The sequence below is a fragment of the Blautia sp. MSK.20.85 genome, from assembly GCF_013317245.1.
GTDB lineage: Bacteria > Bacillota > Clostridia > Lachnospirales > Lachnospiraceae > Blautia_A.
On record NZ_JAAIUN010000014.1, the window covers coordinates 1 to 57671 of the forward strand.

The 57671-nt window shown below is 44.4% G+C and carries 42 protein-coding genes, 6 pseudogenes and 2 riboswitches; of the genes and pseudogenes, 6 read left to right on the top strand and 42 right to left on the bottom strand.

The window, feature by feature from the left end; genetic code table 11:
- Nucleotides 1-305: 305 nt before the first annotated feature.
- From G5B12_RS09380 to G5B12_RS09390, 3 genes are read right to left on the bottom strand one after another with little or no spacing between them, the layout of a single operon-like run.
- Complete coding sequence (locus tag G5B12_RS09380) at nt 306-1163, bottom strand: MFS transporter (protein WP_174088097.1); 858 nt, start codon at nt 1161-1163, stop codon at nt 306-308.
- Nucleotides 1157-1321 (bottom strand): hypothetical protein, encoded by a 165-nt coding sequence (locus G5B12_RS09385; protein ID WP_174088098.1) that lies wholly within the window; start codon nt 1319-1321, stop codon nt 1157-1159. The genes G5B12_RS09380 and G5B12_RS09385 overlap by 7 nt, the downstream gene beginning before the upstream one ends.
- A 27-nt stretch (nt 1322-1348) precedes the next feature.
- The gene (locus G5B12_RS09390) at nt 1349-2608 is read right to left on the bottom strand and encodes a glycoside hydrolase family 27 protein (RefSeq protein ID WP_117569647.1); all 1260 of its coding nucleotides are present in this window, start codon (nt 2606-2608) and stop codon (nt 1349-1351) included.
- Between the two features lie 319 nt (nt 2609-2927).
- On the opposite strand from G5B12_RS09390, the gene G5B12_RS09395 reads away from it, so the two are divergent.
- A complete protein-coding gene (locus G5B12_RS09395) occupies nt 2928-3800 on the top strand; it encodes an AraC family transcriptional regulator (RefSeq protein ID WP_118071490.1) in 873 nt (290 codons plus the stop codon).
- Nucleotides 3801-3938: 138 nt separating this feature from the next.
- On the opposite strand, the pseudogene G5B12_RS18520 reads toward G5B12_RS09395, so the two are convergent.
- The 13 genes and pseudogenes from G5B12_RS18520 to G5B12_RS09455 form a co-directional block, all read right to left on the bottom strand.
- Nucleotides 3939-4079 (bottom strand): annotated as a pseudogene (locus G5B12_RS18520) (ORF6N domain-containing protein); the annotation flags it as partial.
- A 65-nt stretch (nt 4080-4144) separates the two neighbouring features.
- Complete coding sequence (locus G5B12_RS09400; protein WP_432366502.1) at nt 4145-4879, bottom strand: ORF6N domain-containing protein; 735 nt, start codon at nt 4877-4879, stop codon at nt 4145-4147.
- 1 nt (nt 4880) lies between these two features.
- Nucleotides 4881-5129: pseudogene (locus G5B12_RS18320) on the bottom strand (TnpV protein); the annotation flags it as partial.
- A 197-nt stretch (nt 5130-5326) separates the two neighbouring features.
- Nucleotides 5327-6106 (bottom strand): YibE/F family protein, encoded by a 780-nt coding sequence (locus tag G5B12_RS09410; RefSeq protein WP_118071491.1) that lies wholly within the window; start codon nt 6104-6106, stop codon nt 5327-5329.
- The gene (locus G5B12_RS09415) at nt 6103-7203 is read right to left on the bottom strand and encodes a YibE/F family protein (RefSeq protein WP_118071492.1); all 1101 of its coding nucleotides are present in this window, start codon (nt 7201-7203) and stop codon (nt 6103-6105) included. Before G5B12_RS09415 ends, G5B12_RS09410 begins: the two co-directional genes overlap by 4 nt.
- A gap of 194 nt (nt 7204-7397) precedes the next feature.
- Nucleotides 7398-7655: pseudogene (locus G5B12_RS09420) on the bottom strand (PTS transporter subunit EIIB); the annotation flags it as partial.
- Nucleotides 7656-7782: 127 nt separating this feature from the next.
- Entirely contained in the window at nt 7783-8304 is a 522-nt protein-coding gene (locus G5B12_RS09425; RefSeq protein WP_118168463.1) for a cysteine hydrolase family protein, read from the bottom strand.
- Between the two features lie 6 nt (nt 8305-8310).
- Entirely contained in the window at nt 8311-9189 is an 879-nt protein-coding gene (locus G5B12_RS09430; protein WP_118071494.1) for an alpha/beta hydrolase, read from the bottom strand.
- Nucleotides 9190-9330: 141 nt separating this feature from the next.
- Entirely contained in the window at nt 9331-10626 is a 1296-nt protein-coding gene (locus G5B12_RS09435; RefSeq protein ID WP_021650073.1) for an aminotransferase class V-fold PLP-dependent enzyme, read from the bottom strand.
- Nucleotides 10627-11579: 953 nt separating this feature from the next.
- The gene (locus G5B12_RS09440; RefSeq protein WP_174088099.1) at nt 11580-12221 is read right to left on the bottom strand and encodes a YczE/YyaS/YitT family protein; all 642 of its coding nucleotides are present in this window, start codon (nt 12219-12221) and stop codon (nt 11580-11582) included.
- Nucleotides 12222-12562: 341 nt separating this feature from the next.
- Nucleotides 12563-13195, bottom strand: coding sequence for a L(+)-tartrate dehydratase subunit beta (gene ttdB / locus G5B12_RS09445; protein WP_021651208.1), 633 nt, complete (start codon nt 13193-13195; stop codon nt 12563-12565).
- A gap of 20 nt (nt 13196-13215) precedes the next feature.
- On the bottom strand, nt 13216-14121 hold the full coding sequence (ttdA, locus tag G5B12_RS09450) for a L(+)-tartrate dehydratase subunit alpha (RefSeq protein ID WP_021651209.1): 906 nt from the start codon (nt 14119-14121) through the stop codon (nt 13216-13218).
- Nucleotides 14122-14337: 216 nt separating this feature from the next.
- Nucleotides 14338-15603: an SLC13 family permease gene (locus G5B12_RS09455; protein WP_174088100.1), complete on the bottom strand. Its 1266-nt coding sequence runs from the start codon at nt 15601-15603 to the stop codon at nt 14338-14340.
- Nucleotides 15604-15962: 359 nt separating this feature from the next.
- On the opposite strand from G5B12_RS09455, the gene G5B12_RS09460 reads away from it, so the two are divergent.
- Together G5B12_RS09460 and G5B12_RS09465 are read left to right on the top strand one after the other, a co-directional pair.
- Nucleotides 15963-16862 (top strand): LysR family transcriptional regulator, encoded by a 900-nt coding sequence (locus tag G5B12_RS09460; RefSeq protein ID WP_118071498.1) that lies wholly within the window; start codon nt 15963-15965, stop codon nt 16860-16862.
- Nucleotides 16863-17038: 176 nt separating this feature from the next.
- Nucleotides 17039-17146, top strand: a riboswitch (glycine riboswitch).
- Between the two features lies 1 nt (nt 17147).
- The gene (locus tag G5B12_RS09465) at nt 17148-18560 is read left to right on the top strand and encodes an alanine/glycine:cation symporter family protein (RefSeq protein WP_174088101.1); all 1413 of its coding nucleotides are present in this window, start codon (nt 17148-17150) and stop codon (nt 18558-18560) included.
- A 197-nt stretch (nt 18561-18757) separates the two neighbouring features.
- On the opposite strand, the gene G5B12_RS09470 is transcribed toward G5B12_RS09465, so the two are convergent.
- The 20 genes and pseudogenes from G5B12_RS09470 to G5B12_RS09560 all read right to left on the bottom strand — a co-directional run bounded on the left by G5B12_RS09470 (nt 18758) and on the right by G5B12_RS09560 (nt 46402).
- Entirely contained in the window at nt 18758-21271 is a 2514-nt protein-coding gene (locus G5B12_RS09470) for a beta-mannosidase (RefSeq protein ID WP_174088102.1), read from the bottom strand.
- Between the two features lie 223 nt (nt 21272-21494).
- The gene (locus G5B12_RS09475; RefSeq protein WP_021976060.1) at nt 21495-22052 is read right to left on the bottom strand and encodes a TIGR00730 family Rossman fold protein; all 558 of its coding nucleotides are present in this window, start codon (nt 22050-22052) and stop codon (nt 21495-21497) included.
- Nucleotides 22049-22813 carry a gamma-glutamyl-gamma-aminobutyrate hydrolase family protein gene (locus G5B12_RS09480; RefSeq protein ID WP_021976061.1) on the bottom strand — a complete coding sequence of 255 codons (765 nt, stop codon included), beginning with the start codon at nt 22811-22813 and terminating at the stop codon, nt 22049-22051. Before G5B12_RS09480 ends, G5B12_RS09475 begins: the two co-directional genes overlap by 4 nt.
- A gap of 33 nt (nt 22814-22846) precedes the next feature.
- Nucleotides 22847-23686 (bottom strand): leucine-rich repeat domain-containing protein, encoded by an 840-nt coding sequence (locus tag G5B12_RS09485; protein WP_118071501.1) that lies wholly within the window; start codon nt 23684-23686, stop codon nt 22847-22849.
- A 192-nt stretch (nt 23687-23878) separates the two neighbouring features.
- A riboswitch (cobalamin riboswitch) is annotated at nt 23879-24064 on the bottom strand.
- A gap of 102 nt (nt 24065-24166) precedes the next feature.
- A complete protein-coding gene (locus tag G5B12_RS09490) occupies nt 24167-28981 on the bottom strand; it encodes an Ig-like domain-containing protein (protein WP_174088103.1) in 4815 nt (1604 codons plus the stop codon).
- A gap of 248 nt (nt 28982-29229) precedes the next feature.
- Entirely contained in the window at nt 29230-30045 is an 816-nt protein-coding gene (locus G5B12_RS09495) for a sugar phosphate isomerase/epimerase family protein (protein WP_118071503.1), read from the bottom strand.
- A gap of 201 nt (nt 30046-30246) precedes the next feature.
- Complete coding sequence (locus tag G5B12_RS09500) at nt 30247-32577, bottom strand: serine/threonine protein kinase (RefSeq protein WP_174088104.1); 2331 nt, start codon at nt 32575-32577, stop codon at nt 30247-30249.
- Nucleotides 32578-32604: 27 nt separating this feature from the next.
- Entirely contained in the window at nt 32605-33765 is a 1161-nt protein-coding gene (locus tag G5B12_RS09505; RefSeq protein WP_147344030.1) for a hypothetical protein, read from the bottom strand.
- Between the two features lie 48 nt (nt 33766-33813).
- Nucleotides 33814-34170, bottom strand: a complete 357-nt coding sequence (locus G5B12_RS09510; RefSeq protein ID WP_174088105.1) for a hypothetical protein — start codon at nt 34168-34170, stop codon at nt 33814-33816.
- Between the two features lie 46 nt (nt 34171-34216).
- Nucleotides 34217-34915 carry a hypothetical protein gene (locus G5B12_RS09515; RefSeq protein ID WP_119248060.1) on the bottom strand — a complete coding sequence of 233 codons (699 nt, stop codon included), beginning with the start codon at nt 34913-34915 and terminating at the stop codon, nt 34217-34219.
- Between the two features lie 231 nt (nt 34916-35146).
- Entirely contained in the window at nt 35147-35851 is a 705-nt protein-coding gene (locus G5B12_RS17490; RefSeq protein WP_255493924.1) for an FGGY family carbohydrate kinase, read from the bottom strand.
- Nucleotides 35843-36753, bottom strand: a pseudogene (locus tag G5B12_RS17495) (transketolase C-terminal domain-containing protein); the annotation flags it as partial. The pseudogene G5B12_RS17495 and the gene G5B12_RS17490, both read right to left, overlap by 9 nt.
- Nucleotides 36754-36755: 2 nt before the next feature.
- Nucleotides 36756-36956 (bottom strand): annotated as a pseudogene (locus G5B12_RS18325) (transketolase); the annotation flags it as partial.
- Nucleotides 36957-36972: 16 nt separating this feature from the next.
- Entirely contained in the window at nt 36973-37929 is a 957-nt protein-coding gene (locus tag G5B12_RS09530) for a hypothetical protein (RefSeq protein WP_021976071.1), read from the bottom strand.
- A gap of 1217 nt (nt 37930-39146) precedes the next feature.
- Complete coding sequence (locus tag G5B12_RS09535; RefSeq protein WP_174088106.1) at nt 39147-40259, bottom strand: 4-hydroxybutyrate dehydrogenase; 1113 nt, start codon at nt 40257-40259, stop codon at nt 39147-39149.
- Nucleotides 40260-40495: 236 nt separating this feature from the next.
- A pseudogene (locus G5B12_RS09540) lies at nt 40496-41206 on the bottom strand (nitrilase-related carbon-nitrogen hydrolase); the annotation flags it as partial.
- A gap of 2 nt (nt 41207-41208) precedes the next feature.
- Nucleotides 41209-41823, bottom strand: a complete 615-nt coding sequence (locus tag G5B12_RS09545; RefSeq protein WP_174088107.1) for a cytidylate kinase-like family protein — start codon at nt 41821-41823, stop codon at nt 41209-41211.
- 44 nt (nt 41824-41867) lie between these two features.
- Nucleotides 41868-43349 carry an aldehyde dehydrogenase family protein gene (locus G5B12_RS09550; RefSeq protein WP_174088108.1) on the bottom strand — a complete coding sequence of 494 codons (1482 nt, stop codon included), beginning with the start codon at nt 43347-43349 and terminating at the stop codon, nt 41868-41870.
- 68 nt (nt 43350-43417) lie between these two features.
- A complete protein-coding gene (locus G5B12_RS09555; protein ID WP_174088109.1) occupies nt 43418-45034 on the bottom strand; it encodes an amidohydrolase in 1617 nt (538 codons plus the stop codon).
- 12 nt (nt 45035-45046) lie between these two features.
- A complete protein-coding gene (locus G5B12_RS09560; RefSeq protein WP_174088110.1) occupies nt 45047-46402 on the bottom strand; it encodes a Na+/H+ antiporter NhaC family protein in 1356 nt (451 codons plus the stop codon).
- 430 nt (nt 46403-46832) lie between these two features.
- Here G5B12_RS09560 and G5B12_RS09565 point away from each other — a divergent pair, with 430 nt between their 5' ends.
- Entirely contained in the window at nt 46833-47591 is a 759-nt protein-coding gene (locus tag G5B12_RS09565) for a LuxR C-terminal-related transcriptional regulator (RefSeq protein WP_118071514.1), read from the top strand.
- A 454-nt stretch (nt 47592-48045) separates the two neighbouring features.
- Here G5B12_RS09565 and G5B12_RS09570 read toward each other — a convergent pair whose 3' ends face one another.
- The 5 genes from G5B12_RS09570 to G5B12_RS09590 all read right to left on the bottom strand — a co-directional run bounded on the left by G5B12_RS09570 (nt 48046) and on the right by G5B12_RS09590 (nt 52501).
- A complete protein-coding gene (locus G5B12_RS09570) occupies nt 48046-49509 on the bottom strand; it encodes a S1C family serine protease (protein ID WP_174088111.1) in 1464 nt (487 codons plus the stop codon).
- Between the two features lie 98 nt (nt 49510-49607).
- Complete coding sequence (locus G5B12_RS09575) at nt 49608-50405, bottom strand: metal ABC transporter permease (RefSeq protein ID WP_021977397.1); 798 nt, start codon at nt 50403-50405, stop codon at nt 49608-49610.
- Nucleotides 50402-51064 carry a metal ABC transporter ATP-binding protein gene (locus G5B12_RS09580; RefSeq protein WP_174088112.1) on the bottom strand — a complete coding sequence of 221 codons (663 nt, stop codon included), beginning with the start codon at nt 51062-51064 and terminating at the stop codon, nt 50402-50404. Before G5B12_RS09580 ends, G5B12_RS09575 begins: the two co-directional genes overlap by 4 nt.
- A 28-nt stretch (nt 51065-51092) precedes the next feature.
- Nucleotides 51093-52091, bottom strand: coding sequence for a metal ABC transporter substrate-binding protein (locus G5B12_RS09585; RefSeq protein WP_118062250.1), 999 nt, complete (start codon nt 52089-52091; stop codon nt 51093-51095).
- Nucleotides 52088-52501, bottom strand: a complete 414-nt coding sequence (locus G5B12_RS09590; RefSeq protein WP_021977106.1) for a Fur family transcriptional regulator — start codon at nt 52499-52501, stop codon at nt 52088-52090. The genes G5B12_RS09585 and G5B12_RS09590 overlap by 4 nt, the downstream gene beginning before the upstream one ends.
- A 484-nt stretch (nt 52502-52985) precedes the next feature.
- Here G5B12_RS09590 and hcp point away from each other — a divergent pair, with 484 nt between their 5' ends.
- Entirely contained in the window at nt 52986-54626 is a 1641-nt protein-coding gene (gene hcp / locus G5B12_RS09595) for a hydroxylamine reductase (protein ID WP_118071518.1), read from the top strand.
- A 177-nt stretch (nt 54627-54803) separates the two neighbouring features.
- On the top strand, nt 54804-55568 hold the full coding sequence (locus G5B12_RS09600) for a DeoR/GlpR family DNA-binding transcription regulator (protein ID WP_021977104.1): 765 nt from the start codon (nt 54804-54806) through the stop codon (nt 55566-55568).
- A gap of 293 nt (nt 55569-55861) precedes the next feature.
- Here the strand turns inward: G5B12_RS09600 and G5B12_RS09605 are convergent, their stop codons facing one another.
- On the bottom strand, nt 55862-57379 hold the full coding sequence (locus G5B12_RS09605; RefSeq protein WP_021977103.1) for a CoA-acylating methylmalonate-semialdehyde dehydrogenase: 1518 nt from the start codon (nt 57377-57379) through the stop codon (nt 55862-55864).
- Between the last annotated feature and the right edge of the window lie 292 nt (nt 57380-57671).

A 57671-nucleotide genomic window follows, 5' to 3' on the forward strand; every position in this document is an offset into this window, starting at 1 on the left:
TAAGTCCCACCCACTGCTTATTGCTCCTCGCAATTGAAGCAGGGGACTTACTTGATTCGGTTAAAATAAAACTTGATAAGTCAAGAATCAGACATTATGAAGGGACGATAGATGGAGAACGTATGAAAGAACTGGGAGAAAAGATATGAATTCATTCGTTAAAGCGACAGCTCCATACTCCGATTACATTTGTATAAAAATATACGATAAGACCAGATGTAAGTGCATATACTACATTACATGCAACATCTCCCATACCATAAGCTATTTTTTCTGATATGCTTGTCTTCATATGCATTCCCCACTTATTTTCCATTCCGCTTATTTAAATCCTCAATAATCTGCGGATACATTTTATCAAGTTTGTAAAATCTTAACAATATAATATTCAGTACTCCAACAACAAACGGAACCGCAATAAACAGCAGTTTAATTGCAAATACTGCGGATCCTGCCTGTGTATCTGCAAATGACAGTGTTCCATCATATTTGCTGAAATTGAGTACCCATCCAATGACCGCCGTAACAATACCTGCTGCGATTGTTCCTACAAATCCCTGCATACTAAATGTCAGACCTTCAACACGAATTTTCGTTTTCCATTCCCCATATTCAACTGCATCACTTACCATCGCAGAAGACACTGCAAGCAAGAAGCAATATCCTATTCCCCTCATAGCAGCTGTAATAATCAGTACCGTTGTATTTTCTGTAAATGGTAACAATATCACATAGCTGACACAGATAATAATCCAGCCAAACATCGTAGTCTTTCCTTTTCCATACTTCTTCACAACCAGATGTACAAAGAAAAAGGTTACAATTGCAGGAACTATATAAGCCGTATTCAATACACTAATCATACTGCTATTATGAAGAACCGCTTTACTATAATATGTATTTACCGTACTAATAGCTTGGAAGAATATATTAATACAAATAGATATCACCATCAGCATATGCCAGTATTTATTTTTCAGCACTGCTTTTACTCCGTCAATAACACGAATCTTTTCTGTCTTCTCTTCTTCATTTTCATGAATTCTCTCTTTACACCCTGCAAAACATAAAAAGAACAGAATTGCTGCAATAACTCCAAATATTCCATATACGATACTCCACGCTTTCTTTTCCCCCACATACTCTGTCATAAAGTTTACCAATGGGAGTGTTCCTGCTGTAACAAGGAGACTTGCAATCTGTCTGTATAATAGAACATCAGAAATGTTCCCATAGATGCCCAGATAATATTGCTTGCCGCATCACCGCAGCCATAAGCCATCTTTTCTTTTAGGGCAAGTTTCTTTCCTATTGTATCCATCACTTCATTCCTCCTATCCGACATTCATCACATTCTTTTCATCTGATACAACACACAACCATGACTATCTACTTCTTCTGCTGCTTCAGTTGCTTTTTTGCCGGACCAGATTTCTTTTGCATCCTCTTTGATATATATTTCTGCTAATTTATCAGGAATTTCTTTCTTTTTATCCGATACATTAAATATTGCAATATATGTATTCTCTTCGTTTTCTCCTGACCAGACAATCCATTCATCGTCTCTGTACTCTTGTCTCTGTCCATCCAGTGTACGATGCATCTCGTTTACCTCTGTATTTGTTAACAATGAGAGCGTCCACTCATCCAAATCAGCTAGTTCTCCGCCATACATCAGTGGTGACTGAAAGATAGACCACAATGTGATCATTGTCTTTTGTTCTGGCTTTGTAAAGCAGGTCATACGGTCTGCCTTTCCACGTTCACCTGAGCGGATTCCAATATGCCCCAATGGAAGCATGTCACAATCAGGCCAGTTTCCTTTACGAATAAATGGTGACCAATAATTACAGCGGTCAAACATATCATACAGCAATTCCCACTCATCCCAGAAATCATCTGTCAATCTCCACATATTTGCAGTTTTTTGAAGAAAACTTCCATCCTGCAGTCTTGCCGGTCCCGGCGAAAGGGAAAGTACAATGTCCCGTCCCGTTTTGTCGATAGCCTTTCGAATCCCTTCAATTTCCTTTCTATGTGAATCTCTGTAAATCGTTGAATATGCGATATCATCAACTTTAATGAAATCAACTCCCCAAGAAGCATACAATTCCATAAGCGAATCATAATATAACTGTCCTTCTGGAATTGACATATCCACTCCATACATATCTGAATTCCATGGACAGATACTGTTTATTGCAATCTGATCTGCTGTCTTATCCGTTCCTTTGATATGCATTCTTCCATGAACAGCCTGTCTTGGTATTCCCCTTAAAATGTGAATACCGAATTTCAACCCTAATTGGTGTACATATTCAGCAAGTGGTGCAAACCCAACTCCATCTGCTGAACTTGGAAAACGATTTTCAGCCGGAAGCACACGACTATATTCATCTATCTTCAAATCCGCAAACTTGCGATATGCTGCTGACTCAGCTCCTGGCTCGTACCACTGAATATCTACAACCACATAGTTCCATCCATATTTCTTAAGCTTTTCTGCCATAATATCTGCATTTCTTTTTACTTCTTCTTCTGTAACAGACGCTCCATATACATCCCAGCTGTTCCATCCTTTTGGTGGTGTTTTTGCAAATTCTAACATATCTCTTTCCTTACCTTTCCATTTTATTTTAGGGTGCACAAAATACAGGTCACCTTTTACAAACTGACTTCTTTCTTCTAATAACTATAGCTTTTTACTTTTCTGTGAATTTGAATCGATTCGTTTCCTGTCTGAATTTTTAGATTATTTTTGTCTTTTCTTTCTCTTGTCTACATTGATATCATATACTATAATCTTATTACCATGTTAGTCACTTTTGTTGGATAACTTATAAATTTTGTCGGAAATTGTAGTTTAATAAAAGCAAGAATTTTGTATCTATCGAATATAAATATACAAACTACCGAAAGGAGATCCTATGGAATTAGAAAAATTGAATCTGTACAGAGACACCAGCTGGAATGATATAAAACTTCGTTTCTGCGGTCATTCAGAATGTCTGCCGCTTCATTCCTACGGACCTGGAACAAGACCCTATTATCTCATGCATTTTGTTCTTTCCGGGAAGGGACGTCTTGTTGTTAATAAAACAGAATATCTTATTGAAGAAAAACAGATTTTTTTGATTGAACCGGATCAGATGGTCTTCTATCAGGCCGATAAGGAGAATCCATGGACTTATTCGTGGGTTGGCTTCAATGGCAAACTCGCTCCATACTTCATGCATCGTCTTGGATTCGGTTATCCGTCCCTCACAAAAGGACTTTCTACAGAAGTCTTTGAGGAAATCAAGGATCTCCTTGAGATTCTGATTTCCATAAAAAATGATAGTACAAAAAATGATCTGTATACCAATGGCATTCTTCTCCTTCTTCTTTCAAAAGTTGGTACTTTTATCGAGAACTCCAAAGAGCTTCCCGAAAGAAAAAGTCGTCAGAATTCAGAAAGTCATGTACAGCAAGCAATTTCTATTGTAGAAGATTTCTACGGACGAGGCCTGACAGTTCAGTATATTGCAGACAAACTGAATCTGAATCGATCCTATCTCTCAGAAATCTTTTCAAAGCAGATGGGTGTTCCATTGAAAAAATATATACTGGATTTTCGCATCACCCAGAGTGAAGAATTTCTTTTTACTTCTGACTGGTCCGTGGACTATATCAGTCAGATCTGTGGATTCAGTTCGCCTTCTTATTTTTCAAAAATATTTAAAGAATACCACGGAATTTCTCCTACAGAATATAGAAAAAACCGTCACAAACGCGAACGCCAAATTGTTCTGGTAAAATAAGGGGCTGTCGCATTAAGTATTAGTGCGTAGCTCCTTTTCTTGTGCAAAAAAATAACTGCCAGACCTCGAAAGAATCCAGACAGAAAAAGACGCAAGCCATATTCTTATGACTCACGCCTTTCTGCATAACTTACTTTTCTATTCTTCTGTTTCTAATTCCAATCTCTGTAAAATATCTCTTACAATACCTGCATCTTCAATCAAATTAATTCCAAAACATTTTTTACCTGCGTCCTTCAAAGACGCACCAACATGATATGCTTTCGTTTTATCAAGAAGTCAATCGGATATTCGCAATCCGCTTTCGCTACTTGCTCATAACCGAATAACTGCTCCGCAGTTTATCAGCAGGGGCTTGTACCCCTCCTGATATAAGTAAGTCCCACCCACTGCTTATTGCTCCTCGCAATTGAAGCAGGGGACTTACTTGATTCGGTTAAAAAACGATCATGAAATGCTCTTGTGTACTTCACATCCAGTTTAGGATACTGTGCATTAAAGTTATCTATATCTGTTTGAGATAATTTTGTCCGTTGCAGTGTATAAACTGTCACCGCCACATTTTCTTTCTTCTTTGACAAAATATTTAATGTTCCTACATCCACATATCCATCTACCAGAACAATTTCCGTTTCTGCCTTCTGAATCAGTTCTATTAGTAAACTGAACGCATCATATATCTGACCATCAAAAAATATCTTTTGATTAGACTCCTCATGATCTGATATGTACTCAAAAATTTGCTCCAGCTTTTCATCTGTCTTTTTCTGATATTCAAGTTGTTTTAACTCAACGTTACTAATCCTTTCAAACAAAAGTGCATTGTTGGCTATAAACCGTCTCATTTCTACGAATGCCCGCATAATACCTATGCTTACATTGATTGCCACCTCACTATGTAATACACTGGCTAGCATTGATATTCTCTGCTCTGTAAATACATACGGTAGCGTACGTCTGCCACCTCGTCCATCCTTTTTTCCTGACTCTTGTATTTTTGAGGTGCCAGATTGGCACTTCAAAGATTCTGCTTCTTCTGTTGTAATCTGAAAACAAAAATCTTCTGGAAATCGTTTTATGTTTCAGGATCACTTCTTCCCGTTCTCTGGCTGCCTTGTCTACTTCCAGAAGGTGCTTTCCAATTGTATCCTGTAAAAGCATCACCTGATAGGTTGAATTTCGATGGTTCTTCAGATAATCTCTGCGTAAGAATCCATATTTGCCAAGTTGCTCCATCTGCTCACCGGATTTATAAGTGAGATTCGGAATTTTGACCACAAATTTACGACATTTACGACAAATCTGGCACTGCTTTACAATACCAGACAAAATGACCTATGCCCTGGAAAGCCTGTAAAGCAGGCACTTCTAGGATACACAAGACAGGACAAAAATCGACTTCCATTGTCAAGAGGTGAGCGCTAATTTCACATTTTCCGTACATGGTGGCAGTTACTTTTTCATTCAACCTCTTCACATTTTCCCTTCACATTCTTCTCCACAGGTCTGACTGTTTTTTAACGCTATTATATAACTTCAGATTTTTCTTCCGAATCAGTACGGTGAATCTGTCGAATAATACATCTGATCGATACCGGGACGGTAATAAGGCAGGCTACCGCACCAGATAGCATGACTGCAACATCCTGGAATAGGAACTGGGAATTAAGAATGATCTCCAGGGTATATTGCTGTGTCTGAATGTATGAAAACAATAAAATAGTTCCTCCAAGATAAGCAAACAGCAGCGTATTTACCGTTGTACCGATAATTTCTTTCCCAACCTGATAGCCGGAAGCTGTAAGTTCTTTCGCTGTCAGACCGTTTTTATGAGTCCAGACTTCATATACAGAAGATGTTACAGATAATGCTGTATCGATAACAGCCCCAAGAGTACTGAAAACAGTTACAAATATTCCTACATGAAGCATGTTAATATGAAGGTCCGTACTGTAATAATACATAAAATCGTCTTCCGAAATCTGCAGCTCATTTAACCCGTAACTTCCTGATCTCCATGTAATAATATAAATAGGAATAAACAAAAGTAACATTACCAGCAGTGTAGCCAGAAAAGCCGCCCGCGTCTTTGGATTATTTCCGTTCTGATAAAACAGAGAAATATAACAAACACCTGCACCTGCCACCAATATCAGGAGCAGTACAGGAAAACCGGCAGACATCAGCATAATTGAAAAAAACAAAATTACAATATTCCCCGCCAATGTCATAATTGACATGGCTCCACGCTCTCCGCCAATCAAGATCACCAGAAAAATTAAAATCAATGCAAGAAAAATGATCATTCTCTGACACCCCTTTTCCGTGATGGTATTTTCATAATCACTGAAGCAATAAAAACAGATACCGGTATTGCCAGTACAATTCCAATACTTTCTATCAGAAAACGACAGATATCATATGGAATGTGGTATCTCACGATCGTTACAAAGCTTATATCATTATTCATCTTAAGTATGAACATGGGAATCATGCCGCTTGCCAGAACAAACAGCAGTACATTTATCATGGTTCCCATAATATCATATCCGATCTCACGACCGGAATGTATCAGTCTTCTCAGAGAAACCGATGGATTTTTCCGCACGATCTCTCCTACTGCTGCGCTGATCGTCACCGTCACATCCATAATTGCACCAAGTCCTGTCAGCATAATATCTGCCCAGAATATATCTGCTGAATTGCCTGTACTTCCAAGATATTCCAGATTGGAATAATCCAGATCTCCGTACATATAAATAGAAAATTCAAACAATGCCATGATCAGAAACAGAACACACAGTGTCGAAAGAACTGAGGAAAATGTTTTTCTGTGAATTCCATTTAAGCAGATCAATGTAGTCAGTGAAAAAAGAACTGCGATGACATTACAGATATTTAAAATATTTTTCCCCTCTGTAAAAGCCTGAAATCCATACGCAAATATGACCGTATTCAGTATCAGTGATATTATCGTGTAAAATCCCTGCTTTCCTGTAATGCAGATCAGAAGAAAAAATAATCCTCCTGCCAATAAGGCCAGATACCCATCCCTTTTTACAGAGCGTATCGTTTTTCCGGGGCTTTCCTTTGAACCGCTTAAAAGAACGGTGTCTCCTTTATGATATTTCTTGGTCTGAACCTGAGAAGATGTATATTCATTAGAGGCCGTTATTTTTTCCCCTTTATGCGAACCGTTTAATATCCGTGCCGTAATATTCTGAGTATAGTAATATTCTTTTGAGCCCCTGGTTCCTTCTCTGCTCAGAGTCTGTTTTTCTGTTACGGAACATATTTTTGCCAGCGGTGTATGATAAAATCGGGAATTACAGCAGGTAAACAGAACAAAAATAATATATATACCGGCTAAAAGATATTTTTTGTGAAATACGCAGGATTTCATTAACTTCATTCCCCCTGTAGAAATATTGCAATCGTAAATGCACTGACCTATTGCTTTTTATCGAAATAACATTGTACGCTTTTTGAAAGTATCGGTCAATATAAGGTATACAAAAAAACAGCAGCAGAACCGTTTTCACAATTCTGCTGCTGCCCCATAATTATTTTAGCAAATACCTGACTCCAAAAAAGCCATTATTTACAAAGCTCAGAAAATGCATCTGCAACAAACTGAACCTTGGTTCCGATGATAACCTGTACAGAAGTTTTTCCAGGTTTGATCACGCCTGCAACACCTGCAGATTTGATCACCTTATCATTTACAGCTGTAATATCCTTAACCTCAAGTCTCAGTCTTGTGATGCAGTTATCAATGCTTGTGATGTTCTCTTTTCCGCCACAGCCTTCAAGGATTTTTGCGGCAATAGCAGTATAATCATCATTTGCAAGTAATATGTTTTTCGCAGCCTCTTAACGCAAATAAAACTATCCTGTCAGGTACAAAGCTTCTCAACTTTGCAATTTGTTCAGGATAGTTTTATTTATTGAAAAAAATATTTAATTTTCGTCAGATATATTTTTATCTGATAATCCTGATCTGGCACGCCTCCATGGCTTTCAGTGCATTCTCATGACTCTCCGGTGTTACGCCAGCGCAGCATGTGGCATCAACACAGATCGGCACTTCCGGAAGGGATGCCTTGATCAGAAGAGCATTGGAGATTACACAGATGTCTGTGCAAAGTCCCACAAGAGTAATGCTTCCGATTCCCTGGTCTTCATTAAGTGTAACCAGTTCGCCCACCAGATCTGTTGAACCGAAAGTCTCTTTGTCGATCGGCTCTGTTTTTCTCAGTGCATCCAACTCTTTTCGGATCTGCCAGCCTTCGGTATCACGGATACAATGCTTAACCGGAAGGTTTTTCCCCTCCTGTGTTTCCAGATAATATGTCTCATGAGTATCCCTTGTGAAAAATACCTCTCCGTCAAAATTGCGGATCTTCTCTTCTACCTTCGGTACGATCGCAACCGCTTCCTTTGTGCCGAGGGCACCGTCGATAAAATCATTCTGCATATCTACTACGATAAGAATTTTTTTCATTTCCTGTCACCTCCCAATAAATTTCCTGAAAAACTCACACTCATCATCATTGCATCTTTTTGCATCCTCAGATCTCATATTGAGATGGAAAACATGCATCAGCTTCTCCTTCGGACTGCTGTATTCATGAAGCTCACAGAATACATTTTTCTCTTTCAGTTTCCCATACATATATGGTGCCTGTTTGCGTAAGAAATCACCTTCTGCAGTCATAACATATGCAGGCGGGAATTGATCTGTTATGTACAGATCAGAAGATATCCTTTTTAATTCTTCCGGAGTTCCTTTTCCCGGAAGATATTCCTCCATAAGCTGCCTGGTCATATCACTTGTGTCTTCCATGTTATACTGACCGCAGTTTAATGCCACAGCCTTTATCTTCAGTCCTTCCGGTACCTGGAAATCATATTCTTTTGCATACTCTGCATTCGTACAGATATCTGCATACAGTGAAAGAATCTGTCCACCGGCAGAATCGCCCACTGCAAAAAGATTCGCCACGTCCATGCCATATTTATCTTTATTATCAAGAATCCATGCAAAAACACTGTTCGTATCTTCCATAGGTGCCGGAAACTGATACTCCGGTGCCAGCCGGTAAGTGAAATTAACCACTGCAAAACCTCTCTGCGCAATACTCATACAATAATACTGATACAGCTCTTTATCACCATATACCCAGCCACCACCATGTACGCTGACGATCACCGGCAGATTTCCCTCTGTATCCTTCGGACGATATACATCCAGCACCTGCATGGCTGAATCTTTTCCATAAGCAATATCTTTATATCGGATCACATCATCCGGAGCTGTCAGACCTGCATCGCGGATATCATCGCCTTTTTTGAATTCCCGCCTTATTATGCTGCTCATTTTTTCCATTTTCGACACCTCTTTCATTTTTTTCTTAAGTATACCACAAAAAAAAGCCCTGCTCTCAAGTCTGGCAGCTTCTGATTTTCTTTTGCGCACATTCTTGATTGCAGGACATTTTCATTTTTTATTTAATTGTAGCCGTAGGGATTATTTACCTTCAGCGATATCCTTAGTGATCTTCAGGAATTTATCGATATCATCTGTTCCATGGCAATGGAGCGGAGAAACACGAAGTGCACCCTCAAGACCAAGAGTCTCAACAATACGTTTTGAATACGGGCTGCTCTTTACACGCTCGAACAGAGTAACTCCATGCTCAAGATATCTTCTTGCACACTCTGCAAATTCAATACCCTCGATACCCATGGCAACGATCAGATCCTTATAAGTAAGATCCTCCATATCCACATAAACCTGAACCCCCGGAATATGACGAAGCCCCGGAACCTTATCGGTACCTTCCAGCATACGGTACAGAAGCGCTCTCTCCTGAAGATGAATGTGATTCATACCCTCAACAAAAAGCTCACGCTTATTATATTTCTGTGCGGAATCACCCAGGAAATGCTTACCGATACTGCAAACATAATCAATAACCGCCATCATAGCCGCAAAGTTAGCCGGAGCCGGAGTACCAAGAGCCCATACATTATCATCCTTGCAGGTCAGCTTGATATGCGGCATCACAGCAACACGGTCAGAAACATAAGCATAACCGCAGCCACGTACACCAAAGAACTTATACGGTGCAAAGTTGCAGACATCCACATCCCAGTCCTCAACATCGATCACTGCATGAGGAGCATGCTGAACTGCATCACTTACAATGTAGATATCCGGGTTGATCTCTTTTGCACGACGGGCAATCTCCTTGATATCCATGATATTACCGGAAATATTGGAAGCAGCCATAATACTGAGAAGAACCGTATCCTTATCTACATACTTCATGATCTCATCCGGATCAAGGCCACCAGTCACCTTATTAGCCGGAACCTCACGAAACTCTCTGCCGGTCTTTTTACAGTAATACTCAACCGCATCATGAGCAGACGGATGCTCCAGAGCAGAAGTAACTGCGTTCTTACCCCAGTCAACACCTTCCATGATCGTACCAACCGCATGGAACATGGTCTGAGAAGCAGTCAGCTCAGTGATAAGCGCACCACTCTTTGCACCAAAAATAACCTCAAGGATCTCCTGCGTACCATTCTTCACATAATCCGCCAGATCAAAGCCCCTGCCACGAGCACGCTCCGGACAATCCGGAAATTCCTCGATAGCAGCCTTGGCCTCAACCGCCTTTTTAAGCCGCAGAGAACCACCGGAGTTCTCAAAGAAAAGTCTCGCGCCATACTGTGGATCCTTATCTGCATAATAAAACTGAGACTTCAGCTTCTTCTGATATGTATCTGAAAACAAAACGCCATGATTAAATTCCATAATAATATCCTCTCCTTCATCACATAAGCCCCGGCAACCCGGACAGCCAGCTATTCATGAACACTCTCATTTCATACGACTGTGTTCATTATATATCTCTCATCAGAAGATAGCATAACACATTTACAAATAGTTATAAAATGAATAATGTAACTGTATTATATTAACATTGTTTATATTTTAACACAGCATAGAAACTCTGTAATACCGTCAAAAAGCAATATACACTTTTTACATAACCACGAACATTACAAGTCTGCTTCTTCATATCGTTTCCTTATATCTCATCACATCCCACCCACCTGTCATCCCAGGCATCCAGTATTTATAATTTATACTCCGAATACAACTCCCGTCTCCTTTATCAGGCAGCCTGAAATTTTCGCTTTTCAAAGCTGAAGAAATTGTGAGGGGGAAAGCACTCAAAGTTGCGAAGCCCGCTTTTCCCCCTCACATTCCCCCTTTCCGGGCACGCAAATTGTTGTAGGTTGTGGAGATGTGTTCAGGTACTGGTGGGGCGATGGATGCTGCGGTATTGATTGTGTAACGTTGAGCCGATTCCTCTTTCTCCGGCCACAAGCAAACTCAGCCTTTCCTCCCAGCTATCCAGCGTAGCACTGATAGCTCATCCAACTCCCGAGCAGCCACACTACCCTACCGTCCTGAAAAGCCAGCCCGTGAGGCGTGTGCTGCCTGTCGCCGGACTCTGCAGGAGGGGAGCTGATTCTTGGCTGGCGGAAATCTGCGTTGTTTTACAAAAGTCCGCTGTCTGAGCGACGCGAGTTCGGACTTTTGTAAAACGCTTTTAGCAGATTCCCGGCAGCCTAGAAGCCAGCCCCCGACGAAGCCCCGGCGACAGGCAGCACACGCCTCACGGGCGTCCCTTTTCACAAAAAAAAGCCGAACCAGCCACATCCCGCAGCCAGTTCAGCTCAACCCATACAACTACAAACTCACTCACCATCAATCCAGGCAAGCAGCTTCCCGGTAAAAACCCTATTAAAGAAATGTATCACCGGTCCCAGCCCAAAAGCCGTCACCAGCGTACCAATACCCACAACACCACCAGTCAGATAACAGATCAGCGCACAAAGCACATCATTAGACATCCTGTGCCAGAAATAAGGAATCTTCGGCCATCTCTCTGTCATGATCAGCGAAAGACTATCATAAGGCGCAACCCCCTCATCCGGCATCTGATACATCGACAGTCCCAGACAGCAGATCACAACACCCACACACAGTGCCACCAAACGTACCGGCAGCGCCACAAGCTCCAATCCCAAAACACCAGTATAAATATTATAAAAGAAAGTAGTAATATAAGCCAGACAAACCGCATTCACAACCGTACCGATCCCCAGGAACCTTCTGCCAAAAGCAATCTCAATGATCAGCAGCACAATATTTACAATCAGCTGGAAATTACCATACGCCATACCAATCATATCCGCAACCGCCATATTCATTCCACTGAACGGATCCGTTCCAAGCCCGGCAAGCTTGAAAATTCCAATCCCCATACCTGCAAAAACATTTCCGATACACATGATCAGAACATGCTTCCAGTTAATGTTCTTCAAAAAATCCCCCATAAACCTCATACCTCATCCTCTCTGAAAATATTGTCAGGCAGATATCCACGATCCACCTTCACTGCGCAAGATCCATACCAGATAATACCTTAATAACCAGCCTGCTGCAACGCTTATATTCTATCACACCCCCTCACCCCTGTAAAACACAAAAACCCCAAGAAACAACAAAAAGCAACAAAAAAAGACATCCTGCAGACCACATTATATGATCTGCCGGACATCTCTCTTTTTCATATCACGCTGTTAATTCAATTTCACAATCACCAGTCAATCCCGAAGCTCTCATGGCAGAGCCTCGTTATTTCAGATATCCCGAAAAATTTTTCCAATATCCAATATTATTTAATAAACTTAACCTCAGGATAAATTGCCTGCTTGGCAGCCTCTTTGCGCTCATTAAATACAACCTTGTTCTCCTCAAACAGGTTACGTCCCTGTGCATCGATAGATACGATCAGCGGTCCAAACTCCTTAACCTTGTTGCACCATAAAGTCTCAGGCATTCCAAGCTCATCCCAGTGATGCTCAACAATCTTCTCAACCTCTGTAGCAGCCACAACTGCACATCCAGCCGGGAAAACACAGTGGATAGCACCGAACTCTTTACAAGCACGCTCCGTATTCGGGCCCATACCACCTTTACCAACGATCACTCTGACACCAGTCAGTTTTGTAAACTCATACTCGAACTTCTCCATACGCATGGAAGTTGTCGGTCCTACAGAAACCATTTCATAATCATCCTCTGTACCCTCGATCTTACGAACGATCGGGCCGGCATGGAAAATCGCTTTGTTGCGGATATCATACGGAAGCTCTCTTCCATACTCAACCAGACGACGGTGAGCAACATCACGGCAGGTCATCAGATCTCCGTCCAACCATACAATATCGCCGATTTTGATATCAGCCAGGTCTTCTGCGCTTACAGGTGTAATAAGAACTTTTTTATCTCCTCTGATTTCGATCATGATTTTTCCCTCCGTTTATATTATGCATTAAATTTCCATGTGGAATGAGTATCACAGGTTACTGTAAGATCCGGATTTACAACCAGATGTCCACGACGGTGGGACCAGCATCCAACATTTACTGCAACACCGATGGTAGATGGATGTCGTGCAGTATTCTCAATGTTAACACCCATTACAGAATACTTTCCGCCCATACCCTGCGGTCCAAGGCCGATGGCATTGATACCATCCTCGAGAAGCTTCTCCATTTTTGCTGCGTTTGCGTTATCGTTGTGAGAACCGATCGGACGCATCAGCGCTTTCTTGGAGTTCAGAGCAGCTGTCTCTACAGATGTTCCTACACCAACACCAACAAGAAGTGGAGGACACGCATTCAGTCCGTAGGTTGTCATCTGATCAAGAACGAAATCTGTAATACCTTCATATCCTGCCCCCGGCATCAGAACCATTGCTTTTCCCGGAAGGGTACATCCGCCGCCTGCCATATATGCGTAGATCTCACATTTATCGCTGTTCGGAACAATATCCCACCATACAGTCGGGGTTCCTTTACCAACGTTTTTCTTTGTGTTGTACTCATCAAAAGTCTCAACGGAATTATGTCTTAACGGTGCTGCAAAAGTAGCCTGAACAACAGCATCTTTCAGAAGTGCTTCCAGCTCATTGATATACGGGAAATTTGTTCCGCATTTCAGCCAGAACTGAAGAACTCCTGTATCCTGACAGCTTGGGCGGTTCAGCTCTACAGCAAGTCCCTGGTTCTTTGTCATTGTTTCATAAAGAACCTTTGGAAGTGCAGCTGTTTCCTGTGAACCAAGCTCTTCAAGTTTATTAACTACGTCATCCGGTAATTTTTTTCCAATATGGGCAACAAAATCTGCTACCATGTCTGTTAATACTTTAACTCCATTTTCCTTAGTCATGATTTACCTCCTGATATGGTTCGATGGTTTAATGTTTTTTAGTTACATAGGTTTTTGTTGGTTGTTTCATCATTAATTTTGGCTGATTAATGGTTAAGATGGCTTTTTTGGCTTATTTATCATTTCTCCTTCACTGTATGGTCAGTGCAGAAGGGAATGAACTTAATTAAAAGTGTTGCTGTCACAAAGTGAACAGTAACTCAAAAGTTTCTCTCCTTACGGATAGAACGGAAACAGGATCGGCAACAGAATCATACAGATCACAAAGGATACCAGGATCAGCGGCAGACCGGATTTCACATAGTCCTTGAATTTGTATCCTCCAAGACCGACTACCATGGTGTTTGCCGGCATACCGATCGGTGTTGCATATGCACAGGAACCTGCGATAACAGTTGCGATAACAACGGCTCTCGGATCTGCTCCGAGGTTGTTTGCAAGAGATACCGCAATTGGAATCATCAGTGCTGTGGTTGCTGTATTTGACATGAAATTTGTCAACACACAGGTTACAATAAAAATCACCAGAAGAAGAAGGATCGGACTCGGATCTGCTCCAAGAAGTCCTACAATCTTATCTGCGATCAGCTCTCCGGCTCCGGTTGTATCCAATGCTTTTGCAAGTGTCAGCGAACCGCCGAAAAGAAATACAACCTTCAGGTCAATGGACTTCAGTGCGTCTTTCTCGGAAATAACTCCTGTCAGAACCAGGAGGATCGCTCCGATACATGCGGAAACCTCAATGCTGATGCCGATCTCTTTCTCAAAGATCATTGCAAGGATCACAAGGATCAGTACTATCAGGGAAACGGTCTGTTTCCACTTCGGTACATGACTGAAATCCTGCTGATCTTCAAGAACTGCACCGGATGCATTCTTTCCATCCGGAAGGAATTTATATCCGATAAGGACAAAGTAAAGGATTCCGATCAGAAGCATCGGAACTCCAACCGGCGCATACATAAAGAAGCTTGTGGAAAGCCCCATCTCCTGAAGTGCATTCACACCCATCAGGTTTCCGGGTGCACCGATAATAGAAAGGTTTCCGCCAAGTGCTGCGGCAAATACCAGCGGCATCAGAAGACGGCTTCTGGAATAACCGGACTCATCGGCGATTCCACAAACTACCGGGATCAGCACTGCTGCAGTACCTGTATTGGATAAGAATCCAGACATTACACCTACGATCACCATAATCGCAATGATCAGTGTTTTTTCTGTTCTGGCAAATTTCGTGACCAGTCCTCCGATCTTATTTGCCATTCCTGTTTCGAACAATGCCTGGCCTACTACAAACATGCCAACGCAAAGGATTACGTTACTGTTTACATACTGTGAAAATGTTGTTGTTGCATCCACAACTCCTGTGAGTGTCAGACCGATGGCACAGATTGAAGCAGTCAGTCCAAGAGGAATTTTTTCAAGGATGAAACTGATGATGGTGAACACAAGAAACAGCAATGTGATAGTTGTCTGAGACATTTCTGTACTCTCCTTTCACTATGTTGTGATTTCATATTGTTTTCTTCTGAAAAGTATAGGCCGTACACGTTTCTTTTGATGGCTTTATTATAACTCGTGTACATATAAAAAAACAAATTAGCGAAACACATATCCGCATAAAAAAAATTTATACTCTCAATTTTTAATGATAATTTTTATGCGCTATTGCTATAAACTCCTCTCATTTTTAAATGAATATGGAATTTTTCACATGTCCATGGTATCTTTATAATGACAGTCAGCTCCAAAGAGTATGTTCTGTCCCCCATTTATTTCGATAAAAAGCAGCAAAATCTGTTAAGAATTTCATCTGATAATACACTGAGAGAAGGCATATCATGACACTGAACCAACTACGTTACTTCTGCACCGCCAGCCGCTGCCACAGCATTACAAAAGCAGCCGAAGAATTATATGTAACCCAGCCTACTATTTCCATGGCTATCCGTGATCTGGAGATTGAATTCGGGATCAGCCTTTTTTCCAGGAAGGGAAATCAGCTGATCCTGACTCAGGAGGGAGAATCCTTCTATGAAAAAGCTACCTATATCCTTCAGTACTGTAATGAACTCCAGGCTGACTACTCCAGCATGTCCAGAGTTAAACCCCCTCTTCGCATCGGCATCCCGCCAATGTTAAGTACCGTATTTTTTCCGGAGCTTCTTACTGCTTTTCACGAAAAGCACCCGGAGATTGCTGTTGTCCTGGAGGAATACGGCTCTGTCCGCGCCTGCAATCTGATCCAGGATGATACCCTGGACGTCGCTCTGGTCAACATGGAACAATATAATATTGATAAATTCCACAACACAGTCCTGGCTGACGACCAGATTGTTTTCTGTGTAAGCAATGACCACAAACTGGCAGAAAAAGAAACGGTTACCATAAAAGAAATGTCAAAAGAACAGCTGATATTTTTTAACCCGGACTCTGTCCAGAATCAGCTTTTGAAGATGCGTTTTGAGATGGACGGCTACAAACCAAATGTTGTTATGCGGAGCAGCCAGATCTACACCACCCTGCAGTTTGTAAAAACCGGGAAATACGGATGCTTTCTTTATACCAGCATGACAGATAAATTTTCCGGTTCCGGTATTACCGGTATTCCCCTTGAACCACCCATCCGGGTAAAGATCGGCATGGTATGGAAAAAAGGCAAATACATCAGTGGTGATATGTTGACATTCCTTCATTTCACCCGCATGTACTATAAAGAGCATCCACTGATAGAAAAGTAAAGTCCTGTCAAAAAAACAGATTATATGTCGATTAATTTTACTAATAAATGGAATTTTTTTAATAAACCCCATTGAAATCCGTCAATTCTTGTGATACTCTGTGTTACAGTGTATTTCTACACAAAACGAATGGCCGCCACCACCGCACACAAAAAGGTCCTGGCATCATTCAAAAATAAAAAAACTCAGGAGAGTCTCTTCAAATCAAAAGGGAAGAGCGCCGAAGGTGTACGCAGCACACAAAATGCTGTAAATCTCTCAGGCAAAAGGATGGAGGAAAGAGTAATGTTTACACAAATCAACAACTTTATCACATGGTTTGACGGAGTCGTTTGGGGACTTCCGCTGATCATTCTGATCCTGTTCACAGGAATTCTGTTAACCGCTCGGTTAGGCCTTTTACAGGTAAGGCATCTCGGAAAAGCACTGAAATTCATGGTTAAAAATGAAGAAGGCGGTGATGGTGAGGTCACAAGCTTTGGAGCTTTGTGTACTGCGCTTTCAGCAACCATCGGAACTGGAAATATCGTAGGTGTTGCAACTGCTATCGCAGCCGGCGGACCTGGCGCACTTTTCTGGATGATCGTAGCCGCATTTTTCGGAATGGCAACCAAATACGCAGAAGGCCTTCTGGCAATCAAGTACCGTACCATTGACAAAGAAGGCCACGTTCTCGGTGGACCATTCTACTACATCGAAAACGGTATGGGAAAACAGTGGAGATGGCTTGCAAAGATCTTCGCATTTTTCGGAGCAGGCGTTGGACTTTTCGGTATCGGAACATTTACACAGGTAAACGGTATCGCATCTGCAGTCACCAACTTCTTTGATCCGGATAAAGCACACACAGTAGCACTTTTCGGAAATACATATTCCTGGGCAACTGTAGTTGCATGTCTGGTACTTACCGTATGCGTAGGACTTGTCGTTCTCGGCGGAATCCGGAGAATCGCAAAGGTATCCCAGGTCGTTGTACCGTTTATGGCAGTTCTCTATGTTGCACTGGCACTGATCATCGTGATCACAAACATCACAGCAGTTCCTGCAGCGATCGTAACTATCGTAAAATCTGCTTTCACAGGAAGTGCACTTGCAGGTGGCGCAATGGGAACCATGGTCGTAGCTATGCAGAAAGGTATCGCCCGCGGTATCTTCTCCAATGAGTCCGGTCTTGGTAGTGCCCCGATCGCAGCTGCTGCAGCTCAGACAAAAGAGCCGGTACGTCAGGGTCTTGTATCCATGACAGGTACTTTCATTGATACCATCGTCATCTGTACCATGACAGGACTTTCCATTGTCATCACAGAGACATGGAACACAGGTCTTGAAGGTGTTGCCATCACAACCGCCGCTTTCCAGAAAGGACTTCCTTTCCCGCCGGTTGTAGCATCCTTCTCACTGATGCTGTGCCTGGTATTCTTCGCATTCACAACGATTCTTGGATGGGATTACTACGGTGAAAGATGTCTGGAATACCTGTTCAACAGAAACAAAGCCGCAGTTACAACATACCGCTGGCTGTACATCATCTGCGTATTCATCGGACCATATATGACTGTAGCAGCTGTATGGAACATCGCAGATATCTTCAATGCCCTGATGGCGTTCCCGAACCTGATCGCTCTTCTTGCCCTGAGCGGTGTGGTTGTAAAAGAAACAAAAGATTTCTTCAAAAGACATAAAAATTACGAGTTCTGATCCCGGACATCGTAATCAACTGAAAACACGCACAAACCCATAAAATTCCCCCTAATATCATACAAAAAAGACGCGTACCCTTTTATCATCCGATAAAGAGTCGCGTCTTTTTCATTATTCTAATTTTAATGAAACTTCTCTGATCATGCACCTGACTTTTTCACCTGTATGATGATCTTCTCAGTCTGCGGAAATTCTTATGCCAGCGTCAAAATCTCCATCTGCCGTGTAAGATCCGCCGCATCCAGGATCTCTCCGTTTCGAACGTCCTTCTTATCAAGCCGGACACAGATTTCCCCGCCATCTGTCATATGGAAAAAATTATCTGTAAGTGTCGCATCCACATCCGTAAATCCAATAGCTGTAAACGGGCTGAAACAGCTGCTCTTCAAATGGATCACAAATGCATCATCCTGCTCCTCCACCTCAGCAGTGATCTCCGGTTTATCCAGTTCCAGATACTTATATGGAACAAGAGTCTCCACATCACGGAGCACCCTTCCATCAGCCAGTGTCACTTCCGCCTCAAGAAAAATCTCATACTTCTTATCTTCCCATCCTGAAACATCCACCGTCAGGATCTGCCCGGACTCCTGCACACCCACAGTGCCCTTTCCGGTAATCTTCTCAAGAATCTCGCATTCCATATTTTTCACATAAAAGACAACCTGATATGACTGTGCTTCCATACTTTCATTTGCCAGATACACCTGCATGGTATCCCCATCCATGCACATACTCACCGCCTGTGGCCCATAGAATTTTTTTGCCATATAATGAAGTGCCTTCCAGCGACCAAAATAGTCGATACTTGCCCAGGACGCCACCGGCCAGTTATCATTGATCTGCCAGTAAAGAGTTCCCATACAGCGGCCTCTGTGACGTCTCCAGTGATCTACGCCATACTTCATGGTCATTCCCTGAAGGATCTGGCTCACATAGAGAAGCTTGCGGAAATTCTCCGGATAACGGAAATTCTCCGAAAGGTAATACAGGATCTTTCCGTTGGCTGCCGGATTCTTCTGGTGTTTCTCCATCACCCTGGAAAAAATATTCCGGTCTTTTTCTTCCGTAAAGCTCTCTACTGTTTTCAGACACGGGAAGGACTGGAAACCAAATTCCGAACAGAACCGGAAATAATGCTTCTGATAATCCGTAAAAGGCTTCTGGCCATGCCATACATCCCAGTAGTGACAGTCCCCCCGGTTCTCATCATCCGGCTCATCAAAACAACCCCCGGAACTCGGAGAAGACTGCCAGAAAAAGGTCTCGCTGTCTGCCGCTTTCACTGCTTTTGGCACCACATGCTCAAACATTTTTATGTAGTCCGCACGAAGATATTTCGACTCACTCTGCACCTCCGGCCAGTGATCCCAGGCAGATTCCATCTCGTTATTTCCGCACCACAGTCCCAGAGATGCATGATGACGGAGACGTTTTACATTTTCTGTAATTTCCTTCGTGATATTCTCTTCAAATTCTTCTGTAAGATCATAAACATTACAAGCAAACATCAGATCCTGCCATACGATCAACCCCATCTCGTCACAGAGATCATAGAAATGATCCGAAGGATAATAACCGCCACCCCACACACGGACGCAGTTAAAATTGGCACGTTTACAGGATTCCAGAAGGTACTCCTGAAGCTCCGGCGTGATCCTGGAATAAATACAGTCCTCCGGAATATAATTTCCGCCCATGGCAAAAATCTTCACGCCATTGACACAGAACGCGAACTCTTTTCCCCAGAGATCTTTTTCCTGGCTGATGGTAAGAGTACGGAGACCAATGCGCTTCGTTATAGTTTCCAGAACTTCGCCATCCTCATCCAGAAGTTCCACCTTAACTTTATATAACGGCTGATCGCCGTAGCCGTTTGGCCACCAGAGTTTCGGGTTGTGGATTCTTCCCGTCAGAGTTACAGAATTACTGTTCAACAGTACAGCTCCATCTGCATATATCTCTAAGTCTCCAGTCTCCTGAACCGCATGTCCATTTCCACGGACACTCGTCATATCCTTCCGGATACTCACTCTCACCTGACACTTATCCACAGCATCGCCGCTCACAGCTACAGTTGTACACACATCCACAGCATTATCCCCATGCCTTTGTGTGATCTTCACATCCTCAATCCTCGGATGACTGTACGCTTCCAGATAAATATCACGGAAGATTCCGGCATCAATCGTCTGGGGGCCCCAGTCCCATCCAAACATGCAGTGTGCCTTACGGATCAGCTGGTTTCCTTTCATTCCGCCGCAGGGAACATAATGGATCTCTTTATTCTCTTCATACTCATAATCTTCGATATACTTAAACACCGACCGAAATACGATCCGGATCTGGTTCTCACCGGAATGAAGAAATCCTTTCACATCCAGTTTCCAGGTACGGTGCATATTATCTGTAGATCCGGCTTTTTTTCCATTGATATAAATATCCGCAAGTGTGTCCAGTCCCTCGCATACCAGGATCACTTTCTTCTCATTAAGGACATCCTCCGTAACCGCAAACGTTCTGCAAAATTCATAATCCTTCCAGAACAGTTCCCTCGTGGCATCTTCATTGGTGCGGTAAAAAGGATCTTCAATCTTTCCGGCCCCGTAAAGTCCGGAAAGTACAGATCCCGGAACCTGCACTGCACATAATGTATCTTTCCCCGCTTCCGCCAGCTCCCACCGGCCATTTAACATAATCTTCCTCATAAAATATACCTTCTCCTGTAAAAATCCCCTTGCAGACTATGGCATTTCCATCAATTACTATATCAAACCTGACTGTTCAGAATATAACTTCCCGGAATTACTACAGACTTTCTTATATTATTCTGTAACACATTCGTTTTTACAGTCCTATATTTGGGACTGTTGTATTTTTGCAATCTGTCCTATAATCCGGACTTTATTTTTATTATCCTTACAACCCTTTTTATAACTTTCCCCCATAATTCCGGTAATTCTCAATATAATCCAGGATCTCCTCCGGATCTTTCATGAACCGGCACATATCCACAACATCTCTTGCCATGAATTTCTCCCCTGCCGTATACTCCAGAAGGGCCCTCATGCTGTCATAATATCCGTTGATATTATAAAGAACGATCGGCCTGTCGATCCGTCCCAGACTTTTCAGTGTCAGGATCTCAAAAAACTCCTCATACGTACCAATTCCACCAGGTACCACGATGGTCGCATCGGAACGGCTTTCCAAAAGGTGCTTCCTCTCACGCATATTTTCCGTAAAAATAAACTCTGTACAATGCTCATACAGGACTCCCGGCTTGTCAAAAAATCGCGGTGCGATCCCCAGGATATAACCTTTCTCTCTGTCAACGCCACGGGCCGCCGCACCCATCAGTCCTTCTTTTCCACCGCCAAAAACAAGGCCATGGCCACGTTTTCCTATCAGCCGTCCCAATTCCTCTGTTTTCTCATAATAAATCTTTTTCAGTTCTGCGCTGGATGCTCCATATATACAAATATTCATGCTTCTGTCCCCTTCTCTGCTGCCTTCACAAATGCCTGTAAAAGTTTCATCTGCTCCGAAGAATCATACATCATCTCCGGATGCCACTGCACAGCCACCGCAAATGGATGATCCTCAAGTTCCATAGCTTCCGGCACCCGGTCCTCGGACCAGGCTGTGATCCTCACATTCTCCCCGGCATCTTTTATCGCCTGATGATGAAAAGAATTCACCCGGATCTCCCGGTTCCCATAAGTCTTTTCCAATATACTGTCTTTGGCAATGCTCACTTTATGCCACGCCACATTTCTCGGGTACTTATCCCCGAAATGATGTTCAAACCCCCCTTCTTTTTCCAGATCCTGATACAGGGTTCCGCCGCAGGCCACATTCATGATCTGAATGCCACGGCAGATCCCGAGGATCGGCTTTTTCTTTTCCATCATAAAATATCTGGAAATCGCAATATCCTGCTCATCCCGCATGGGCATGATCGTTCCGCAGTACCCTTTTGGAAACGCCCCGTACCGCTCCGGCCCTACATCATGTCCGCCGGAGATCAGCACTCCGTCCAGCTGTTCCAGGAACGGTTTCGCCGCCTCCAGATCTCCATACTGCGGGATCAGCACAGGAATCGCACCGGCTTTCTCCAGGATATACACATAATCACCGCTGACAAAGTCCCAGTCCTGCCCGGTGATCCCCATGCCCGAAACCATTCCAACAGCATCCCTGTAGTCAAAATTACAGGTAACGCCGATCACAGGTTTTCTTTCCCTCATCCTTCTCCTCTTTCCACCAAAAAATGGTCGCTTTTACAGATATTCTACCGCAAATCCATACTTCCTACAATAGTCATCGACTCTGGTATTTTTTCTGCACAGGATCTTTGTCCCTTTATTTATGATCCATTCTCCCAGCACTTCTGGATCCCCGGAAAATTCCACTGTTTTCAACATACTGCACCCGTGAAACGCCCATTTTTCCACAGTTTCCACATATTCCGGAACCCGGACATATTCCAGATTTCTGCACTTCAGAAAAGCGCTCTCTCCAATAAATTTCAGCTTTTGAGGAAGTTCCAGCTTCTGCAGTCCGGTCTGATAAAACGCCTCTCTTTCAATCCGCTCCACAGACTGAGGAATTTTTATCTCTGTCAGATTCCCACATTTATAAAATGCCCTTCGCCCAATCTCAGTGATCATTTCCGGAAGCACTACTCCGGAAAGTTCCTGGCACTCCATAAAAGCTTCTGCCGGAATTCGGATGATTTTCTTATTCTCTTCAAAAACTGTCTTCTGCAGTCTTTTACACCCGTACAAAACCCCTTTTCCAATATATTCTGTTGTAGCCGGGATTTCAAAACTTCTCAGGTTTACACAACCGGAAAAAGCTCTGTTTTTTATAACTTTTATTTTCTCTGATCTTACTGTTCGAAGCCTTGTACATCCGGCGAAACTTTCTCTGCCAATCTCTCTGACGCAGTTTTCCAGGCTCACTTCTCTGATCCGGATATTATTCTTCAGTGCCTCGTCCCCGATTCGGCTATAAGGCTGTCCGATAACAAGAATTCTCTCTCCGTGTTTCTCTGCACATCCTCTTACAAATGTTTTTTCTCTTTCTTTCTGCGAACGCCACACCAGTGTTTTCTGCATTTTTTAACCTCTCAACAAAAAAACGGATGCAATACCCTGAAAGATATCGCATCCGTATATAATGATCATGTTTTCAACAATACCATCTGCTACCGCAATATCTCTGAATTCAGGAAATGTTTCTTTCTGTGTCCCGAAAAATAGGTACACAAAACCAAACAATCTCCCCCTCCATTTATCATTGCGTGTAATAACTGGTAGCAGCTTTAAGCAGGTATCCTGGCTTATGTAATCACGATCCCTCCCCTTCTCATACAGATCCGTACAATGGTTACAGAAAGATCTAAACAAATACAGTAGCACGACTGCCTGGGATTCTCACCCTGTTCCCTCTTGGCCCTGCCGATGTGGCAGAGAACTTAAAACCGGTAATTGTTTTTTCTCCATATTTAACTGTTCAGAAATTATAACACACTTCTTTTTCTGTGACAATCCCGTGAATCAGAGTTATAGGCGGGGTTATTTCATAATGATCAGTATTTATTTTACAGTTACACGGCATTTGTAAGAAACTTTTCCGGATCTTACTGTAATTACCGCAGTTCCTTTTTTCACACCTCTGACCACACCTTTGGAACTTACTGTGACAACAGCCTTATTGGAGGAACTGTATGTAAGTTTTTCAGCAGATGTTATTGGTCTGCGTATCGGCTTTAAGGTCGTTGTCTTTCCTTTACTGATGGTTATTCTGGACTGCAGTCCGGTTATGGCCGCAGTTCTTACTGTTCCTTTCTGTACAACGACTTTCAGTTTCGCCGTTTTTTTGCTTGCCAGAGTTACTGTGATATAAGCAGTACCTGTCTTTTTCTGTGCGGTGATCACACCTTTTTTATCTACTTTTACAATTGCAGTATTGCTGGATTTCCAGGACTTCACGGAATCTCCTTTTGCAAGACCACTGACTTTCACTTTGCTAGTAGATTTTCCCGGATTCAGACGAATTCCATATGCGTTCAGTTTGATCGTTGGTTTCAGTTTGCTTCCTGAATTCTTTGTTTCTTTTTTGGCACATACAGAACAGGTTCTTGTGATCTGTTTCGGTGCAAAAACAGTTGCAGATTTCGTTGTCTTCCAGGAACTCCACTTATGTGCTGCAAGAGCTGTTGATTCGGTCTTTTTCTCTCCGCACCAGGTACAGGTATAAGATTTTGTTCCTTTTGTCTTACAGGTGGATTTCTTTGTTACTGTTCCTGCATCCCAGCTGTGTTTTGCATGTTCTCCTTTGTTTTTCAGATCCCAGTATGTTGTCTCCTTATTTACAAAACGTCTGTAAGAATCCAGTGCCTGAAGTGCCTGTACTGTAGACATTTCGCTGGATTTTGAAATTGACATGGAATGTGAAAAACCATTGTCGCTCTGAATATAACCAGTCAGATTTGTGATCATATTCATATTTACAGTACCAAAATCATCGCTTAACGGATCAATTCCCATAGAAGTCAGTGCCAGAAGAACCTGGGCTGTACTTTCACAGGTACCATATCCGAAATCATCTCCCATGGCATTTGCCAGGTAAGTGAGTGCTTTGTCTGAAATATTTTTTGCGGCTGTATTATGGTTTCTGTAGACAGCAAGGGCCTGCAGCGCCATGGCTGTAATATCAGAGCTTCCTCCTTTTGCATCGGTAAGTCCGATTCCACCGGTTGTCGGATTCTGGAATTCTCCAAGTGCCCTGATGATGGAAGCACGGTTCCATTTCGCATTTCCCGGGATCTGGATATCTGCGGCATCCAGAGCGATCAATGCATAGATCAGTTCATTGGAACCATTTTTCAGTTTTTCAGAATTGTAGATCATCGCTGCAAGGTTTACACCGTCAACATTTGTGATGTCTTTTCCCATAGCTGTTAATGCAAGAGACACTCGCTCAATATCTGTAGGTTTCTGGTCTGCACTCCAGCCTTTTACAGTCGCACATACAGACTCGTAATATGCGTCCAGTTTATCCTGGTCAATGGTCTGTCCGCTGCGGAGAAGAGCATATACCACCCACTCATCTCCATACTGATATCCTTTTTCCTGATGAAGGTCTGTAAGATAAGAAACTGCTTTCTCAACGTCTTCAGACGCAAGTTTTTTGTTGTCTGTATCCTGTCCGTCACCTTTTGTTACTGTGAGCCTGATCTTTACAGGTTCCGGAGAATTGGTCTGGTCAACCGGTGTACCGGTAGCGATCACCGTTCCCTCGCCGATTCCCGTGATCCTGTAATCGGTTCCGATAAAGTAGTTGTTTGTATCTGGTGCTCCATCCTGACGTTTCCAGTAGCCACTTGTTTTCTTTGTAATGACTACAACACCTTTTTTGTCAAAAGTCCATTTCATGGATGGATCTGTCACGTTGTATCCCTGGTCAGAAATCTCTCCGGTAAAGCTCAGATCGATATCCTGACTTTCTCCTGATCTTACGGTTACCTCTGTTACAGGAGAAGTGACTGAAGTCAGTGGATTCTTATATACAAACTCAACCTCAGAAGTTCCGGTAATGGTACGTGTCTTTCCTGTTTCCGGATCTGTATCTTTAATTTCTGCTGTGTAAGTTACTTTTCCGGACTGTTTCGGAACAAATACTTTGGAACCGTTGCTGTAATATCCGATCGTATCATCACTGCTTGTAATGGTCCAGTCAGATGCATAACTTGCATTGGTCGGAGTTACTACGGCACTTCCCGGAATCGGGTTAAATGCAACTCTGCCGTCCTCTTCCTGACCGTCACTGTTTGCATTTCTTCCATGGATCACCTGCTGTCCGGACATTCCCGGTACAATGGATTCGATCGGCACATATGTAGATGTCAGATCTACTTTTGCAGAGATATCCGGCTGTGCCTTGGAGCTTACGGTGATAGAGGAAGTTCCCGGTTTCAGAAAGAAGAATGAACTGTAACTTTCATCATTACTGATCACAGATCCGTCAGCGGCTTTATACAGGAAACTTGAAAAAGCCATATCGCTGAAATCATCTTCCCCTGTATATTTTCCCTGAACCTGGATCTTCTTAGTCTCGGAACCTGCTACCGTAAAGCTTCCGTTTGTTATATCCTGTCCGTCAATAAGAAGTCTGACTGCTTCGATCTTCTTTGTTGTGGCGATCACAGAAACATACGCAACAACTTTACTGGAACCGTCACTGTTTATCTGTGTTGCTGTGATAAGTGTTTTTCCGTTTCTGTATACATACAGATCTCCGGAAGAAAGGTCCATTGCCATTGCTCCGGACGGCTTCATCTCTGTACAGTTCCACTCCAGATGACTACCCTCCGGTGCCTGATAATCCTTAAGGCTTAATCTACCTGCAACTTTAAATGCATTGACAGAATCCGGAGATACCTGCAGACGGGAATCTGTCAGGGTTTCTTTTGCACTTCCATTATAAGCAGAAAATTCTACCTGATACTGATTTTCTGCTGGAAGTTCCGGCCACACTTCAGTGTCCGGTTTATAGGACTGGTTTTCTCCAAAGTACGGGAATCCTTCACTGCTCTGTCCCCATTTTGTACCATTGTCTCCACGTCCGTTATTCAGGACATCAACCAGATCCAGCGTCTTCATTTCTGTCTCATCCCTGGATGTGGAATTTACCAGAACTCCCTCCGGTACAGACGGCATGGACAGGGTATCTGTCCAGTAACAGTTCTTTACAAGTCCTGGATCATCCGCAGTTTCATACTGTGCAAACAACGCGCCTTTCGGGCTCTCGCCAAAAGAAATACTGTTTGCGATAACTCCGCCTGATAATTTCTTCGCGAAACCGCAGGCATAACTTCCGGAAATTTCCACAGAACAGTTCAGTACCGCACCTTTGATGCTTCCGCCAAGTGCACCTGTATTTTCCCATACATTTCCGATCGTTCCTTTAAATGCGGTATTCTGTACAACACCGCTCTCTCCCACTCTGGTAAAAAGTCCCTGGGAATCTTTCAGCGTAACAGTATGACCCTGGCCGTCAAACACACCATTAAATTCACAGAAGTTCATATAATCACCTGTAAGAGTGATATCGTTATCCAGCACATAATACTGACCTTCTGTACCGCTCCAGATATTTTCGATCTGGTCTGCAGAAGTAATATGTGTAACGGTTACACCTTCCGGGATTTTTACCGGCGCTTCCGGTTTCTGTTTCTTCAGTGCGTTCACTGCATCGCTGAGTTTCTTTGCAGCTGCGTTTACTTCTGACTGGGAAGCTGTACCTGCATCCAGCATTTCCCTGGCCTCAGCAAGAGCCTCGGAAACAGCTTTCCAGCTGGTCTCTGTGTAGTCAGACTCTGTAAGTTTCTCTGTAGATTCAATGGCAGCTTTCAGGCTGTCCCAGTTTACTTCTGCCGGAGTCCCGGAACCTTCTGTCAGTACCGGAAGTCCGTTGTTGCTTCCATCAGAAGGAAGTGCCCATCTGAAACCTGTAGACGGGATCTCTGTATTCAGGATATCCACACTGGCTTTGATCTGATCTGCAGTCATTTTGGTTTTGCTGTCATCAGAAATATTATCGGTTCTTCCCATACCAACCGCAGACATACCGGATGCCCAGAGTGTATGGCTGATCTTATAGGAACCTCCATTTGTAGCAGCGATTCCTCCACCAAACATATCTGTATTTCCTGCAAAGTAACAGTTGGTTACTGTTCCCTGAAGATTTCCCACAAAACCTCCGATGGTATCCATATAATCACTTGCCGCATTGGAGGATACTGTAGAATAACAATTCTGGATCGTTCCTGTTACTGTATTTGCCACACTGCCCTGTCCGTCTGAAAGCGTCAGTGTGCTGCTTCCTGCAACTCCAAGATTCTGGATCGTTCCGGAAACTTTATCTGCAAGCGGCTTATCCGCAAGAGTGATCACATGGCCTTTTCCATCCAGCGTACCTGCAATGGAGCTGATCTGCTGACCGGAAGTCAGAGTGATATCTGCCGCAAGTTCATAAGTTTCGCCTTCCGCGATTCCTCCTGTCGGAAGATCTGCTGCTGTACTTATCACATGGGAAGCAGACTGTACTTCTGCCACAGCAGCCTTAGAGCTGTCTTCATCTCCTGCCGAAAATTCATCCGCCTGATCTTCCTGTCCTGCTGAAAAATCTTCTGCCCCATTCTCAGTTTCATCTGCCGCAAAATCTGCGGTATTACTTTCTTCTGCAGTGTTTTCTTCCGGATAAAGCTCCATGGAAGTACTTTCTTCTGCGGTCTGATCCGAAAACAGATCTGCGGCCTGTACCGGTGCAGTTCCTCCCAGCATCAGCGCCATTGACAAAGACACACTAAGCGCCTTTTTTCCATAGCCTTTTTTTGTTTTTTTCATTCTTTTTTTCCTTTCCTTTTATTTCCGCACTAAAAAAGTTCCCTCACTGAAATGAGAGAACTGATTTTCTATCGGTTAGTTGTATTTAATTTTAGCTGAATATCTCAGATACTCTTATCCCCTCTGCGAAAAAATAATGTAAATGACGTGGCAGAGATGCGATTCAGACCTCACGCTGGAATCCTCCTTTAAGAACTGTCTGTGGCAGTTCACCTCATCTGAAATATGCAGTTGTTTCTTCTGTTATTCTAACAGTTTGGAAATTTTATGTCAAATAATTCTCGGGATCGCTGTAGATTTTCTTTCCGTGTCCTGCTGATGTTATGAAGCACACGAATTGACTGCAGAACATCCTTTTTGCTGCAACACTCAATGGTCCACGTCCGCTCCCTGGTTTCCGGAAGCAGTCCCAGTACCCTTTCATAAGGGATATTTCCGGCCCCCAGGGCAGCATGGGAATCCCGGTCACCATTGTTGTCGTGAACATGGACATGGGTCACATAAGGCGCCAGCTTCTCTGTCCATTCCAGAACCGGGATCTTCGAATAACAGTGGGCGTGCCCCATGTCAAAACAAAGATGGAAATTCGGATATTTTTCCCCAAGAAGTTTATAAACATCCAGAACCGGATCGATCTGCGGGTCAAACACATTCTCCATCACAACTTCCAGCTCTTTATGCTTTTCCAGAAATTCTCCGAAAAACTCCGCAACTCTCTCAGGCCAGCCCTGAAGATAGTGGACATAAGGGTTCATGCAGGTATGATAGATGATCTTTTTTGCCCCAAGTTCCATACCTGCTGTATAAGTCTGGTGAAAACGCATCATCGTAATTTTACGCACTTCGCTGTCAAAAGCCGCGGGATCGATATTCATAAACGGTCCATGCAGGGTCAGTCCCCGACAGTCCATAAATTTCAACCGTTCCCGGTAGCTGCCAATGGAATCATTCAGATGATCCAGATTGTCTGCTATCGAAAATTCAATACTTTCGATTCCCACTCCTGTCTGCTCGATAATCTCGTTCATCTCATGATCCGGCAGAAGATGACTGATATATATCATAATTCTTTACCAGGGTAAGCACTTATGGCTTCCCGTCCTTTCTTTCAGGTATTTCTGTACCTGTATACAATTTTTGCCGGCCCTGCTGTTATGGCAAAGACCGGCTTTCCGTCATTTCCAATACCTCTGAAGCATACAGGAAATGCCTGTTATTTTATTATAATCTGACATCCTCACAGGGTCAAGCCGACATCTGACTGGCTATTTTTCAATAAAAAGCCCCAGAGATTTCCAGTCATTTACTGTTTCATTTCTGAGCTTCAGATCATAGGGTAAAAGTTCTACCGGCAGATCATTTTTGATACAGGTTCCGATCAGCGGAATGATCCATCTGTTATCATCCGAAATCTCCGCTCCATTTGCAAAATGATCAAAGCAACAGCTCCCGTCTCCCTGAACTTTTCCCGACATCATACGGATCGTATCAGCTCCGTTCAAATATGACAGATAAACTGTCTTATCTTCATCCTGAAAACTACCCGGCAGTTCTGTCTGCGCGATCGTAATTCCATTCTCATCCACAGTAGTTGTGTAATCAAAGATCCACCCAATATTTCCATCCCCATCTGTCAGACAAAACGTGTGGCTGCATGCGATCAGATTCCATACATCCCAATATTGCAGTTTCTCATCAGATGAATTTATCTTAACAGATAGAAAACGATAAGCCGGTGCGTCACAGCCTTTCGTTACTGCTGTGAGAGCATCCATTTTTCCAAGCGCATAGGAGATATCAAGGCTGTCCAGTCGATTACGCAATGCCTGATAGCAATCCATTTCTTCTCCATCCGTCATGCTTCCATAAACAGAACAGTAAATTCCATCATTTATCTTATTCTCTCTGACCTGATCTTCCCCAAAACTGCTGTCATCCGTCTGCCAGTCCACCTGTTCTTTAATAGAAATGGAGAAGCTGTGTTCCAGTGGTGGATGCGTCAGATTATACTTAAGAAGATCTGAAAAAGCACCATTATCATTATCTGTCAGATAACAGCCTCTTCCATCTTCCATAGGAATGGTCGTATAAGGAGTTACTGACGGAATATCATCAGGATCCTGATAAATGGCATAATTATTATTCCAGGATCTTATCTTTTCTCCGTTCCGGGAGAGAAAATCTTTTGAAAAGATCACTTCGTAATAACCATTGGAGTTCTGTGTGGAAGTCATCGCGCTGTCAGATTCCACCTCCGAAACGGACCCTTTGTGCCAGGTCAGGGTAAAGTCCTTCGTCTGATCCAGTTTCAGATTTTCGTTAAAAGTATCTCCTTTTTCGCGGCTTTGAATGATCAGATCTACAGCCCGGGTAAGATAAGCTTTCAGGACATATTCCGGAACTGAAGCTGAATCAGTATCTGTAGATTTGTAATTATTGCCACCGGCTGTATTTTTCGGAAAATCTTCCTTCAGCAGGAGCATGGTAAGAACTCCTTTATTTTCTGTTAAAGAATACCTTCCACTTTTGACAGCAAATCGCTTCAGACGTTCCTCCAGAATTTTTATGGATTCATTATATCCGACTACTGTAAATTTATCGTCCGGAGTCAGAGTCACCTGATACATGGTCTCCGCATTATATTCCCGCGGTGTATTTTTCCGGTAAAGAAAAACACCCAACAGCGTAAGTATCGCAAAGAGACAGAAAACACCACAGGCCAAAAACACCTTTTTTCTTTTTTGAGGTCTTTTTGCTGCTCTGCTGCCATCGCCTGCTTTCTTCACAGCCTGCTCTCTGCCCACGATCGCCAGCATTTCATCAATACTCTGCGGCCGGTCTTCTTTTTGCAGGGACAGTCCTCTCATCAGAATATCTTCCAGCTCAGGATCGATTTCTATCCCCAGATTGGAAGGCGCCTTCAGATTATCATCCAGAAGACGACTGTACGCTCCATCCGGTATCTTACCTGTAAGACAATACCATAAAGTAGCTGAAAGAGCATAAATATCTGTCGTCGTTCCCTGGTTTCCCTGAGAACTTACCTGCTCTATCGGACTGTAACCATCCTTCAGAGTACAGGTATATTCATCCCTTCCACATTCCCTTGCTGTCCCGAAATCAAAAAGTTTCAACCGCAGAGTCTGCGAAGGTCCACCGGAAAAATCCGTGCCTAGGACCATAAGATTGTCCGGAGCAATATCTCTGTGAATCAGACCACGCTTATGTATCAGGGAAAGCCCCGACAGGATTGGAAGAATCGCAGAAAAAAGCTGGTCTGCCGGAATTGGTCCATATCGCTTTACATATTCTTTTAAGGTTATTCCTTCCAGATATTCAAGTACAATATAACTGGTTTCATTTTCCTCAAAATAATCCAGAACTTTTACAATACTGTCACTCTTTAACGTGGCAAGAATTCTTCCTTCCCTGAGAAAAGTGTCTCTGGATTCTTTTATAAAAAGTTCCTTGATACAGACTTTAAGACCAATAGGCTCCTGGACTGCTTCATAGGCAAAGGCAAAACCGCCCTGTCCGATAAAACGAAGAATTCTGTATTTATTATTCAGTTTACTTCCGGGTTTCAGTTGCTGCATAATATTAGTTCCTTCTGTTTTCAGAAATTACTGCATCAGATTCATTTGTCCGATCATCCTGTTGATCGCTGATCTTTTGTCATCAGAACAGAGAACGGCAATCAAAAAACTGTCAAGACTGTCCTCTTCCGCGCTCTCATCCAGTACCTGAAATCTGCAGGCCTGAAGAATCTCATTCATTCGTCTTACTGTCAGGATCAGTCCCGGATCAGGAAGTTCTGCTTCACTTCCAAAGAATAAGATCATGAGTAAAAGAAGTGACCGGGAAATGCAGTCTCCCTGAAGAATCCTGTGCATAAAGCTGTACTCTTCCCAGTTCGGATCATTGGCATCCGAATCACTGAGGAGAATATAGGAATAAAATCGGTTCAGAAGTTCAAACAACTTATTAGGACTGATCTTCGCTGTGGCCAGACACTCTTTTATCTCTTCCTCGGACATATGAGCATGTCGATTCGGATCCATTTTGGAAATATTGCTGAGTGGAAGATCAAGATAAATGTTTCTTTTGATCCGTCGGTTTTTATCACTTGCCATATAATATTTGATCCTGGTATTCAGATAAAAAAGAAAATATTTGCAGATATAATATCTGGATTTTTCTCTGCCATCACAAAACATCCGTATGTTTTCACACATATAAGAAACAAATTCCTGATTCTCACCCAGTCTCCCGAGATCCTTTTCCACAGTAAGGGTTCGCTGAAGTGTATACATAGTCTCCGCATAAAAACAGGAATTCATCTGCACATAGTTTTCCATACGTGCAAGAGGAAACGCTGAATAGGAGCCATTGAACCCATTAATAAGAAATCCATCATAAGAACCACTGCTTTCAAATTCGCGGATCTGCACGATCAGACTGTACCAGTGATCAAAGGTCAGTTTTTTCTGAAAAGCATAGATCAGACTTGCCTCGATCAGATCCCGGGCATAGAGAACTTCCTCATTTTTTTCCTGTAATGCAGCGTTAAGCTCAGCAAGACTCCACTGATTGCAGAAGCCTTTGTAAATGATCCGGTAACGCAGGGGATAGCTGTCAATCTTCTTCTGGATCCCTTCAAGGGAATCCCGGTCCTGCAAGAAATCCTTCTGGATTTTTTCGAGGGATTCCAGGCACGCAAGAGCATCTTTTCCTTTGAGACCGATAATGATGTCATCAAATATTCTTTTTGTTTTCTTTCTCATATCCTGTTCCACCCCCTGATAGATCCACATACTTCTTCATGTTTATGCTTACCATTCCTTTTTTATTCCATCAATTTCAGCAGTTACTTTCTGCTGAATTTCCAGGGGAATGATTCCGCAGGCCAGCATTTTGAAATCTTCACGTACACTGTCAGCTGTTTCCTTCCCGGTCTGCAGAAATATACTTCTGGATTCTGTATCTTTATATTCCCTTTCCTTTAGATGGATGATCAGAAAACATTCTCCGTGAGTCAGCTCATAAGAATAACAGCTCTGAAACAGTCTCTGGTTCAGATAATTCACATACCATTTAAGGGTTCGGATAGCTGCCTGCTCCGGATTGTAAGTGGTGATGGAAATTACATACTGGTAATAATCTCCACCTATTCTTTTTTCTACATACATAGAATTTCCCTTCCTGACGGTGAAAGCTTTTTACGAGGAAGTGCGTTTACTCATTAACTGTGTAGGTAAGGCTGTCCGGCATTTCCGTTAATTTCAGTTCCTGGCGCCCACTGTCAATCATGGACTGGCATAATGTCTCTGCATTTACATAGTTATTTTCTGTGAATCCATCATCTAATACGATAATTCCGGCTCCGTCAAGAGCTTTAAGATTTTCGTTTTTCTCAAGATTATTAAATGCGAGCACATATCTGATATAGTCACCTTCATCAGTAACTTCTTTTGTCATGAAATCGAAATTTTCAACCCCTGGATAAACCTGGCTGACATCAATACCCTGGATGCTTTCGAGAGTATAACCTGCAGATTTGTAAAAAAGAGTTTCATCATTTAACTGCACAAGCTTTTTGCTTCCACTTTCATAAAAGATCACTATATATTCCGGATGTTCTGCAGTGTCGTCAGTCTTAAATACACGGTGCTCTATTAACAGAGAATCCGTAGCCGGTGTTGCAATGGCAGTTTCTGATGTGCTGCTGTCAGAAGTGACGTCAGAATTTGCTGAAGAATTCATGATCTGAGAAGCAGCTGAAGAATCTGCTTCATTGGAAGTGGAGGACGTTGAACTGGCAGTCTGACTGGAAGCCGCCATTCTTGTTCCTGTAAAATAACCGACCGACCGGCCGATCACCGTAGCAATTGCAATCACTGCAACAGCTTTTACCACATTAGATATCTTACTCATAGCTTATTTCTCCTTCTCTTCTGTAAATTTATTATGTATAAACAGTATAGTAAAATATTTCTGCATATTTTTGCGAAAAATATTTCTACCTGGATTATACCATAAGCTTAATTACCCCTGGATATAATTTTTGCCGGCCTCTGCTGCTGCAAAGACCGGCTTTTTATCATTTCCTCTGTAGCTGGAGTACATTGGAAATGCATGTTATTTTGAGAATTTTTTTTACAAGAATTATACGAGAACTTTCTCTACCGCATTTTTCCATCCGCTGTATTTCTGCTCTCTCTCGACCGCATTCATGGACGGGATAAACTGGTTGCGGTTTTTCACCTCAAAGATGCTTTCCATCTTGTAAAGTCCACAGCTTAATCCTGCCATCAGGCCAGCTCCGAACGCGGAAGATTCTTCACATCTTGGAAGGCTTACTGTTGTTCCCAGGATATCACTCTGGAACTTCATCAGATACTGGTTTCTTGTAGGGCCGCCGTCTACGCAGAGCTCTTTTACTGTCATTCCATCTTCTGCCTTCATCATCTCCACAATGTCTGTGATCTGATATGCAATGGATTCCAGCGCTGCTTTTACAACCTCTTTCTTTCCGGTTGTTCTGCTCATTCCGTAGATAATGGCTTTTGCGTCGGATTTCCAGTAAGGTGCTCCCAGACCGGAAAATGCAGGAACCAGATAAGTAGTATCATTCTTATTCGCCTGCTCTGACATTTCCTGAGTCTCACCTGGAGAAGTGATCAGTCCCATGTCATCTTTCAGCCATGTGATCACTGCACCTGTGTAGTTGATGTTTCCTTCCAGAACATAAGTAATTTTGCCGTTAAGCCCCCATGCAAGAGAAGTTACAAGACCAAGATCTGACATGATCGGTTCTGTTCCTGCGTTCATCATAACAGAGGAACCTGTTCCGTATGTAGCCTTAACCATTCCCTTTTCGATGCAGCCCTGTCCGAACAAAGCACCCTGGGAAGTTCCGCTTACAACCGGTGCGTCCGGAAGTGCAATGTTCAGAACTTTACGTGGGCACTCAGCGCCAACAACCTGGCTTACCATGGAACCAAGTCCGCCAAACGGTGCGTGTTCCTCAGCAGTTACAACAACTTTTGCATTGGATGCTGCTTTTACGATTGCTTCTTTGTCCAGAGGTTTTACGCAGTACATATCAAGAACTGTTGCGTGAATACCGTCTTTCTCAAGAAGTTTGACAGCCTCGTAAGCCAGGCGTACACCATCTCGCCGCATGCGATGATCGCTGCGTCTGTACCATCTGTAAGAACCGTTGCCTTGTCCATTTCGAACGGGCAGTTATCCTCTGTATAAATATCCTCAACCGAGTTTCTTCCTACACGGATGTATGCCAGTTTCTCATCTTTCAGAAGTGCCTCGATCAGTTTTGCTGTCTGGAAACGGTCACTTGGAAGATAAACTCTCATGTTGGGGATTGCGGACATAGCGGCGATATCCTGTGCGGAATGATGGCTCATTCCAAGAGCACCGTAGCTGATTCCACCACTGATTCCGATAAGTTTTACATTTGTGTTGGAGTATGCAACATCGATCTTGCACTGCTCATAGCTTCTTGCGGAAAGGAAGCATGCAGGAGAAGCTGCAAAAGCTTTTTTGCCACAGTGTGCAAGACCTGCGGATACGCTGACAAGGTCCTGCTCAGCGATTCCCATCTCAACGAACTGCTCCGGATATGCGTCTGCAAAAGGTGCCAGAGATGCAGATCCTCTGGAGTCACTGCAGAGAACAACGATATCTTTATCGGTTTCCGCTTCTTTTAAAAGTACGTCACAAATTGCTTTACGGTTTGGAATCTTATTCATAATTACAGCTGCTCCTTTCTCTTTCTCTCTTCAAAATCTTTCATGATCTGCTCATACTCTTCCTGGCTCGGTACGTGATGATGCCAAGCAGCCTTGTTCTCCATAACTGCAAAGCCTTTACCTTTAACAGTGTTTGCGATGAGGACTGTCGGCTGGCCTTTTGTCTGTTTTGCTTCCTCAAATGCTGCGTGGAGCTGCTCAATCTTTTATCTCTTTCCTTTACAAACCATACTCTTTATATAATTTCCTGCAAGCCTCCGCACTGTCTATAATTTTCCCAATCTCATCCATTCGGCCATCCGCAATCAGACGATTGATCAGCATTCTCATCCGCGCTTCGCCAATGGCCTCACCCTCAGCTTTTCCTTCCGCTTTACCTTCTGCCTTTCCAATAATTTTTCCACGCGCTTCTCCTAACTCAAGTAATCGTTCCGATTCCAACTGTAAAACCTTTCCGCCCATAACTTCATCCACTCCTTTCCTGATTTTTTCTTCTTTCCGGAAAATATAATCGGATATCCTTACGATTAGTCTATTCAAATCTGTATATAATTCTGACCTTCCCGCCATCGAAAGCTCTTTCTCCAGATTTACCCGGATATCCTCGTACTCACTCAACAATTCCTGTAACTTCTCTGTATTTTCTCCTATCGTATGCGCTGACTCTTCATATCTCATCACATAAAACGGCAGCAACATCAGTAAATTCTTCTCAAAAATGCTATCCTTTGTATAACGCTCCACCTTCACCGTCGGAACCCGATATACACACACCTGCCCATCCGGAAGCTTTAGCTCCACTTCCTCAACATCCGGCGTATTCTTCGTAGTTCTCAAATAAATCACACAGGACCTGGGAAACTCCACAAAAAATCTCCGTCCAACCCTCCGCCTGCTCTCCAGCGCAATAGCAAGATCATACTCAAACATCCGGATTGCCATCGTAGCATCATCTGTACTCTGACACTCAATATGATACACCTTATCCCCGATCAAAAGCCGGGCATCCGTGATCAATTCCCCGTCCTCCAGCTGATGCTCATTCCGAAGATGCACGATCTTCACATCCTCCGGATACGAAGTATGGAACACCTCGTTGATAAGCGGAACAAGCAAGTACGTCATCTTCTCCACCATCGTCCGGAAAACGTCATCGAATATAGTATTGTTGTTCATTAACACTCCTATCGGTATATATGAATTATACCACACAAACAAAACATGAAAACGCCATAAACCGGCCTTTCATAAATTCACAGAAACAAAAATGGAAAATGCTTCAGAATACGAAGCTCCAAGAATGTCCATACAGACAAAAGATCTTATAAGATATAACAACCATATCACATACTATAAAAAAAATCACTCAGATTTCATCTAAAAATCCCACTATAATTCGACAAACAGACAGCAGAACCCCTCGATTTACTTCGTCAGACAGCCGGAAATTTTTTCGCTTTTCAAAGCTGAGGAAATTGCGAGGAGGGGAAGCATTCGTAGTTGCGAAAGGCCATTTCCCCTCCTCGCGCTCCTCCCCTCCGGCCACGCAAATTACTGTAGGTTGTGGAGATGTGTTCAGATACTGGCGGGGCGATGGATGCTGCGGTATTGGATATGAAACGCTGTGCCGATCTATTCCTATTCTCCACAACTTTTTCCAGTCACTCACTTACTCCCATCAGGTCACAAGGAACCCCAACCTTTCCTCCCTGCCGTCCAGCGCAGCGACAACGATCCCAAACATCTCCCGTTAAACCACAAGCAAACTCAGCCTTTCCTCCCTGCCGTCCAGCGCAGCGACGACGACCCCAAACACCTACCGGCAAACCACAAGCAAACTCAGCCTTTCCTCCCTGCCGTCCAGCGCAGCGACGACGACCCCAAACACCTACCGGCAAACCACAAGCAAACTCAGCCTTTCCTCCCTGCCGTCCAGCGCAGCGACGACGACCCCAAACACCTACCGTTAAACCACAAGCAAACTCAGCCTCTCCTACCAACCGTCCAGCGCAGCGCTGACGGCTCATCCAACTCCCGAGCAGCCCCACACACACTACCGCCATGAAAAGCCAGCCCGTGAGGCGTGTGCTGCCTGTCGACGGACTCTGCAGGAGGGGAGCTGATTCTTGGCTGGCGGAAATCTGCGTTGCTTCAAAAATTCTCACTGTCTGAGCGGCTTCAGACGCGAGTTTGAGAATTTTTGAAGCGGTTTTAGCAGAATTCCGGCAGCCTAGAAGCCAGCCCCCGACGAAGCCCCGGCGACAGGAAGCACACGCCTCACGGGCGTCCCTTTCACGGGCGTCCCTTTCACGGTCCTCCCTTTCCCACAAAAAAAGAACAGGCCGGCACACACCGACCCGTTCACAAAAAACTGAATCCCAAAAATCAAAAAATCAGAAGCACTCCTTATAAATCTTATAAACCCTCTCCCGATCCAATTTCACAAAATTATTCGCCATCAATCTACCCTGGTTCTCCAGCACAGAATCCGTAAACTCCTCAAGCTCCTCCTCGGACACCCCATACTCATGCAGCGCCTTCTTAGGAATCATCACATTCAGAAGCTTCTCCAACTCCTCATAAACAACATCCACATCACATCCAAGGATTCCCGCCATAAATTTATTCAGGCGCGCAATCTCGCCATCACTCTTGATCTCCATATAGTTGTTGAGCACACCGGTAAACATTGCATAATTGGACTCACCATGAGCCACATGATACTTAGCCCCCAGCGGATAACTCAAAGCATGCACAGCCGCACACCCCGCATTACCAAACGCAATACCCGCATAATTAGCCGCCATCAGAAAATCCTTCATCAACGGAATCCGGGCCTCCTGACCATGATCCCTGATCTCCATATAACCCTTCAGGATCATCTCGATCGCCTTATACCCAAACATCCTTGTAGTCTCATTCCCCTTAGGAGAAAGACTGGACTCCACAGAATGCACCAGCGCATCAATAGAACTCGTAGCAAAAAACTGGAACGGCAGATCCTCCAGAAGCTCCGGGATCAGCACAGCAGAATCCCCGTAAAGCTGCTCCACAGCAAGCCCTTTCTTCGTACCCTTCGCAGTCAGGGAAAGAATCGAAATATTCGTCACCTCAGAACCCGTACCACAGGTAGTCGGAACCAGCACCAGCTCCTTATTCTTCACGATCGGAAGCAGCCCGTCATAAAGATCCGTAACCGGAGAAATATTCTCCAGTGCAAACAACTTGGAAAGATCCAGAATGCTGCCGCCACCAACAGAAACCACACGCTTCGCATCCTTCGGCACATCCTTCCAGATTGCCTCAGCCATCACATCCGTAGGCTCGCCCTTACCATAATCCTCACGGAAGATCACATCACAGCCAAGCCCCAGCGGCTCAAAAAATTTCTTAAACAATCTCTTATTGGTAAAAAGCAGATCCCCTTTACCAAGTTTAAATTCCTCCGCAAACTGCCGGCAATTATTAAAACTGTAAATCGTCGGTCTGATCATCAGTTCCTGCATAGTTTTTCCTCCTGTCAGCCCCGCATTTCGCAGAAGCTCTTTTTATAAAATTTTATTATAATATAATAACACTGGCAGACAGCCCTCTGCAATCCGCATTACCACCCGCCTCCTGCCAAACAGATCAAACGCCAAAACAGGCTTTTACATTCTACTTTGCCACCGGCATACGATCCCTTCACAAGTCAGGCAGATATTTGCAGCTCCGCAGAGGACTTTCCTGATCCAATCAGTTTTCAACATCCATGCGTCAGGAGCGTACCATACATCTCCGGTCTTCGATCCCGGAAAACACCCCACTCCCGTCTCTTCTGTGCGATGGCATCCAGATCAAACTCCGCAGTGATCACACCCTCCGTCTCTCTGTCAGCCTCAGCCACCAGTCCGCCGGTCTCATCCGCAATAAAGGAAGAACCATAAAACGTCATCTCCGAATCCTTCTGCACCTCATGACCGATCCGGTTGGAGGCAACTACAGGCATGATATTTGCAGCCGCATGCCCCTGCATACATCTCTGCCAGTGCGGTTTGGAATCCGTCTGAAGAACCGGCTCACTGCCGATCGCAGTCGGGTAAAACAAGATCTCCGCCCCCAGAAGCGCCATACATCTGGCAGCTTCCGGAAACCACTGATCCCAGCAGATGCCCACACCAATGGTTGCATACTTCGTTTTCCAGACCTTAAACCCGGTATCACCCGGAGTAAAGAAAAACTTCTCCGCATAAGGCATCCCATCCGGAATATGGGTCTTTCTGTATTTTCCAAGAACCGTACCATCCGCATCAATAATGGCAATAGAATTAAACGCCGCATTTCCTGCCCTCTCAAAAAAGCTCACAGGGATCACCACGTCCAGCTCTTTTGCCACCTCCTGAAAACGCTTCACAGCCGGATTCTCCTCCAGCGTTGTGGCAAGGTCCATATATTCAAAATCATGTCTCTGACATATTACAGTTGAAACTTTCTTTTCACTGCATCCACCAGAAAATCCGCAGTACCTTCCACGCCAAGAAAACTGCTGTCCACCAGAATACTCTTGTGGTTCTTGTCATCCGGGTGATATCCCGCATACTGCATATGATAGGAATCACGGGCCTCATCAATAGCCACGATCATTTTTCTGGCCTCTTCAACCTCAATGTTCAGATCCTTCACACAATGCTCCACACGAACCTCATATGGTGCATAAATGTAAATATGCATGACATTTTCCATCTCTTCCAGAGTAAAATCCGCACACCTTCCGACAATAACACATGTCTCTTTTTCCGCAAGAAATTTAATGATATTCTGCTGCGCCTCAAAAATCTTATCCTGTGTATTGCTGGTTCCTTTTCCAAGAGGAAACATCATTCTTGCAAAAGGACTGGCCTTGACTTTTTTCGCTGTCTCCTCCACTTCATCCACAACAGACACCGGAAGGTTCAGCTTCTTTGCAGCCTGATCCACAATATCCCTGTCATAATATTCAATCCCCAGTTTTTCCGCCATCTTTTTTGCGATCGGACGACCCATGCTGCCAAACTGTCTGGTGATCGTAACTACGTATTTACTTTTTCCCATATAATTTCCTCCCGAATTAAAGGATACATTCCAGGTTCATGTTTTTAATGTTCATACCATCCGACGATTCCCGGATTCAGATTGATGTTGATCTGCTTGATCTCCTGATACTCCTCAAGGCCCTGAACACCCAGGTCACGGCCGATTCCGGACTTCTTGTAACCGCCCCACGGAGCCTCGTTAAATGCCGGGTTATAACAGTTGATCCAGGTAATACCTGCGCGGATCTCTCTGATCACCCGAAGCGCTCTGGAACCGTCAGCGGTAAATACTGCTCCAGCCAGACCATACTCCGTATCGTTTGCCATGTCAATGGCCTCTTGCTCTGTCTTAAACGTCTGAATAGTCACAACCGGTCCAAAAATCTCCTCCCGGACAATGGTCATATCCGAAGTACAGTTATCAAACACCGTCGGTCTTACATAAAAGCCTTTCGCACACTCCCCTTCTGTGTAACGCTCGCCGCCGCACACAAGCGTAGCACCTTCCTCAACGCCCTTTTTAATATATCCAAGAACTTTATTCATATGGCTCTCAGAAACCAGCGGGCCCATATCCGGATTCTCCATAGGATCTCCAATAGTGATGGCATTTGCTTTCTTTGCAAGACGTTTCACAAATTCATCCTTGATACTTTCCTCGATGATAATCCTGGAACCTGCGGAGCACACCTCGCCCTGATTCAGGAAAATACCGATCATGGCCCATTCCACTGCGCCGTCCAGATCCGCATCTGCAAAGATCACATTGGGTGACTTTCCGCCAAGCTCAAGGCCGATCCTTTTTACATTGTCTGCTGCCGCACGCATGATGCTCTGTCCCACTTCCGTGCTTCCGGTAAAAGTAACCATATCCACATCTTTGCTCTCCGCGATCCGGTTTCCTGTAATTCCGCCAGGGCCAAGGATCAGGTTCACGCTGCCCTTGGGCATTCCGATCTTCTCAAAAATCCCAAACAGTTTCACACAGGAAAGCACACAGTTGGAACTTGGTTTAAACACCACACTGTTACCGGCTGCCAGTGCAGGAGCCAGTTTCCACACACCCATCAGCAGCGGATAGTTCCAGGGAGTGATCAGTCCGCACACGCCAACCGGCTCATGAACGGTATAGGAATGCATTTTTCCAAAACCTTCATTTACTTCATAAACACCGCCCTGTGGCATTTTTAAGAGTCCTGCATAATAGCGGAAACAGTGAACTGCATCATCCACATCAGCCTCTGCCTCTCTTAAGGGTTTTCCATGATCCATGCAGTCCAGCTTCGCAAAATCCTCTTTTTCCGCATCAATAGCATCTGCGATCTGAAGAAGGATATCCGCCCTTGTCTGGGAATCCATATCACGCCATTCCCTTGTCACATAAAAAGATTTTTTTGCCGCCGCAATGGCTTTATCTACATCCTCCACATTTCCTTCCGTTACCATGGCAAGAACCTCACCATTTGAAGGATTTAATGTAGGAACTGATTTTCCTGTACTGCCTTCTACCCATTCACCATCAATAAACATTTTCTGAAGTTCCATAAGCGTCCTCCTTTTATTTTCTTAACCCGTTCAAATAATCTTCCCATTCAATCTTCTGGCTCCCACGATCATCGGATCTTTTCACCTTCAAAATAATTTGCTTCCACCTTCATCCCCCGGATCTCTTCCTTATCCACTTCAAAAAGATCTCCGCTGAGAACAATGATATCTGCCATTTTTCCCGGCTCCAGGGTTCCCATGGAATCCTCCACATGATAAACACGGGCCGCGCCGGAAGTGTAAGCTTTTAGCGTATCTGCCATGGAGATTTTTTCCCAGGGGTTGGTGGATGTCAGTTTTCCGTCATCATCTCTTCTTGTAACTGCCGCATAGATCGTTGTAAAAGGATCTATGGTCACAACCGGATAATCGGTTCCAAGTGCCAGCGCACCTTCATGCTCCAGCAAAGTCCGGAATGGCCACTGAAGCCTCGCACGTTTTTCCCCGATCTGGTTCACCTTTCCATTTGCCGCAAGTGTCACATGATACGGCTGAACCGAAGGAATCACATCAAGCTCCGCAAAACGATCCAGATCATCGGAATGGATATTTTCGATATGCTCGATGGTATTTCGAAGACCATGCTCCCCGTTGACTTCCGCAGATTTTTCAAAAAGATCCAGCGCCATCCGCACGGAACCATCTGCGATACAGTGAAGTCTTACCTGGATCCCCGCCTTGTTTGCCGCAATGATCTCTTTCTTCATTTTCCGCTCCGGCCATAACGGAAGCCCCTCGCCGCAGGTTTCCGGCTTATCGGTATAAGGCTCCAGAAGAAGCCCTGTGTAAGTCTCTGTCACGCCATCAATAAAGCCCTTTACCCCTGCAATGTGAAAATGCGGGGAATCAAAATGCTTCTGAAATTTAAAATACTTCGAAAATTCCGTATATCCGAAAAGTTTCATGTAGGAAAAAATCTGTGCCTTAAGCCCTTCTTCCTCATCCAGTTTTTTCAGGATATCGTATTTTTTCATGGTTTCTTCGGTGTAATCATCGGCAAACATTTCACTTGCCGCGGCAATTCCATAGTCTGCCAGAACATCCTGAAAATTCCGGTGGATCTCCCGCATCTCTTCCTCCGAAAACTCCATATATTTTTTCTGAGCCGGTTCACATGCTGCCGGTTCCAGAAGAAGTCCGCTTAATTCACCATTTTCAAACTTTACATTTACACCGTTATCCATTTTCCGGTCCGGATCGATCCCTGCCTCTTCCAGTGCTCTGGAATTCAGCCACATGCTGTGGCAGTCCGCACAGAAAAGATACACCGGCCTGTCGGGAATGGCCTCATCCAGAAGTCTTTTATCCGGAAGCGGCTCGTCACCCCAGTTGGTGATAAACCATCCGGAACCTCGGATTCTTTTGTAATCCGGATGTGCATCTGCAAATTCCTTAATGATCTTTACACATTCTGCCTGGGAACGTCCTTTTCCCAAATCTGAACACACATATCTGCTGCCATCAATGGCTCCGGAAAAAAGATGGGTATGTGCATCCAGGAAAGAGGACATGATCATTTTTTCTCCGTGATCGTAAAGAGGCCAGTCCGCATAATCCTTATCTCTCTGGAAATCCCAGGGAAGAACCGCCTGGATCTTTTTGTCCACTACTGCGATGGCTGCCGGTCTGGGGAAATCTTCAAGACCTGTAAAAACAGCTTTACTTCTCAGAATAAATTTTCCCATAAGCCATACCTCCTACATCACAAAACCACAGATCAGAAATCCCACAACAGAAAGTACACTTGCAATGATTACATATGGAAGCTGTGTCAGCGCATGTTCCATATTGTCAATTCCTGCACTCTGGGAGGAAAGAAGTGTCGCATCTGTATAGAAGCAGGCATGGCTTCCAAATGCACCACCGGAAATGATCGCTGCCATAATAAGGATCGGATTTGCGCTGATGGCTGCACCAAGTGGAAATACGATAGGTGCAACTACTGCGCTCATGCCCCAGAGAGAACCGGTAGTAAAGGTAAGTGCCGCAACCAGAACAAAAGCGATTGCCGGGAAAACCGGGCCCCAGAGAAGCGGTTTTGCAACAGAAATAATAAAATCTGTCATTCCCATTCCCTCCGTTACTTTCTGAAGTACAAAGGCAATGACCAGAAGGATCAGAATCGGAAGCATATCTGCAAAACCACGGACAACCAGATTAAAGAAATCATCCAGCGCAACCACTTTCTGCGGTACATAAAGCACGAAACAAACGATCAGGGAAACCACAACAGCCAGAAGCAGGTTGCTTGTCGCAATAGCAATGGCAACCAACACACCCATGGGAATCACGAAATTCCAGATGTTACCTTCTTCCTCATAACCTTTTCTGTCATCGTGGTTATATTTTCTGCTGGCATCGCTGTAAACCTTGCCAGTCTCCTCCACACGTTTATAGGCTTTTTTCATAGCACCAAGCTTTGGCATCACACCCAGCGCAAAGAGGAAAACAATAGCAATGGTAAGGATCGGATAAAAGCAATAGGGGATCGCACGGATATAAGCCTGAATACCGGTTTTAAATCCCAGCACCTTCACACTTGCCTGGTCAATAAAAAGACTTGCGTAAAAAACAGCCCATGTAGAAAACGGAAGCAGTACACACACCGGAGCACCGGTGGCATCCAGCATATAAGCCAGCGCCTCTCTCGGGATCTTACGTTTGTCGCAGACACCTTTCATGCAGACGCCGATGGAAAGCACATTCAGATAATCATCCACAAAGATCAGGATACCCATAACAAAAGTAGTAAGAAGGGTTTTTCTCTCGGTATTACAGAACTTCGAAACCAGTTTCTGGAAACCAAAAGTGCCTTTCGACTCCTGAAGAAGAGCGATCAGACTTCCAAACAGACCACACACCAGAACGATCCATACATTTTCAGCAAGCACATCCTGGATCAGCGTACACCACTGCGGCAGAAAATCCTTCCCATACATGAATATGGCCGCCAGAAGAGAACCTCCGATCAGAAATTCCACACATCTCCTGGTTGCGATCGCACCGACGATAATAACCAGAAGAATAAAAATTGCAATCAGTCCAGTATTCATTTTTTTCTCCCCTTTCCTTCTGTAAACCAGAAAGAGGCATACCCGTTAAACGGATATGCCCCTTTGCATCAACAGACTTTTTCGTGAAACAAAAAATGGCGTATTCATTGCGTTTCCGCAATCAATACACCATCGTACGTTTCGTGTTTTTTATTATTTTGATACTGATATACTATTATTTTTCACACTCTGGTACAATGCTTAATTTCGGTAGTTAAATTAATGTTTTTTAAGTATATATACTTGATTTTAAGTATATGTGATAGTATACTAACTTCAAATGAAATCAGTACTCACAAATCTGGAAAACCAGTAAGATTTATCCAAAAATAAGACAAACATTACGGTTACAATCCACTGCATATCCATAACCCTGATCTCTTTGTAACTAAAAAACAGCAACCACTGTACCAAAAAAAGGAGAAAAACCATGGAAAAAAACACCTTTCTTATGATCAACGACATGATCTACGATCTCTATTCCTGCACCAGCCTTAACGAAATCAAAGCAAAATTCCTGCTCCGCCTGAAAATGGTCATCCCCTACAGCTACGCCAGCATCCTCCTCCACGAAACCACCGAAGATCCGGACACCATCCGCCTCACCACCCCAATCTGCATCCCCGAAGCCTTCACTGAAGCAGAAAACGAATACATGAAGGTCGCAGACGAAGACCACCTCCTCTGGCTCCTCCACTCCCGGGAACCCCGCCTCGTCCGCGAAAGCGATCTCCTGGAAGACCAGCAGCGCCTCAACTCCCCCCTCTACGTCCACTGCTACCGCAAATACAACATCTTCGACTCCATGCAATACGCCAGTGTCTACCAGCAGGAACTCCTGGGAATCCTCACCCTCTTCCGCACCGAAAAAGACGGCCCTTTCACCAATGAAGACATGTTCTACCTCCAGGCCATCGGCATGCACTTAAACGCCGTCCTCTACCAGATTACCCACAGCCTGCCCCAGACCAACGACCTCAAACAAACCCTCGCCCGCCTGAAAAACACCTGCCACCTCACAAACCGCGAACTCCAGATTGCCGAACAGATCTACCAGTACCGCAACAACGACGAAATCGCAGGGTCTCTCGGCATCCGCGAAAACACCCTACAGAAACACCTGCAGAACATCTTCCGAAAAACCAACGTAACCTCCCGCTGGGAACTCCTGAGATTCCGTATGCGATAAAAGCCGTCCAGCGCAGCGCTGATGGCTCATCCAACTCCCGGGAAACCACTCAACCATTCCTCCTGAACCACACTACCACTTCACCACTCTCCCATCCCGCCCGGAAAAGCCAGCCCGTGAGGCGTGTGCTGCCTGTCGCCGGACTCTGCAGGAGGGGAGCGCTTCTTAGGCGGTGGGAATCTGCGTTGTTTTTCAAAAGTTCGCTGTTTGAGCGAAGCGAGTTCGGACTTTTGGAAAACGGTTTTAGCAGATTTCCAGCGTCTTAGAAGCCAGCCCCCGACGAAGCCCCGGCGACAGGCAGCACACGCCTCACGGGCGTCCCTTATCCGCCCCACACCCCCACACAAAAAAAGACTCCGCAGCCACCCAATCCCGGGTCAGCCACGAAGCCTTCATTTTTATATGTATATCTATCTCACATGCTCATCTATGTCTGTCACAACTGGTTTCCGTATCAATCCCTCAACCCATTCTGCTCAAAATCCCTGAACAGACTGGCCTCACCATCATCCGCAAACGCATTTGCATCTCCCTGATCAGAACCATCCTGTCCACCTTCGATACTTTCATCCTGAGAATCCTGACTATCCTGTGCCGCACTCTCCTCAGAGCTATCCTTACTAGCACTATCATCCTTACCAAGTTTCACAGTAAGCGTCTTCTTCTTATATTCATTACCATCCAGAACCGCAACCGTCACATCAATCTTTTCCTTCGGCTCATAATACTGAAGCAGCTCAACCAGCTGATCAATACTGGTAATGGTCTTACCATCAAACTCCGTAATAACCATATTCTTGGTAATACCCGCATCATCAGCCGGGCCACCCTCAGTCACCTCAGTAACAAACACACCCTGCGGAATACCATAAATCTGAACAGCCTCATCACTGACCGTGCTGCCTGTGATACCAAGAATACCATGATTATCCACTTTATCCCTTGCCTTGGCATTCATCATATTCTCAAGAGAATCCGCAACATCAGAGATTGCAATGGCATAACCCATACCCTCAACCTCCGTAGAAGCAAGTTTGGAAGAGTTGATACCAACAACCTCACCATCCATATTCAGAAGCGCACCACCACTGTTACCAGGGTTAATAGCCGCATCCGTCTGGACCAGATTCACACCCTTATTGATACTGCTGCTGTTATCTGTAGAATCACTGGACTCAATCTGACCTGAAGAATCTGTCTTACGGTTCTTTGCACTGACAATACCAGTAGTAACAGACTGGCCATAACCAAGTGCATTACCAATAGCAACAACCTGCTCACCAATCTTCAGATCATCAGAACTTCCGATCTTTGCAACAGAAATCGCATCCATCGTGTCATTAGAAACATCTTTGGTTGCAACAGACACAACCGCAAGATCCTCGTTCTCATCAAAGCCTTTTACAGTAGCCTCATAAGCACTTCCATCTGCAAAAGCAACGGATAAAGTATCCGCACCATCCACAACATGATAATTGGTTGCGATCAAAAGCTCCGATTTTGTCTTACCGATGATAATACCGGAACCACTGCCCTGAACTTCCTGCTCCTGGCTTGGCGCATACTGGGAACCAAACATGCTGTAATAATTCTGAACCTCCTGAACAGACTTGGTTGTGATCGCAACTACAGAAGGCATTGCCTCCTCAGCAACCTCGGATACATCAAGACTTCCCTTGGTATCGGAAGATTTTGTATCTGTTGTATCTTCGGTACTCTTATCTGACTTTTTATCAGATTTCATAAGTGTCAGCTTCTCGGAACTATCTGTAGCTGCCTGTACAGACTGTGCTCCTGTAAAATAATCCACACCTTCATATGCACCAACACCAATGCCACCTGCAAGTACTGCACACAGGCTGATGGTTGCACCTTTTTTCATCATTTTCTTTATTTTTAATTTTCTGTTGTTATTCATGATTAAGTCCCTCCCTGGAAAAAAATTTCTTCTCTGTTTCCTTTTGATGCTTCAAAGTATAGATTTTAATTGTGTTTACTTTGTGGGAAAAATGTGTTTTATTTGTTAAAACTTTTCACGGCCATCACAATTACAAACCATGCAACCTCAAGAAGAACGATCATTCCACCTGGTTTCAGTCCCGCATAATAAGAAAGAAACAGACCAATAACCGTAGTACATACCGCCACAGCAATGGCACACACCAACGTGCCTTTATAACTTTTCGCCATCTGCATCCCGCATGCCACCGGAACCACCAGCATGGAAGAAACGATCAGCGTTCCTACCGTACGGGACGCAATGGAAACGGTCAGCGCCGTCAAAATGGTAAAAAGAAAATTAATATTCCGCACGGAAACGCCGGAAATCCTTGCCGCATTTTCATCAAATCCAATATAAAACAGTTCTCTGTAAAAAAACAGCACCGCTGCCAGAACCAGCACGCTGATCACAACTACCAATGCCAGCTCTCCTTCACTGATGGACACAATACTTCCAAATAAAAAGCTGTTCAGGCTTGCGCCGTTTTCCACAAAACCGGACAGCACACCTGCCAGTCCGATCCCGGCGGACATGACGATGGAAATTGCAACTTCAGAATACCGTGGGATTTTTTTACGGATCGCTTCAATTCCAAGGGCTGCCACAATACACATCACTACCGCACCGGCTACCGGATTCACTCCCAGGATCAGTCCCAGCACAACACCGGCCAGAGAAGAATGGGAAAGCGCATCTCCAATCATGGACATCCGTTTCAGAACAATGGTGATCCCGATACAGGGCGTGATCACAGCCAGAAGGATTCCAACGAGAAAAGCCCTCTGCATAAATCCATACTGTAAAATACTCATAACTCGTCAATCCTCCCCTCTTCCGCCTTGAAAAACCGGTTGGCTCCTTTAAACTCCTTGGAATTTCCGTGAGTGACCATAAGAATGGTCAGCCCCTGTTCCTCATTCCGCTTTTGCAGAACTTTTGCAAGTGCTTTCACGGAAACTGTATCCATACCTGTGGTGGGCTCATCCAGGATCAGGATCTTCGGATTTCCCACCAGTGCACGTGCCAGCATAACTCTCTGCTGCTGCCCGCCGGAAAGATCTCCGATCCTTCTTTTCCAGAACTCTTCCATTTCCATCTCCGCAAGTGCGGCTTTCAGACGTGGAATCTCTTTTTTCACCTGAAAACGTGCTTTCCATGAAGAGGAATACACGCCTGTCATCATGATTTCTTCTACCGTGGCCGGGAAATTCTGATTTCTGCTGATACTGTTCTGCGGAACATATCCCAGATCTCCCTTTCCAAATGTGGCAGAAATATCTTTTCCATTTACGGTAATGCTTCCTTCCTGGGCTTTCAGCTCACCCAGAAGAAGCTTCAGAAACGTACTTTTTCCACTTCCGTTTTCACCGGTAAGAATGACATAATCACCATCCTTTACTTCCAGGTTCACCTGCTCCAGCACTGGCGTTCCTGTGTAGTGAAACGAAAGATTTTCTATCAAAATTCCCATAATTTCTCCTTTTATCGCAACAGCAGTTCTACATTTCAGAACAGCCTTTGTTCTCAGCAACTGCTGCCTCACGGCTTCCGTTCAGTGCCTTCTGCAATGCCTCCAGATTCTTCCTCATCACAGAAAAATAATCCTCGCCGGCTTCTATATCTTCTTCACTCAATCCCTCAATAGGATTCAGCACAGCCGTCACAGCATCCACTTCCTTCGCCACAGTCTTCGCCACCTTTGGGCTTGCCAGTTCCTCGAAAAATATGGTATGGATGTCATATTTTTTCGCATACTCGATCACTTCCTGCATCTTGGCAGGATCAGGCTCTGAATCCGGTGTCAGGCCTTCAATCGCCAGCTGTGTCAGATCATAGGCATTGCACAGATATCCGAACGCCTCATGAGCCACGATGATATCCCGGCTCTTTGTATCTTTCAGGCCATCCCGGAATTCCTGGTCCAGCTCGTCAAATTCACCGGCATATTTCTCATAATTCGCTTCATAATAATCCTTATTCTCCGGATCCGCTTTTACAAAAGCATCCTTAATATTCGCCATCTCCTGTTTCGCCCGCATGGGATCCAGCCAGACATGGGGATCTTTTCCATTATCGCCATGAGCATGATCCTCACCTCCATCCAGAAGCTCCACACCATCCGATGCCTCAGACACCACCAGATCCTGATTTTCCAGAGTGTCCAGCACATCTTCCGCCCAGTGTTCCAGGTCCGCGCCATTGTAGACAAAAACATCCGCATCCTCAAGATTCCGGATATCCGTCGCCGCAGGTTCCCAGTCATGAGGCTCCGTTCCCGCAGGAACCATATCCTTCACCTGGATCTTATCGCCGCCCACCTTCCGGGCAAAATCATACATGGGATAAAAGCTGGCCATCACTTTCAGCCGGCCATCATCCACAAACGGCTGCCCCACTGTTCCGGCCCTGTGCAATCCATAACCGGTCACACCTCCGACCACAAGGAGCGTTGCCGCCAGAACCGCTGCCGCAGCCATCTTCCCTCTGTTAAAATTCATTTCTTCCTCCTGCACTCATCACAATATCCATAAAAGATCGTCCGGCTCTGATCAATCTCAAACCCGTGCTCATCCAGCACATGTCCCACAAAATGGTCAATGCATCCACACTGCAGAGGAATCGTATGCCCACATTCCAGGCACACAAGCTTACCATAATTCTTCCGTTCCTCATCCCGGATAAACCGATATTGTGCCGGTGCTCCCTCCACAGACGGAACTTTCAGCACAGCCCCTTCTTTCTGCAGACGCTCCAGACCTCTGTACACCGTTGTCCTTCCGATCCGGATCTCTTTTCCACGAAGGATCTCCATAAACTGGTCAATCGTATAAAACGTATCTCCATATTCCTGCAGACACTCCAGGATCAGCTTCTGCTGCCTGGTACTGTATTTCATTTTTTCTTCCATATAGTTCACTCTCTTCCGTCAACTGCACCTTCCATAACAAATTTTTTCATCGTCTGTATTTTCATACACAGCTTTATGGCCGGTCAGTCATCCATACGTCAAGCGGATATTCGCAATCCGCTTCGCTACTTGCTTGATTTGGTTAAATCAATATGAATTTGAAAACCGTTTTCATATTACATTTAAAAAAGAATTCCGTCAAGGTCTTTTTTCGTATCATATGTTACCGATTTTTCCACCGGCACATGCTATCCTTTCTCCATCACCTGAAAGCATACCAGATATCCAGATCTGTGTTCCATATCAGAGATACATTCCCCTCTGACTCCAGAGTTTCCGTCTGACACAGAGATTCACATCTGAGAACACTGCGATGCAGCCTTTTCCAATGACTTCAGGGATAAAAAATCCAAAATAAACCACACTAAAAAAAGCAGGTCTTTATTTTCAAAGGCCCACCCACTTACCACAGGAGGTATACTTTATGGAACCAAAAATGTTTTGTTATCAGTGTCAGGAAACCGCCGGATGTTCCGGCTGCACCATCTCCGGTGTCTGCGGCAAAAAGCCTGACGTAGCTGCCATGCAGGATCTTCTCGTTTACGTAACAAAGGGACTTTCCGCCATCACCACCGCACTTCGGGGCGAAGGCCGGGAAATCCCTTCCTATATCAATCATATGGTGATCCGGAATCTTTTCACCACCATCACAAACGCAAATTTCGACAAAGATTCCATCGTTGCAAAGATCAGCGAAACCCTTTCGGCCAAAGAACAGCTTCTCTCTCAGCTTTCTGACAGAAAAAGCCTTCCCGCTGCCGCACTCTGGCACCCGGAAAGCCCTGCGGATTACGAGTCCATGGGATATGTCACCAACATTCTGTCTACAAAGAATGAGGATATCCGAAGCCTCCGCGAGCTGATCACCTACGGCCTGAAAGGACTCTGCGCCTACACCAGCCATGCAAACGCACTTCTCCGTGAAGATCCGGAACTGGATGCTTTTATCCAGAGCACCCTGGCAAAAACTCTGGACGACAGTCTCACAGCAGAGGAACTGACCGCTCTCACTCTGGAAACCGGAAAATTCGGTGTCCGTGGAATGGCCCTTCTCGACCAGGCAAACACCGAAACTTTCGGAAATCCGGAAATTACAAAAGTAAATATCGGCACAGGCAAAAATCCCGGAATCCTGGTTTCCGGCCACGACCTTCACGATCTGGAAATGCTGCTTGAACAGACAAAAGGAACCGGCGTTGACGTTTACACCCACTCTGAGATGCTTCCGGCCCACTACTATCCGGCGTTCAAAAAATATCCGAACTTTGCAGGAAACTATGGAAACGCCTGGTGGAAACAGAAAGAAGAATTCGAAAGCTTTAACGGTCCCATCCTCATGACCACCAACTGCATCGTTCCGCCAAAGGACAGCTACAAAGACCGGATCTACACCACAGGTGCTACCGGTTATCCAGGCTGCACCCACATCACACCCGGGCCTGACGGCAAAAAAGATTTCTCACAAATCATCAGCCACGCCAAACGCTGTGCAGCTCCAACCGAAATCGAGCATGGTGAAATTGTCGGTGGTTTTGCCCATGATCAGGTGATCGCCCTGGCAGATCAGATCGTAGATGCCGTAAAATCCGGTGCCATCCGTAAATTCGTAGTCATGGCAGGCTGTGACGGCCGGGCAAAATCCCGAAGCTACTACACCGATTTTGCCCAGGCGCTCCCAAAAGACACCGTGATCCTCACCGCAGGCTGTGCAAAATACCGCTACAATAAACTGAATCTGGGAGATATCAACGGCATCCCACGAGTTCTGGATGCAGGCCAGTGCAACGATTCCTATTCCCTTGCAGTGATCGCCATGAAACTTCAGGAAGTTTTTGGCCTTGAGGATATCAATGAGCTTCCGATCATCTACAACATTGCCTGGTATGAGCAGAAAGCCGTGATCGTTCTCCTGGCGCTGCTTTCCCTCGGGGTAAAAAATATTCACCTTGGACCAACACTTCCGGCCTTCCTTTCTCCAAATGTAACCAAAATTCTGGTTAACAATTTTGGTATTGCAGGAATTAGCAGCGTGGAAGAAGATATGGAACTGTTTTTCGGAAAATAATCCCCGATATAAACTGATCATCTGCAATGCTCTTACACCAGTCATTTCTGAACGCAGGTCCCGCACAGGATCTGCGTTCAATTTTTTTGGTATGTTCTCATAAAAACACTTTATCTCCGCCTTCTTTTATGATAAAATATAACCAAGACTTAACCAATAGAAAGAAGGTAGACCTCTATGAAATCACAGCGACTGGACATGATCGAAGAATATGTGCTGGAGCATAAGAACGCTTCTCTCGATACATTATGTGAGAAATTTAACGTATCCAAAAACACCATCAGAAGAGATGTCGACATCCTTCTGAAACGCGGCAGTATCATGAAAGTATACGGTGGTGTCGCAGCACTTGAAACTCCACAGACTCTCCCCCTTCTGTCTTACGAAGAGCGTGGCGGACGTTTTCCTGAAGAAAAGAAAGAAATCTGCCGCCGTGCCGCAGAACTTGTGGCAGAAGACGACACCATCTATATCGATACCGGTACAACCTGTCTGAATCTGGTTGATTTTATTGCGGATAAGCACTGCACGATCCTTACCAACAGCCTGCTTATCTTCAACAAGGCAGCATCCTATCCGAACCTGGATATCATTTCCGTTCCCGGAAGACTGAACCGCAAGACCCTGTCTTTCACAGGTCCTGATATCAACGATTATCTGCAGACTTACAACATTTCCATGGCTTTTATGGCCTGCACAGGCGTAACGATGAAGAGCGGACTCACCAACGCCAGTGCCGAAGAATACATCACAAAGAAAGCCATTGCAGAGAACGCCAACAGCATGATCCTTCTTGCTGACCATTCCAAGTTCGGCCGGATCTCACTTATGACCTATTCTCCAATGGAAAAACTGGACGCCATCGTAACCGACCAGGCACTTCCGGAAGAATACGATAATTTCTGCCAGGAACACGGCATCCGTGTTATGACGATCGACTGATCTTTTCATCATGAGCCGCATACCGTAAGATACGCCAGTCCGGTAGCATACGCACAAAACATACGCACCAAAAAAGTGTATCGGTGACATCCTTTATTTCTGTCACCGATACACTTTTTTATGATCCGCCGCAAAACCATTCAGATATTCAGCCAGGCAAAAACAGTGCACCTGCCAGGAGTTCAGCAGATGCACCGTTTTTGAATATGCTCATCTCATTAGAGGATTTTATCTGAGAGGCAGACTTTACATGGTCTGCCTTACAGTGTCATGGATTTATTTTCGAAGCTTTCTTATGCCTCAGTACTTCCTTCCCATGTGCCGACTTTTCTCTTTCCGGCAGCTTCATCGAACCAGTGTGTTGTAACTGTTTTTGCTCTTGTGAAGAAACGATATCCGTCTTTTCCGAGAACATGCAGATCACCGAAGAAGGAATCTTTATTTCCGGAGAATGGGAAGTATGCGGTCGGAACCGGGATACCTACATTGATTCCTACCATACCGCCGTCTGTCTCCATAGCGAATTTACGGCTGTAATATCCGCTCTGTGTAAAGATACAGGAACCGTTTGCAAATGGGTTGGCATTCATGATCGCAATACCTTCCTCATAATCTTTTACTCGTTTGATGCAGGTTACCGGTCCGAAGATCTCGCGGTTTCCTACTGTCATCTCAGGTGTTACATGATCAAGGATTGTCGGTCCTACGAAGAATCCGTTCTCATATCCCGGAACTACTACATTACGTCCGTCAAGTACAAGCTCTGCGCCCTCATCGATACCTTTCTGGATCCAGTTGCAGATCTTCTCCTTATGGCCTGCATTTACTACAGGACCGAGATCTGTAGCTTCATCATATGCACATCCAAGTTTCATGGCTTCTGCTTTTTTCTTAAGGAGGGAAACAAACTCATCTGCAATACTCTCCTGCACGCATACAACCGGAAGAGCCATACATCTCATACCGGCGCATCCATATGTGGAGTTGATGATCGCATTAACAGTAGCCTCAAGGTTGCAGTCCTCAAGTACAAGTGCATGGTTCTTTGCCTCACACTGTGCCTGAACACGTTTGCCATGAGCTGCTGCTTTGGAATATACCTGTTTACCAACACCTGTTGTACCTACAAATGTAACAGCCTTTACTCTCTCATCTGTAAGAAGGATATCAGCCTCTACACGGCTGCATGTTACAAGGTTTACAACACCTTTCGGGAATCCACCCTCTGTATAGAACAGCTCCATGATTCTCATAGCTGTCAGCGGTGTCTGAGAGCTTGCTTTCAGTACTACTGTATTTCCACATGCGATGGAAAGCGGAACCATCCAGCCCCATGGGATCATTGCAGGGAAGTTCATCGGAACAATACCAGCAGTTACTCCAAGTGGTTTACGATATGTAGCTGTGTCATATCCTGTAGTTACCTGCATTGCAGCATCGCCCTGGATCATTGTCGGAAGTGCACATGCCTCTTCTGTAGGCTCGATCGCTTTCTGAACATCTCCTCTTGCCTCTTTGATGTTCTTTCCAAGCTCTTTTGCGCAAAGTACGGAAAGTTCTTCTTTATGAGCATAAAGAACGTCTCTCCATCTGAACATATACTGCTGTCTCTTTGCAAGAGAAAGTGAGGACCATTCCGGGAATGCAGCCTGCGCGGAAGCGATCGCCTCTTCTACCTCATCCGGTGTACAACAAGGAACCTGCGCGATCACCTCACCTGTACTGGAATCTGTAACATCCATGTATTTCTCTGCTTTTGACTCTTTCCACTCACCGTTTACACAGTAACCCATTTTCTTGATCTCAGCCATTTTCAAGATACCCCTTTCGTGTTTATCTTTTTATTTTTTCAATTTCTGTCGTTCTCGTTTTGTTCTGGTCACAGATTATCATTTCTTTTTACTTTTGTCAATATAGTATGGTTATATTTTGAGTATATTTTTAAAATTATGTGTTAATTTATTCACATTTTATGGCATTTCAGATATGATGTGTAAGCTCTTGTAATTAGCGTATTTATGGTATAAATCCATGTTCCATCTTTCCATCTTCTTATTCAATATTAATGCAAAAGATACTCATTTTTGTTATTTCCGTAACATG

Coding starts and splice junctions, on each gene's coding strand:
- G5B12_RS09385 (WP_174088098.1), bottom strand. CDS start 1,321: ATGGATACAATAGGAAAGAAACTTGCCCTAAAAGAAAAGATGGCTTAT.
- G5B12_RS09390 (WP_117569647.1), bottom strand. CDS start 2,608: ATGTTAGAATTTGCAAAAACACCACCAAAAGGATGGAACAGCTGGGAT.
- G5B12_RS09395 (WP_118071490.1), top strand. CDS start 2,928: ATGGAATTAGAAAAATTGAATCTGTACAGAGACACCAGCTGGAATGAT.
- G5B12_RS09410 (WP_118071491.1), bottom strand. CDS start 6,106: ATGATCATTTTTCTTGCATTGATTTTAATTTTTCTGGTGATCTTGATT.
- G5B12_RS09415 (WP_118071492.1), bottom strand. CDS start 7,203: ATGAAATCCTGCGTATTTCACAAAAAATATCTTTTAGCCGGTATATAT.
- G5B12_RS09425 (WP_118168463.1), bottom strand. CDS start 8,304: ATGAAAAAAATTCTTATCGTAGTAGATATGCAGAATGATTTTATCGAC.
- G5B12_RS09430 (WP_118071494.1), bottom strand. CDS start 9,189: ATGGAAAAAATGAGCAGCATAATAAGGCGGGAATTCAAAAAAGGCGAT.
- G5B12_RS09435 (WP_021650073.1), bottom strand. CDS start 10,626: ATGGAATTTAATCATGGCGTTTTGTTTTCAGATACATATCAGAAGAAG.
- G5B12_RS09440 (WP_174088099.1), bottom strand. CDS start 12,221: ATGGGGGATTTTTTGAAGAACATTAACTGGAAGCATGTTCTGATCATG.
- ttdB (WP_021651208.1), bottom strand. CDS start 13,195: ATGATCGAAATCAGAGGAGATAAAAAAGTTCTTATTACACCTGTAAGC.
- ttdA (WP_021651209.1), bottom strand. CDS start 14,121: ATGACTAAGGAAAATGGAGTTAAAGTATTAACAGACATGGTAGCAGAT.
- G5B12_RS09455 (WP_174088100.1), bottom strand. CDS start 15,603: ATGTCTCAGACAACTATCACATTGCTGTTTCTTGTGTTCACCATCATC.
- G5B12_RS09460 (WP_118071498.1), top strand. CDS start 15,963: ATGACACTGAACCAACTACGTTACTTCTGCACCGCCAGCCGCTGCCAC.
- G5B12_RS09465 (WP_174088101.1), top strand. CDS start 17,148: ATGTTTACACAAATCAACAACTTTATCACATGGTTTGACGGAGTCGTT.
- G5B12_RS09470 (WP_174088102.1), bottom strand. CDS start 21,271: ATGAGGAAGATTATGTTAAATGGCCGGTGGGAGCTGGCGGAAGCGGGG.
- G5B12_RS09475 (WP_021976060.1), bottom strand. CDS start 22,052: ATGAATATTTGTATATATGGAGCATCCAGCGCAGAACTGAAAAAGATT.
- G5B12_RS09480 (WP_021976061.1), bottom strand. CDS start 22,813: ATGAGGGAAAGAAAACCTGTGATCGGCGTTACCTGTAATTTTGACTAC.
- G5B12_RS09485 (WP_118071501.1), bottom strand. CDS start 23,686: ATGCAGAAAACACTGGTGTGGCGTTCGCAGAAAGAAAGAGAAAAAACA.
- G5B12_RS09490 (WP_174088103.1), bottom strand. CDS start 28,981: ATGAAAAAAACAAAAAAAGGCTATGGAAAAAAGGCGCTTAGTGTGTCT.
- G5B12_RS09495 (WP_118071503.1), bottom strand. CDS start 30,045: ATGATATATATCAGTCATCTTCTGCCGGATCATGAGATGAACGAGATT.
- G5B12_RS09500 (WP_174088104.1), bottom strand. CDS start 32,577: ATGCAGCAACTGAAACCCGGAAGTAAACTGAATAATAAATACAGAATT.
- G5B12_RS09505 (WP_147344030.1), bottom strand. CDS start 33,765: ATGAGAAAGAAAACAAAAAGAATATTTGATGACATCATTATCGGTCTC.
- G5B12_RS09510 (WP_174088105.1), bottom strand. CDS start 34,170: ATGTATGTAGAAAAAAGAATAGGTGGAGATTATTACCAGTATGTAATT.
- G5B12_RS09515 (WP_119248060.1), bottom strand. CDS start 34,915: ATGAGTAAGATATCTAATGTGGTAAAAGCTGTTGCAGTGATTGCAATT.
- G5B12_RS17490 (WP_255493924.1), bottom strand. CDS start 35,851: ATGGTTAAGGCTACATACGGAACAGGTTCCTCTGTTATGATGAACGCA.
- G5B12_RS09530 (WP_021976071.1), bottom strand. CDS start 37,929: ATGAACAACAATACTATATTCGATGACGTTTTCCGGACGATGGTGGAG.
- G5B12_RS09535 (WP_174088106.1), bottom strand. CDS start 40,259: ATGCAGGAACTGATGATCAGACCGACGATTTACAGTTTTAATAATTGC.
- G5B12_RS09545 (WP_174088107.1), bottom strand. CDS start 41,823: ATGGGAAAAAGTAAATACGTAGTTACGATCACCAGACAGTTTGGCAGC.
- G5B12_RS09550 (WP_174088108.1), bottom strand. CDS start 43,349: ATGGAACTTCAGAAAATGTTTATTGATGGTGAATGGGTAGAAGGCAGT.
- G5B12_RS09555 (WP_174088109.1), bottom strand. CDS start 45,034: ATGGGAAAATTTATTCTGAGAAGTAAAGCTGTTTTTACAGGTCTTGAA.
- G5B12_RS09560 (WP_174088110.1), bottom strand. CDS start 46,402: ATGAATACTGGACTGATTGCAATTTTTATTCTTCTGGTTATTATCGTC.
- G5B12_RS09565 (WP_118071514.1), top strand. CDS start 46,833: ATGGAAAAAAACACCTTTCTTATGATCAACGACATGATCTACGATCTC.
- G5B12_RS09570 (WP_174088111.1), bottom strand. CDS start 49,509: ATGAATAACAACAGAAAATTAAAAATAAAGAAAATGATGAAAAAAGGT.
- G5B12_RS09575 (WP_021977397.1), bottom strand. CDS start 50,405: ATGAGTATTTTACAGTATGGATTTATGCAGAGGGCTTTTCTCGTTGGA.
- G5B12_RS09580 (WP_174088112.1), bottom strand. CDS start 51,064: ATGGGAATTTTGATAGAAAATCTTTCGTTTCACTACACAGGAACGCCA.
- G5B12_RS09585 (WP_118062250.1), bottom strand. CDS start 52,091: ATGAATTTTAACAGAGGGAAGATGGCTGCGGCAGCGGTTCTGGCGGCA.
- G5B12_RS09590 (WP_021977106.1), bottom strand. CDS start 52,501: ATGGAAGAAAAAATGAAATACAGTACCAGGCAGCAGAAGCTGATCCTG.
- hcp (WP_118071518.1), top strand. CDS start 52,986: ATGGAACCAAAAATGTTTTGTTATCAGTGTCAGGAAACCGCCGGATGT.
- G5B12_RS09600 (WP_021977104.1), top strand. CDS start 54,804: ATGAAATCACAGCGACTGGACATGATCGAAGAATATGTGCTGGAGCAT.
- G5B12_RS09605 (WP_021977103.1), bottom strand. CDS start 57,379: ATGGCTGAGATCAAGAAAATGGGTTACTGTGTAAACGGTGAGTGGAAA.